This is a genomic window from [Zimmermannella] faecalis ATCC 13722 (assembly GCF_000381765.1).
GTDB classification, from domain to species: Bacteria; Actinomycetota; Actinomycetes; order Actinomycetales; family Microbacteriaceae; genus Gulosibacter; species Gulosibacter faecalis.
The window spans coordinates 287,258-344,558 of the sequence record NZ_KB907074.1 but is presented as its reverse complement, the minus strand read 5'-3'; the positions used below and the strand labels follow the sequence as shown (position 1 = coordinate 344,558).

General features: G+C 66.1%; 53 protein-coding genes and 1 pseudogene (2 of these 54 cut by a window edge). 23 read left to right on the top strand and 31 right to left on the bottom strand.

Translation table 11 applies throughout. The features are described 5' to 3' along the window. Positions 1–537, top strand: the 3' portion of a protein-coding gene (locus tag G328_RS0101605) for a DedA family protein (protein WP_019617596.1). It extends 177 nt beyond the left edge of the window; 537 of the gene's 714 nt are visible here — the last part of the coding sequence; the start codon falls outside the window, past its left edge; its stop codon occupies positions 535–537. Here G328_RS0101605 and G328_RS0101600 read toward each other — a convergent pair. Together G328_RS0101600 and G328_RS13705 are read right to left on the bottom strand one after the other, a co-directional pair. After that, positions 534–2,336: a DEAD/DEAH box helicase gene (locus tag G328_RS0101600; RefSeq protein WP_019617595.1), complete on the bottom strand. Its 1,803-nt coding sequence runs from the start codon at positions 2,334–2,336 to the stop codon at positions 534–536. The genes G328_RS0101605 and G328_RS0101600 overlap by 4 nt on opposite strands. A gap of 10 nt (positions 2,337–2,346) precedes the next feature. Next, a pseudogene (locus G328_RS13705) lies at positions 2,347–2,790 on the bottom strand (TrmH family RNA methyltransferase); the annotation flags it as partial. A 219-nt stretch (positions 2,791–3,009) separates the two neighbouring features. Here G328_RS13705 and G328_RS16850 point away from each other — a divergent pair. Genes G328_RS16850 through G328_RS0101570 form a run of 5 tightly spaced genes read left to right on the top strand, consistent with a single transcriptional unit; the run spans position 3,010 to position 10,803 of the window. Next, on the top strand, positions 3,010–3,597 hold the full coding sequence (locus tag G328_RS16850; protein WP_019617593.1) for a recombinase family protein: 588 nt from the start codon (positions 3,010–3,012) through the stop codon (positions 3,595–3,597). A 51-nt stretch (positions 3,598–3,648) separates the two neighbouring features. Further along, positions 3,649–5,199, top strand: coding sequence for a type I restriction-modification system subunit M (locus tag G328_RS0101585; RefSeq protein ID WP_019617592.1), 1,551 nt, complete (start codon positions 3,649–3,651; stop codon positions 5,197–5,199). Beyond that, complete coding sequence (locus G328_RS0101580) at positions 5,196–6,689, top strand: type I restriction-modification system subunit M (RefSeq protein WP_019617591.1); 1,494 nt, start codon at positions 5,196–5,198, stop codon at positions 6,687–6,689. Before G328_RS0101585 ends, G328_RS0101580 begins: the two co-directional genes overlap by 4 nt. Beyond that, positions 6,686–7,867 (top strand): restriction endonuclease subunit S, encoded by a 1,182-nt coding sequence (locus G328_RS15595; protein ID WP_019617590.1) that lies wholly within the window; start codon positions 6,686–6,688, stop codon positions 7,865–7,867. Before G328_RS0101580 ends, G328_RS15595 begins: the two co-directional genes overlap by 4 nt. Then, positions 7,867–10,803, top strand: coding sequence for a type I restriction endonuclease subunit R (locus tag G328_RS0101570; protein WP_019617589.1), 2,937 nt, complete (start codon positions 7,867–7,869; stop codon positions 10,801–10,803). Before G328_RS15595 ends, G328_RS0101570 begins: the two co-directional genes overlap by 1 nt. Before the next feature lie 169 nt (positions 10,804–10,972). Here G328_RS0101570 and G328_RS0101565 read toward each other — a convergent pair whose 3' ends face one another. Continuing rightward, positions 10,973–11,917, bottom strand: a complete 945-nt coding sequence (locus G328_RS0101565; protein WP_083919500.1) for an FRG domain-containing protein — start codon at positions 11,915–11,917, stop codon at positions 10,973–10,975. Positions 11,918–11,929: 12 nt separating this feature from the next. Further along, entirely contained in the window at positions 11,930–12,979 is a 1,050-nt protein-coding gene (locus G328_RS16700; protein WP_019617587.1) for a TrmH family RNA methyltransferase, read from the bottom strand. Positions 12,980–13,067: 88 nt separating this feature from the next. On the opposite strand from G328_RS16700, the gene G328_RS13695 reads away from it, so the two are divergent. Then, complete coding sequence (locus G328_RS13695) at positions 13,068–13,922, top strand: Sir2 family NAD-dependent protein deacetylase (RefSeq protein WP_019617586.1); 855 nt, start codon at positions 13,068–13,070, stop codon at positions 13,920–13,922. A 1-nt stretch (position 13,923) separates the two neighbouring features. Here G328_RS13695 and G328_RS0101550 read toward each other — a convergent pair whose 3' ends face one another. Continuing rightward, positions 13,924–14,643, bottom strand: a complete 720-nt coding sequence (locus tag G328_RS0101550; protein ID WP_019617585.1) for an NAD(P)H-binding protein — start codon at positions 14,641–14,643, stop codon at positions 13,924–13,926. Then, positions 14,640–15,563 (bottom strand): alpha/beta fold hydrolase, encoded by a 924-nt coding sequence (locus G328_RS0101545; RefSeq protein ID WP_019617584.1) that lies wholly within the window; start codon positions 15,561–15,563, stop codon positions 14,640–14,642. Before G328_RS0101545 ends, G328_RS0101550 begins: the two co-directional genes overlap by 4 nt. A gap of 54 nt (positions 15,564–15,617) precedes the next feature. On the opposite strand from G328_RS0101545, the gene G328_RS0101540 reads away from it, so the two are divergent. Next, entirely contained in the window at positions 15,618–16,310 is a 693-nt protein-coding gene (locus G328_RS0101540; protein ID WP_019617583.1) for an exonuclease domain-containing protein, read from the top strand. Between the two features lie 73 nt (positions 16,311–16,383). Here the strand turns inward: G328_RS0101540 and G328_RS0101535 are convergent, their stop codons facing one another. The 3 genes from G328_RS0101535 to glgA all read right to left on the bottom strand — a co-directional run bounded on the left by G328_RS0101535 (position 16,384) and on the right by glgA (position 18,731). Beyond that, the gene (locus G328_RS0101535) at positions 16,384–16,641 is read right to left on the bottom strand and encodes a type B 50S ribosomal protein L31 (protein ID WP_019617582.1); all 258 of its coding nucleotides are present in this window, start codon (positions 16,639–16,641) and stop codon (positions 16,384–16,386) included. A 98-nt stretch (positions 16,642–16,739) separates the two neighbouring features. After that, positions 16,740–17,525: an ABC transporter ATP-binding protein gene (locus tag G328_RS0101530; RefSeq protein WP_019617581.1), complete on the bottom strand. Its 786-nt coding sequence runs from the start codon at positions 17,523–17,525 to the stop codon at positions 16,740–16,742. Positions 17,526–17,543: 18 nt separating this feature from the next. Then, positions 17,544–18,731 (bottom strand): glycogen synthase, encoded by a 1,188-nt coding sequence (glgA, locus tag G328_RS0101525; protein ID WP_026339576.1) that lies wholly within the window; start codon positions 18,729–18,731, stop codon positions 17,544–17,546. Between the two features lie 62 nt (positions 18,732–18,793). Here glgA and glgC point away from each other — a divergent pair, with 62 nt between their 5' ends. Then, entirely contained in the window at positions 18,794–20,041 is a 1,248-nt protein-coding gene (gene glgC / locus G328_RS0101520; protein ID WP_026339575.1) for a glucose-1-phosphate adenylyltransferase, read from the top strand. Beyond that, positions 20,038–20,736, top strand: coding sequence for a phosphoserine phosphatase SerB (gene serB, locus G328_RS0101515; protein ID WP_187325716.1), 699 nt, complete (start codon positions 20,038–20,040; stop codon positions 20,734–20,736). Before glgC ends, serB begins: the two co-directional genes overlap by 4 nt. Before the next feature lie 22 nt (positions 20,737–20,758). Here serB and fabG read toward each other — a convergent pair whose 3' ends face one another. Further along, positions 20,759–21,472 (bottom strand): 3-oxoacyl-ACP reductase FabG, encoded by a 714-nt coding sequence (fabG, locus tag G328_RS0101510; RefSeq protein WP_019617577.1) that lies wholly within the window; start codon positions 21,470–21,472, stop codon positions 20,759–20,761. A 125-nt stretch (positions 21,473–21,597) separates the two neighbouring features. Between fabG and G328_RS15590 the strand changes: the two genes are divergently transcribed. The 3 genes from G328_RS15590 to G328_RS0101495 are packed head-to-tail and all read left to right on the top strand — an operon-like array spanning position 21,598 to position 23,080. Beyond that, positions 21,598–21,930 carry a DUF3099 domain-containing protein gene (locus tag G328_RS15590; RefSeq protein WP_019617576.1) on the top strand — a complete coding sequence of 111 codons (333 nt, stop codon included), beginning with the start codon at positions 21,598–21,600 and terminating at the stop codon, positions 21,928–21,930. Continuing rightward, a complete protein-coding gene (locus tag G328_RS0101500) occupies positions 21,927–22,199 on the top strand; it encodes a hypothetical protein (protein ID WP_019617575.1) in 273 nt (90 codons plus the stop codon). The genes G328_RS15590 and G328_RS0101500 overlap by 4 nt, the downstream gene beginning before the upstream one ends. Then, positions 22,196–23,080 (top strand): SURF1 family cytochrome oxidase biogenesis protein, encoded by an 885-nt coding sequence (locus G328_RS0101495; RefSeq protein ID WP_051082786.1) that lies wholly within the window; start codon positions 22,196–22,198, stop codon positions 23,078–23,080. Before G328_RS0101500 ends, G328_RS0101495 begins: the two co-directional genes overlap by 4 nt. Before the next feature lie 15 nt (positions 23,081–23,095). Here the strand turns inward: G328_RS0101495 and abc-f are convergent, their stop codons facing one another. The 3 genes from abc-f to G328_RS13680 are packed head-to-tail and all read right to left on the bottom strand — an operon-like array spanning position 23,096 to position 26,249. Further along, positions 23,096–24,697 (bottom strand): ribosomal protection-like ABC-F family protein, encoded by a 1,602-nt coding sequence (gene abc-f, locus G328_RS0101490; protein ID WP_019617573.1) that lies wholly within the window; start codon positions 24,695–24,697, stop codon positions 23,096–23,098. Next, complete coding sequence (locus G328_RS13685) at positions 24,697–25,647, bottom strand: EamA family transporter (protein WP_051082784.1); 951 nt, start codon at positions 25,645–25,647, stop codon at positions 24,697–24,699. Before G328_RS13685 ends, abc-f begins: the two co-directional genes overlap by 1 nt. A gap of 2 nt (positions 25,648–25,649) precedes the next feature. Next, the gene (locus tag G328_RS13680) at positions 25,650–26,249 is read right to left on the bottom strand and encodes a TetR family transcriptional regulator (RefSeq protein ID WP_019617571.1); all 600 of its coding nucleotides are present in this window, start codon (positions 26,247–26,249) and stop codon (positions 25,650–25,652) included. Positions 26,250–26,303: 54 nt separating this feature from the next. Here G328_RS13680 and G328_RS0101475 point away from each other — a divergent pair, with 54 nt between their 5' ends. The 3 genes from G328_RS0101475 to G328_RS0101465 are packed head-to-tail and all read left to right on the top strand — an operon-like array spanning position 26,304 to position 28,173. Beyond that, positions 26,304–26,891 carry a biotin transporter BioY gene (locus G328_RS0101475; RefSeq protein ID WP_019617570.1) on the top strand — a complete coding sequence of 196 codons (588 nt, stop codon included), beginning with the start codon at positions 26,304–26,306 and terminating at the stop codon, positions 26,889–26,891. Further along, entirely contained in the window at positions 26,888–27,580 is a 693-nt protein-coding gene (locus G328_RS0101470; protein WP_019617569.1) for an energy-coupling factor ABC transporter ATP-binding protein, read from the top strand. The genes G328_RS0101475 and G328_RS0101470 overlap by 4 nt, the downstream gene beginning before the upstream one ends. Further along, positions 27,577–28,173, top strand: coding sequence for an energy-coupling factor transporter transmembrane component T family protein (locus G328_RS0101465; RefSeq protein ID WP_019617568.1), 597 nt, complete (start codon positions 27,577–27,579; stop codon positions 28,171–28,173). Before G328_RS0101470 ends, G328_RS0101465 begins: the two co-directional genes overlap by 4 nt. 83 nt (positions 28,174–28,256) lie before the next feature. On the opposite strand, the gene G328_RS0101460 is transcribed toward G328_RS0101465, so the two are convergent. Genes G328_RS0101460 through sufB form a run of 5 tightly spaced genes read right to left on the bottom strand, consistent with a single transcriptional unit; the run spans position 28,257 to position 32,313 of the window. Continuing rightward, a complete protein-coding gene (locus tag G328_RS0101460; protein WP_019617567.1) occupies positions 28,257–28,589 on the bottom strand; it encodes a metal-sulfur cluster assembly factor in 333 nt (110 codons plus the stop codon). 20 nt (positions 28,590–28,609) lie between these two features. Next, a complete protein-coding gene (gene sufC / locus G328_RS0101455) occupies positions 28,610–29,371 on the bottom strand; it encodes a Fe-S cluster assembly ATPase SufC (protein ID WP_019617566.1) in 762 nt (253 codons plus the stop codon). A 2-nt stretch (positions 29,372–29,373) separates the two neighbouring features. Next, entirely contained in the window at positions 29,374–29,706 is a 333-nt protein-coding gene (locus G328_RS0101450) for a non-heme iron oxygenase ferredoxin subunit (protein ID WP_019617565.1), read from the bottom strand. Then, entirely contained in the window at positions 29,703–30,890 is a 1,188-nt protein-coding gene (gene sufD, locus G328_RS0101445; RefSeq protein ID WP_019617564.1) for a Fe-S cluster assembly protein SufD, read from the bottom strand. The genes G328_RS0101450 and sufD overlap by 4 nt, the downstream gene beginning before the upstream one ends. A 4-nt stretch (positions 30,891–30,894) precedes the next feature. Further along, positions 30,895–32,313 (bottom strand): Fe-S cluster assembly protein SufB, encoded by a 1,419-nt coding sequence (sufB, locus tag G328_RS0101440; RefSeq protein WP_019617563.1) that lies wholly within the window; start codon positions 32,311–32,313, stop codon positions 30,895–30,897. Positions 32,314–32,532: 219 nt separating this feature from the next. Here sufB and G328_RS0101435 point away from each other — a divergent pair, with 219 nt between their 5' ends. Next, positions 32,533–33,414 (top strand): COX15/CtaA family protein, encoded by an 882-nt coding sequence (locus G328_RS0101435; RefSeq protein ID WP_019617562.1) that lies wholly within the window; start codon positions 32,533–32,535, stop codon positions 33,412–33,414. A 79-nt stretch (positions 33,415–33,493) separates the two neighbouring features. Here G328_RS0101435 and G328_RS0101430 read toward each other — a convergent pair whose 3' ends face one another. Continuing rightward, on the bottom strand, positions 33,494–34,447 hold the full coding sequence (locus tag G328_RS0101430) for a heme o synthase (RefSeq protein WP_019617561.1): 954 nt from the start codon (positions 34,445–34,447) through the stop codon (positions 33,494–33,496). 170 nt (positions 34,448–34,617) lie between these two features. On the opposite strand from G328_RS0101430, the gene tkt reads away from it, so the two are divergent. The 6 genes from tkt to pgl are packed head-to-tail and all read left to right on the top strand — an operon-like array spanning position 34,618 to position 42,738. Beyond that, a complete protein-coding gene (tkt, locus tag G328_RS0101425; RefSeq protein ID WP_019617560.1) occupies positions 34,618–36,714 on the top strand; it encodes a transketolase in 2,097 nt (698 codons plus the stop codon). A 41-nt stretch (positions 36,715–36,755) separates the two neighbouring features. Then, complete coding sequence (gene tal / locus G328_RS0101420) at positions 36,756–37,865, top strand: transaldolase (protein ID WP_019617559.1); 1,110 nt, start codon at positions 36,756–36,758, stop codon at positions 37,863–37,865. 21 nt (positions 37,866–37,886) lie between these two features. Next, entirely contained in the window at positions 37,887–39,488 is a 1,602-nt protein-coding gene (locus G328_RS0101415; RefSeq protein WP_019617558.1) for a hypothetical protein, read from the top strand. 9 nt (positions 39,489–39,497) lie between these two features. Beyond that, positions 39,498–41,030, top strand: coding sequence for a glucose-6-phosphate dehydrogenase (gene zwf / locus G328_RS0101410; RefSeq protein WP_110463753.1), 1,533 nt, complete (start codon positions 39,498–39,500; stop codon positions 41,028–41,030). Then, positions 41,027–41,980, top strand: coding sequence for a glucose-6-phosphate dehydrogenase assembly protein OpcA (locus G328_RS0101405; protein WP_019617556.1), 954 nt, complete (start codon positions 41,027–41,029; stop codon positions 41,978–41,980). The genes zwf and G328_RS0101405 overlap by 4 nt, the downstream gene beginning before the upstream one ends. Then, positions 41,977–42,738, top strand: coding sequence for a 6-phosphogluconolactonase (gene pgl, locus G328_RS13675; RefSeq protein ID WP_019617555.1), 762 nt, complete (start codon positions 41,977–41,979; stop codon positions 42,736–42,738). Before G328_RS0101405 ends, pgl begins: the two co-directional genes overlap by 4 nt. 56 nt (positions 42,739–42,794) lie before the next feature. On the opposite strand, the gene secG is transcribed toward pgl, so the two are convergent. The 12 genes from secG to dps form a co-directional block, all read right to left on the bottom strand. Then, a complete protein-coding gene (gene secG / locus G328_RS0101395) occupies positions 42,795–43,049 on the bottom strand; it encodes a preprotein translocase subunit SecG (RefSeq protein WP_019617554.1) in 255 nt (84 codons plus the stop codon). A 73-nt stretch (positions 43,050–43,122) separates the two neighbouring features. Continuing rightward, entirely contained in the window at positions 43,123–43,914 is a 792-nt protein-coding gene (tpiA, locus tag G328_RS0101390) for a triose-phosphate isomerase (protein ID WP_026339570.1), read from the bottom strand. Beyond that, positions 43,908–45,119, bottom strand: a complete 1,212-nt coding sequence (locus G328_RS0101385) for a phosphoglycerate kinase (RefSeq protein WP_019617552.1) — start codon at positions 45,117–45,119, stop codon at positions 43,908–43,910. The genes tpiA and G328_RS0101385 overlap by 7 nt, the downstream gene beginning before the upstream one ends. A gap of 31 nt (positions 45,120–45,150) precedes the next feature. Further along, the gene (gene gap, locus G328_RS0101380) at positions 45,151–46,155 is read right to left on the bottom strand and encodes a type I glyceraldehyde-3-phosphate dehydrogenase (protein ID WP_019617551.1); all 1,005 of its coding nucleotides are present in this window, start codon (positions 46,153–46,155) and stop codon (positions 45,151–45,153) included. Between the two features lie 109 nt (positions 46,156–46,264). Next, positions 46,265–47,245: a DNA-binding protein WhiA gene (whiA, locus tag G328_RS0101375; RefSeq protein WP_019617550.1), complete on the bottom strand. Its 981-nt coding sequence runs from the start codon at positions 47,243–47,245 to the stop codon at positions 46,265–46,267. Positions 47,246–47,297: 52 nt separating this feature from the next. Next, positions 47,298–48,212: an RNase adapter RapZ gene (gene rapZ, locus G328_RS0101370; protein ID WP_275401661.1), complete on the bottom strand. Its 915-nt coding sequence runs from the start codon at positions 48,210–48,212 to the stop codon at positions 47,298–47,300. Between the two features lie 54 nt (positions 48,213–48,266). Next, the gene (uvrC, locus tag G328_RS0101365) at positions 48,267–50,132 is read right to left on the bottom strand and encodes an excinuclease ABC subunit UvrC (protein WP_019617548.1); all 1,866 of its coding nucleotides are present in this window, start codon (positions 50,130–50,132) and stop codon (positions 48,267–48,269) included. After that, a complete protein-coding gene (uvrA, locus tag G328_RS0101360) occupies positions 50,129–53,011 on the bottom strand; it encodes an excinuclease ABC subunit UvrA (protein WP_019617547.1) in 2,883 nt (960 codons plus the stop codon). The genes uvrC and uvrA overlap by 4 nt, the downstream gene beginning before the upstream one ends. Before the next feature lie 66 nt (positions 53,012–53,077). Beyond that, positions 53,078–53,953, bottom strand: a complete 876-nt coding sequence (locus G328_RS0101355) for a hypothetical protein (protein ID WP_019617546.1) — start codon at positions 53,951–53,953, stop codon at positions 53,078–53,080. Then, positions 53,950–54,891, bottom strand: a complete 942-nt coding sequence (locus tag G328_RS0101350; protein WP_019617545.1) for a hypothetical protein — start codon at positions 54,889–54,891, stop codon at positions 53,950–53,952. Before G328_RS0101350 ends, G328_RS0101355 begins: the two co-directional genes overlap by 4 nt. After that, entirely contained in the window at positions 54,888–56,954 is a 2,067-nt protein-coding gene (gene uvrB, locus G328_RS0101345; protein ID WP_026339568.1) for an excinuclease ABC subunit UvrB, read from the bottom strand. The genes G328_RS0101350 and uvrB overlap by 4 nt, the downstream gene beginning before the upstream one ends. Positions 56,955–57,029: 75 nt before the next feature. Further along, a protein-coding gene (dps, locus tag G328_RS0101340) for a DNA starvation/stationary phase protection protein Dps (protein WP_019617543.1) crosses the window boundary here: on the bottom strand, positions 57,030–57,301 show its 3' portion. It continues 241 nt past the right edge of the window; 272 of the gene's 513 nt are visible here — the last part of the coding sequence; its start codon lies beyond the right edge, outside the window — the gene reads right to left on this strand; its stop codon occupies positions 57,030–57,032.

Below are 57,301 nucleotides of genomic sequence, written 5' to 3'. Positions count from 1 at the left end.
CTCGCGGGCTTCTCGGCGGCGTCGTCCGACGGCACATTCACGTGGGTCGAGGCCCTCATCTGGGCGACCGCCGGCTCGGTCGTCGGCGCGTACTGCCTCTACGGGCTCGGCGCCTGGCTCGGCCACGCGCGCACCGTGAAGCTGCTGTCGTATCTGCCACTCGTCGACCTTGATGAGATCGACGCAACGATCCGCTGGTTCAACCGGCACGGCTACTGGACCGTCTTCTTCGGCCGCATGATCCCGATTTTCCGTTCCCTCATTTCGCTGCCGGCGGGTGTCGAACGCATGTCGTGGTGGCGCTTCGGCCTGTTTACACTGGCCGGCTCCCTCATCTGGAACACGATCTTCGTCTACGGCGGGTACCTGCTCGGCGACAACTGGCACATCCTCGAGGATGCGGCGGGCTGGCTGCAGTACGCGGTGATCGCGCTCGTGCTCCTCGCCGTGCTCGTTTTCGTCATCTACAAGGTGCGCAAGATTCGTCGCCAGCGTGGCGCGGCCGACACCGACGCGGTCGACGGCGATCCGAGCTAGTGCAGGCGGCGGCGCAGCTCGTTGATGCGCTGCTGAATCTGGTGCGAGGTCGCCTGCCCAACCGCGGGCCCGCCGCAGATGCGGCGGAGCTCCGAGTGCACCTTGCCGTGCGGCATGTGTGACTGGCGCGCGTAGAGCCCGACGAGCGAGTTGAGCAGCGTGCGCTGTTCCTTGAGGCTGCGGTGCAGCGGTTGTACCGTCTGGTGCCCGTCGTTCACCTCGTTGCGGGCGCGCGCATCCTGAATTCGCGTCTGCTTCTGCGCTCGAGCCTCGAGCACCTGCGCGACCTCGTCGTGGTTGAGGATCCCGGGCAGGCCGAGATATTCGAGTTCTTCGAGCGAGCCGACCTCGGCGCTGAAGCCGTAGTCACCGCCGTCGTAGACGACGCGTTGAAACTCGGCGTTCGATGAGATCGCCTCGAACTTGTACTTCGTGAGCTCGTCGCTCGCCTGCTCCTCACGCTCGGCCTCGGCGAGTTCCCGCTCTTCCTCGGTCATGCCGTCGACCTCGGAGTCGCCGTTGCCGTCGCGTCGGTCGAGCGCGTGGTCACGTTCGAGTTCGAGCGCCTCGGCGAGCGCGGCGAGCTTCGGCACAGACGGGATGAACACGGTCGCGGTCTCACCGCGACGCCGCGCGCGCACGAAGCGGCCGATCGCCTGCGCGAAGAACAGCGGCGTTGACGAGCTTGTGGCGTACACCCCGACCGCGAGGCGCGGCACGTCGACGCCCTCCGACACCATGCGCACGGCGACCATCCATCGCTCGTCAGACGCCGAGAACGACTCGATCCGGGCCGACGCGCCCGGGTCGTCGCTGAGGATCACCGCGGGTTTCGTGCCGGTGATGTGCTCGAGCAGGGCGGCGTAGCCGCGCGCCGACTCGTGGTCGGTCGCAATCACGAGGCCGCCCGCGTCGGGCACCTCCGCGCGCACCTCGTCGAGGCGACGGTCGGCAGCCCGCAGTACCTGCTGCATCCAGTCTCCGCGGGGGTCGAGCGCCGTGCGCCACGCCTGCGAAACGATGTCTTTCGTGTTGTCGTCGCCGAGGCCGGCCGACATCTCTTCGCCCTGCGTGTCGCGCCAGCGCATGCTGCCCGCATAGGTCATGAACAGCACGGGACGCACGACGCCGTCGGTGAGCGCCCGGCCGTACCCGTACGTGTAGTCGGCCCGCGATACGCGAATGCCGTCGTCGTCGCGCACGTAGCGCACGAACGGAATCGGCGCGGTGTCGGAACGGAACGGTGTTCCCGTGAGCGAGAGCCGCCGCTCGGCGTGTTGGTACGCGTCACGCAGTCCGTCGCCCCATGAGAGGTTGTCGCCGCCGTGGTGCACCTCGTCGAGAATCACGAGCGTGCGAGCCGACGCACAGAGGTGCTCGTGCACGTACGGCTTCATCGCGACCTGGGCGTACGTCACCGCGATGCCGTGAAACTCGCGTGAGAAGGTGCCCTGCCCGTTCGAGAACTTCGGGTCGAGCCGAATACCCACCCGTGCCGCCGAGTTGGCCCACTGGGTCTTCAGGTGGTCGGTCGGCGCCACGACAATGACGCGGTTCACGGTGCCGGCGTGCAGGAGTTCGGCCGCGAGGCGGAGCGCGAACGTCGTCTTGCCTGCGCCCGGGGTTGCCGAGGCGAGGAAGTCGCGCGGCTGGGTCGCGAAGTACCGCTCGAGCGCCTCCTCCTGCCACGCGCGAAGGCTTCCCGCGGTGCCCCAGGGGGCGCGCTGCGGATACGTCGGCGACAGGTGTTCGGCTGCGTAGAGGCCAACCTGGGTTCCGGCGCGCTGTGCTTCAGACATCGTTTCCAGGTTACGACTCCCCTGCGACATCGCCGGCGGTGTTCTGCAGCGCGTAGAGGGCGACGGCGCTCGTCGCCGCGACATTGAGCGAGTCGACGCCGTGGAGCATCGGAATCACGACCGTGCGGTCGGCGGCGGAGAGCGCCTGGCGGCCGAGCCCGTCGCCCTCGGTGCCCAGCACGAGCGCGACCCGTTCCGGCCGCGTCCGGGCGTAGTCGGGCAGCGGCACGGCGGCATCGTCGAGCGCGAGCGCGGCGATCTCGAAGCCGTGATCGTGCAGCAGGCGGGCCGCTTCGTGCCACACGGGCAGTCGGGTCCAGGGCACCTGCAGCACGGTGCCCATCGAGACGCGCACGCTGCGTCGGTAGAGCGGATCGGCGCAGCGCTCCGTGACGAGCACGGCGTCGGCTCCGAGGCCGGCCGCATTGCGGAACGCGGCGCCGACGTTGGATGCGGTCACAGAGTGTTCTGGAGCGTTTCGGACCCGTTCGCTCAGTTCCTTCCGGTCAACACGCCGATGAACTGAGCATTACGTCTCCGCAGGTCAGAAGGCAAATACGGCCGCTCGGTCGTCATTGTCGGCCGGCTTGGAGTGTTCAATAAACCCTATGCACTTCGCTCCCCCACCCACTGCCATGCTGCGACTGCGCAGCAGCGACCTGAGCTTGGGCTGATGGCGCTCATAGGACTCGTCCAGGTCGGGGCAGACCCCCAGGACGCGAGATTGCAACGGCAAGTGCTCGAGCCGATCTGCTCGCGTCTCTTCGAGGAGACAGCATCGCGTCGACGCCTGATCAAGAACCGCCCCGGGCTCCTCGCTGCTGTGACGGAGGTGGGCGACGGCGATGCACTCACCGTGACCCGCGCACGGAGCCTGAGCACGAGCATGGTCGACGGACTCGAGACACTGCTGGACCTCGTTGACCGAGGAGTAACAGTGAAGGTCCTCGTGGGGCTGGCCGCGGGCGAGCACACCGGAGACTCGGAGCTCCTCGCTGACATCCGCGAGCTCAGACAACTACGTCGAGAGCTTCAAAGCTCCCGCATCCGGGCCGGCATCCAGACGGCGCGGGAACACGGAGGCAGCCACGGCCGACCACGCACCATTAGCGACGAGACGCAGCGCGAGATTAGGATGTGGAGAGATCGAGGCGAGTCGTTGCGCAGCATCGCCGCAAGCGCTGGCGTGTCGATCGGAACCGTCCACCGCGCGCTGACGCAACGAGGGCCTAGTCAGGGGACGTTGTCCCCTCGGCCGTGAGCTGAGTCGGTAGCTGCTTTGTCGCGTGGTGGAGCAAAAAATAGGAGACGGATGACCGAGGATGAGGCACGCGCGGCAGCGCGGGCATTGCGCCCCAACGGCGGGAGCGATCCGCTGACGCTGGCGGAGCTCGAGCAGTACCTCGCCGCGGCGGCTGACCTGCTGCGCGGCAGCATCGACCAGGCCGATTTCAAGGCGTACATCTTCCCGCTGATGTTCTTCAAGCGGATCAGCGACGTCTATCTCGAGGAGTACGCCCAAGCGCTGGACGAGTCCGGGGGCGACCACGAGTTCGCCCTGTTCGCGGAGAACCACCGCTTCGCCATCCCCGAGGGCAGCCTGTGGGACGACGTCCGCAATCGCACCGAGAACATCGGCACCGCGCTTCAGACCGCGTTCCGGGAGATCGAGAAGGCCAACCCCGAGACGCTATACGGCATCTTCGGCAACGCCAGCTGGACCAACAAGGACAAGCTGCCCGATCGGAAGCTCGCCGATCTCATCGAGCACTTCTCGAGTAAGGCGCTGACCAACGCCGCTGTGCCGCCCGACGTGTTCGGCAACGCGTACGAGTACCTCATCAAGAGGTTCGCCGACCAGTCGAACAAGAAGGCCGGTGAGTACTACACGCCGCGCTCGGTGGTCGGCCTACTCGTCAACATCCTCAATCCCACCGAGGGCGAGACGGTCTACGACCCGGCCTGCGGCACCGGCGGCATGCTGATCGAGGTCATCGAGCACGTGAAAGATGCCGGCGGCAGCCCCAAGACCCTGTGGGGCAAGCTCTACGGCCAGGAGAAAGTGCTCGCCACCTCTGCGATCGCACGGATGAACCTGCTGCTCCACGGCGTCGAGGACTTCAAGATCGTCCGCGAGGACACGTTGCGCAATCCCGCCTTCTACACGGGCAATAATCTTGCGCAGTTCGACTGCGTCGTCGCCAACCCGCCGTTCTCGCTCAAGAACTGGGGCGAGCCCGAGTGGGCGTCCGACAAGTGGGGCCGGAACGCACTTGGTGGAGTCCCGCCGAAGGGATACGCCGACTGGGCCTGGGTCCAGCACATGATCACCTCCGCGAAACCAAGGACTGGCCGAGTCGCCGTCGTCCTGCCCCAAGGGGCACTCTTCCGGCAGGGAGCTGAGGCGCGGATCCGCACCCACGTGCTCAAGTCAGACCTCGTCGACGCGGTCATCGGGTTGGCCCCCAACCTCTTCTACGGCACTGGCCTCGCCGCCTGCGTGCTGATCCTTCGACAGGAGAAGCAACCAGACAAGAAGGGCAAGGTGCTCTTCATCAACGGTGAAGACCTGTTCAAGCGCGGACGCAACCAGAACACCCTCGAACCCGAGCATGCCCAGCAGATCCTCGACGCCTATGAGCTCTACGCTGACATCGAGGGCCGCTCCCGTGTCGTCGGCCTGGCCGAGATCGAGAGCAACGACTACAACCTCAACATCCCGCTGTACGTCGCGCCTCCTGACAGCGGCGAGAAGCTCACGCTCGCGGACGCGCTCGCGAATCTCGAAACGGCGCACGCCGAGGCGACCACGACGCGTGCTGCGCTGGAGGCCGAGCTGGCGAAGTGGGGGCTGTCCGTATGAGCACCAGAATCACGCAGCGAGAGCTGGAGAACTACCTGTGGGGCGCGGCGATCGTGCTCCGTGGGCTGATCGACGCGGGCGACTACAAGCAGTACATCTTCCCGCTCGTCTTCCTGAAGCGGATCTCCGACGTCTACGACGAGGAGCACGCCGCCGCGATGGATGTATACGAAGACGAGGAGCTCGCCGACCTCCCAGAGAACCACCGCTTCGCCATCCCCCACGGCTGCCACTGGGAAGACATCCGCGGCGTCACGCAGAACATCGGCGCGGCACTCCTGCACGCCATGCGCTCCATCGAGAAGGCCAACCCTGACACACTCCCCGGCGTATTCGGCGACGGCGACTGGGGCAACAAGGACCTGCTCCCGGACTCGACCCTGGCGGACCTGATCGAGCACTTCTCCACCAAGACGCTCTCGATCGCCAACCTGCCTGAGGACGAGCTCGGCAACGGGTACGAGTACCTGATCAAGAAATTCGCGGACGACTCCGGTCACACCGCGCAGGAGTTCTACACCAATCGCACGCTGGTGCACCTGATGACGATGATGCTCGAGCCCCAGCCGGGTGAGTCGGTATACGACCCCACTTGCGGCACGGGCGGCATGCTCATCTCCACCGCCGCCGAACTGAAGCGGCAGGGCAAGGAGTGGCGGAATCTGCGCCTCTACGGTCAGGAGCTCAATTACGGGACATCCGCCATCGCGCGGATGAACCTGTTCCTACACGGCATCACCGACGGCCACATTGCCCACGGCGACACCTTGAGCCGACCGGCGTTCCTCGACGGCAAGGGTCATCTGCAGACGTTCGACGTCGTGCTGGCAAACCCGCCCTACTCCATCAAGGCGTGGAACCGCGCTGCGTTCGCCAAGGACCCGTACGGTCGCAACGTGTGGGGCGTGCCCCCACAAGGACGTGCGGACTACGCGTTCTTCCAGCACATCGCCAAGAGCCTCGACCCCGATACGGGCCGCGCTGCGATCCTCTTCCCCCACGGGGTGCTCTTCCGGCGTGAAGAGGCGGCCCTGCGTGAAGCTCTGGTGAAGTCCGACCTGATCGAATGCGTTCTCGGGCTCGGCGCAGGGCTCTTCTATAACAGCCCCATGGAGGCCGTGGTCGTCACGCTCCGCGCCAACAAGCCCGCCGAGCACCAGGGCGAGGTGCTGTTCATCAATGCCGTGAACGAAGTCGCCCGCGAACAGGCACAGTCCTTCCTCCGCGAGGCGCACCAACAGAAGATCCTAGACGCCTATCGCGCCTTCGAGCCACAGGACGGGTTCGCTGCAGTTGCCACCCTCGACCAGATCGCTCACAAGGGCCACAGTCTCGCGATTCCGCTATACGTTGCCGGAGAATCCGCCAAGGAAGCCGGTGAGCACGTCGATGTCAGCGATGCCGTGGCCCAGTGGCGAGTTGCCGCGCACGTTTCGGATCAGGCGATCACTGACGTTCTCGCGCTGCTGAGAGCGGAGGTGACGGCATGAGCCTCAACCTCGAGAAGTCGCACTGGAAGCGGGTCGCCTTCGGCGACGTTGTTCGCAACGTCAATGAGACCGTCCGTGATCTCGAAGCGGCCGGCATCGACCGCGTCATCGCGATGGAGCACATGGACCCCGGCGAGCTGAAAATCAGCCGGTGGGGTTCAACAGAGGACGGCACCACCTTCACACGACGCGTGAAGCCCGGCCAAACGCTCTTCGGCAAGCGCCGCGCATACCAGCGCAAGGTCGCCTACGCCGAGTTCGACGCCATCTGCTCTGGTGACATCTACACCTTCGAGGCGGATGAGACGCAGCTTCGCGGAGACCTGCTTCCGTTCCTAGTCCAGTCGGACGGCTTCTTCGAGCATGCACTCGGCACATCAGCCGGCTCGCTGTCACCGCGCACGAACTGGCGTGACCTGAAGGATTTCGAGTTCGATCTCCCACCCCTCGACGAGCAGAAGCTCATCGCCGACCTACTCTGGTCTGTTGAGCGCCACCGCCTGGCGCTTGAGAAGCAGGCTTTGGAGCTTCGAGCGACTCTCGCGAGGTGGGCGCTGCAGCAGTTCGATGCGGCTGTCGGCTCCGAACGCCGGATCGTCGATCTCTGTGAGTTCGTCATCGGTGGAGTGTGGGGCGCCCCTGCCGGAGAAGGTGAAGTTGATGTCCTGGCACTCGGCCCGAAGTCCTACTCGGGCGACGTGGTGTTTGTTGACCCCAACGGCTCGCCGACGCGTTCCATTACGAGGAAGCAGGCTGCAGGCCGGATCCTCCGCGAAGGGGACATCGTGCTTGAGCGTTCGGGAGGATCGTTTGAGCAAGCTGTCGGTCGGGTCATGATCGCCGGGCCGGATCTCCCGGATACCATTCCGACTGACTTTCAACGACTACTCCGTCCGGATAGAGATCAGGTCGAGCCTGCTTACCTCTTCTGGAAGCTGCGTCTCGACTGGCTCACCGGCGTGACGCGGGACTACGCACGCCGAACGACGAATATCTCCAACCTCGCCGTACCCGACTACTTGGCTCGGACTCTCGTCGTCCCGCCGAAGCACGACCAGTTGGCTCTTATCGAGCGAGTCGGTCAGCTGAATGGCGCGGTGGACCAGGCCGTCGACGAGGTAGAAGCCCTTGCCGCACTCCACGGCTCTTTCCTGGCGGATGTGTTTGGAGGCAACTGATGGCGCAGTTCAACGAAGCGAACTCGGTGCGAGACTTCATCCGAGACCTGATCCAGTCGATAGATGTCCAGTTCGTGCCGGGCAACGAGCTGCCGCGTCGTACCAACGAGGTGCTGATGGAAGGTGTGCTCAAGGGCGCGCTCATCCGCTTCAACCCGGAGATCGAGGCGGACCCTGCGAAGGCAGATGAGGTTATCTACAACCTCCGCGCGATCCTGATCGCCGCCCGCAACAGCCCGCATCCGGTGGTGGCCAACGAGGAGTTCATGGCGTGGCTGACCGGGCAGAAGTCGATGCCGTTCGGGCCGAACGGCGAACACACCACGGTCCGGCTGATTGACTTCGATCACCTCGACGATGACTCGTCGAACCAGTGGATCGTCTCGACCGAAGTGACCTTCAAGCAGGGCCGGCTCGAGAAGCGGTTCGATCTCGTGCTGTGGTGCAACGGTCTGCCTCTCGTGGTGGGCGAGGCGAAGACGCCGATCCGGCCGGCGTACACCTGGATTGACGGCGCTGCACAGATCCACGATGACTACGAGCAGAGCGTCCCGCAGTTCTTCGTGCCCAACGTGTTCTCTTTCGCGACGGAGGGCAAGGACTTCCGCTACGGCACCATCGGCATGCCGGTCGAGCTCTGGGGACCTTGGCGCGAGGACCCCACCGATGAGGATGCGCCGGCGAAGATCGGTCTCGTAGCGGTCCAAGAAGCCGTTGAAGGAGTACTCACTCCCCGTGCGGTCCTGGATTTTCTGCGGTTCTTCACCCTTTACGCGACTGACAAGAAGCACCGCAAGATCAAGATCATCGCGCGGTTCCAGCAGTTCCAGGCGACCAATCTGATCGTTGACCGAGTCCTGCTCGGCAAGGTCAAGCAGGGCCTGATCTGGCACTTCCAGGGCTCGGGCAAGTCACTGCTCATGGTCTTCACCGCGCTCAAACTGCGCGCGATGGCCGAGCTCACGAACCCAACGATCCTGATCGTGGTCGACCGCATCGACCTGGACACCCAGATCACGGGCACCTTCAACGCCTCGGACGTCCCGGGCTTGGTGTCGACGGACTCGAGAGCGCAACTCCAGACGCTGCTCAGCCAGGGCGCGCGGAAGATCATCATCACCACGATCCACAAGTTCGGCGAGGCACCTGGCGTCCTCGACGCCCGGCAGAACATCATCGCGATGGTCGACGAGGCCCACCGCTCGCAAGAGGGCGACTACGGGCAGAAGATGCGTGAGGCTCTGCCCAACGCGTACCTCTTCGGTCTGACGGGCACGCCGATCAACCGGCGCGACCGCAACACGTTCAAGTGGTTCGGTGCACCCGAGGACGAGGGCGGCTACCTGTCGCGGTACTCATTCCAGGACTCCATCCGCGACGGTGCGACCCTTCCGTTGCACTTCGAACCACGGCTCTCAGAAATCCACATCGACCAGGAGGCGATCGACGCGGCGTTCGAGGAACTCGCCACGGATCGCGATCTGTCCGAGAGCGACAAGATCACCCTCTCGAAGAAGGCAGCCTCGATCGAGGTGCTGATCAAGACGCCCTCGCGCATCGCGAAGATCGCTGCCGACATCGCCGCCCACTTCCAAACCAAAGTGGAGCCACAGGGTTTCAAGGCGCAGGTCGTCGCGTACGACAAGGCCTCCTGCGTCGCGTACAAGAACGAGCTCGACAAGCACCTCGGGCCCGAGGCATCGACCATCGTCATGTCGAAGACCCGAGGCGACTCGCCCGACTGGGCAAAGTGGACCCCAGGTGCCGAGGAGCTGGAGCAGGTGGTCGCGCGGTTCAACGACCCGACCGATCCGCTCAAAATCATCATCGTGACGGCGAAGCTGCTGACCGGGTTCGACGCTCCGATCCTCTACTGCCAGTACCTCGACAAGCCACTGAAGGAACACACTCTGCTCCAGGCGATCACTCGCACCAACCGGGTATACCCCCCGGACAAGACCCACGGACTGATCGTCGACTACCTCGGCATCTTCGACGACGTCGCCCGATCCCTCTCCTTCGATGAGCAGGCTGTACGGGAGGTCGTCTCCAACATCGAGGAGCTCAAGGCTCAGCTCGCGCCGGCGATGGCTGCCGCACTCGCGTTCTTCCCCGGTGTTGACCGCACGGTCGGCGGGTACGAAGGCCTGGTCCAGGCGCAATCCGCGATCGCCGACGACGTCACGAAGGACGCCTTCGGAGCCGCCTACAGCGTGGTGTCACAGCTGTGGGAGGCACTCAGTCCAGACCCCATGCTGGGCGAACATCGCGATGACTACCGTTGGCTCTCGGATGTCTACGAGTCGGTGCGCCCTTCGGACATCACGGGGCGACTCGTGTGGCACGCGCTCGGAGCCAAGACGATCGACCTGATCAACGAGCACGTCGCCGTTGAGATCCCGCAGAACGCCGAGACGATCGTGCTCGACGCGCAGACGATCGAAGACCTCATGACCGGTCGGCGCACCGACATCCCGGCCGAAGAGATCGAGAAGCAGATCACCGCACGCATCGCCAGGCACCTGCACAACCCGGTCTTCATTGAGCTCGGTCAGCGACTCAACGACCTGCGCGAGCGCTACGCCGACATCCAGCAGTCCAGCCTCGACTTCCTGCGCGAGCTCCTCGAGCTCGCCCGAGACACCGTCGCGGCCGAGAAGGCAGTAGACGAGGTACCCCGCGAAGAACAGGGCAAAGCGGCCCTGACGGAGCTGTTCGACGCTCTTAAGGGCGATCAGACCCCGATCATCGTCGAGAACGTCGTCAACCGGATCGACGAGGTCGTCCGTGGGGTCCGCTTCGAGGGGTGGCAGTCCACGATCCGCGGCGACCAGGAGGTCCGCCAAGCTCTGCGGAAGACCCTCTACGTCCAGTTCAAGATCCGCGACAACGATGTCTTCGAGAAGGCCCTCGGTTACGTCCGAGAGTACTACTAGCTGGTGAGAGGCCGACTGAGCTTGGTGTCTTCGGCTCGGCATTCGGCCGAGATCGGCGTCGTATCACTTGCCCGTCATCGGGCGGTCGGCGGCGCGCCCGCCATCGAGGTCGTCGAAAAGGGGCATGCAGTTGCGCGGCCACAGCGGAGCGACCGGCCCGACCCGAGGCTTACTTCAAGAGCGCGGCACTGTCGACGGCCCGACGCACTTCGGCCGCCATGCCGAACAGGTCGGGGTACATAGTTGCGGGGTTGTAGCCGTAGTCCCGTTCGAGTCGGCGACGAATCCCGGCCTTTGCTTCTGCGGCGATCCGAATCGTGAGAGTGGGCTCGGTACCTTGTTGTAGAGCCTTCCCGGAGCGATCGACCATCTTGGTGGGGAGAGAGGTGGCTCGTCGCACCTCATCGATGCGCCAGAACTCTCCTGACGTACCGGGGGCCTTCCGGTACTGGGCGTTCCCACCGGCGTAGACCTTCGGCACTCCCGCGAGCAGGAAGCCAGACTGCTGCGCAGGGATGCGTTCATTGTAGGAGGGTGGCCTCCACAGCAATGGCAGATCTCTGCACCAACGTGTGTTTCTGCCTGACTCACGCCAAGGAATGTCGTACGTATTCCACTTCTCGTCCAGTTGTACACGGCGATTCGTGACGTCGAATGCGAAGATTCGCCCGTCCGCGCTGTCCAACTCGCCATGCTGCTCCTCGACGGCGAACCAGAGAGCGACCAGCGGACTGAGCGAGACATCAAGCATCCGTGTCGGCCCTCTAAAGTGTTGTAGGTTCGCCAGCAACTCCAGATAGGGCATCTGGTCGAAACGCCACTCTCCTCGCACGAAGTGAGCGATCTTCTCTTCCGCTCGAAGCAGATCGTCTTCCTCTGGTGCCGGTTGGACTGCCGATCGCGCGTCGAGCAATCTCCTGTACAGCCCGCTGTGGAGGCTCCAACGAGCATCGACCTGTCCTCGCCAACCGACGGCGCGCCGCTGCCCAGTTCGCTTTAGAACTGACTCGATCTCACTCAGGGCGCTCTCCCAAGACGTGACCGGATCGCCCTCCCACGGGCCGAAGAAGTCTGCCCCTCGCACTCGTTTGGTTCCTCTCGCTAGCTTTGACATTTCCGACCAGGTCTACCGCGTCGCGTAGAACGCCACAGCCGCCGACGCCGCCACGTTCAACGAGTCCACGCCGTGCATCATCGGGATCGTCACGCGTCGGTCGAGCCGACGATCAGCCTGGCGCGTCAAGCCGTGGCCTTCTGTCCCGAACACCAGCGCGAGATGCGGGTGATCCTCCGCGACCAGCTCGTCGAGCGTGATCGCACCCTCCCCCAGCGTCATGCCGGCCACTACGTACCCATGCTTTCTAATCATGTCGATGTCCGCAGGCCATGAGTCGATGCGCGCCCAGGGGACCTGGAACACCGTTCCCATCGAGACCCGGATCGACCGACGGTACAGCGGGTCCGCGCAACTGGGGGTGACGAGGACGGCGTCCACGCCGATCGCCGCTGCTGACCTAAACGCGGCTCCAAGATTCGTATGATCGACGATGTTCTCGAAGATCGCGATCCGCGAGCGGCGCTTCGTATTCGAGGCAGAACGATTATCTCGCCCCGCTGAACTCTCGCCAGGAGCTGGCGTCCTGCGCCGCTCCTTACCGCTGGACACGCCAGAGCTCAGTTCGAACGTATCGTCGACCTCGCTTTTCGCTACCTTGGGCTGCCAAGGTCGGCTCGTATCCGAGGAGAGATTCCCGGTCTGCGGTGGTTTGGATCCGCCCACGTTTGTGTGGTCAACGATGTCCTCGAGCACGAGCACGGTCTTCGCATCGCGGAGCACCTCCGCGACCTGCGGCAGTTCCGGTCGGTGCATCGCCGCGAGCACGCCCCGGTGCATCCGGTAGCCCGTGAGTTCCTCGAGCAGCGATTCGCTGGCGACATAGACGGGAGTGTCGGGATGCGCGCGCAACAGCCGCTCGGCCTGCGGCAGGAACTTCTCCTGCAGCAGCATCGAGCGGGGTACGTGCCCCGCCGCAATCGCGCGGCCGACGACCTTCTCTGACTCGGCCATATACAGGCCGCCCGCGGGCTCAAGCTTGCGCCGCAGGGCAACATCGGTGAGCTGCGCATAATCTTGGAGTTCGGGAATTTCGAGTGAGGTGATGGGGACGATGCGCACCGAGCAATCTTGCCACGGAGCGCGCCTCGAGCCCACCCGGTCTGCCGTGAGCCCGGCAACACAAGGTGCTGGTGAACGAGGAGTCAACATGATCGATGCGTACGAGGCGGCCGGCGCCGAGGAGGTCGCCGAGGTGCTCGCGACACAGCCGGCGGCGGTGCTCACGGGTGCCGGCATCTCAACCGACTCGGGCATTCCCGACTATCGCTCGCCGGGCGCGCCCCCGCGCCGGCCGATGACCTGGCAGACCTTCCTGGGCTCGGAGGCGGCGCAGCGGCGGTACTGGTCGGGCGCCGCCAACGGCTGGGAACGCATGCAGCGCTTCAGCTCGAACGCGGGACATCTCGCGCTCGCAGCCCTCGAGCGCGCCGGCTACGTCCGCGGCGTCGCGACCCAGAACGTCGACAGCCTGCACCTGCGGGCGGGATCCCGCCGTGTTGTCGAACTCCACGGGCACCTGCGCACGGTGCACTGCCTGCCGCACGGACACGTCGAAACCGCCGATTCGCTGCTGTCGCGCATCCGTGCCGAAAACCCGTGGGTGAGTGACGAGGCGGCGTACGACAATCCCGACGGTGACGCCGCGATTGCCGACGACCTCGTCGACACGTTCGTGCTCCCGCGGTGCCTCGAGTGCGGCGGCGTGCTGGCGCCAGACGTCATCATGTTCGGCAACGTCGTCGCGCCCGAGAACAACCGGGCCGCCACGCGCCTGATGAACGAGGCCGACTCGCTGCTCGTCGTCGGTACCTCACTCGTCGTGAACACGGGCGTGAAGATGGTGCACCGAGCCCGCCGCCAGGGAAAGCCCGTCATGCTCGTCAATCGCGGGGCGACCCCTGTGGATGCGCTCGCCCAGTTCCGCGTCGATGGCAGCACGTCGACGGTGCTCGAGCGCGTCGCCGAACTACTCGGGGTCCACCAGCCCCGCGACGACGGGTGACCTACGCGGTTGCCGACGCGTCGGCTTCGAACGCCGACGTGATCGCGTCGTCGAGCGGAGCCTGGCCCTCGGCCACCGCGACCTCTTTCCAAACCGTGCGCGCGTCGGCGAGCACGAGTCGAATGAGCTCGGCAACGTCGGCCCTGCGAGTCTTCACGCCGCGCGACATCGGCGCAAAGCTCACGACGCCGGTGCCCGTGACCGGGTCGTCGGTGAGCCCGCCGGGTTTCACGATCGTCCAGTCGAGCGCGACTCGTTTGAGGGCCTCGTCGGCCTCGCGCTTTGCATCCCAGTAGGCCGCAAACACCTCGTCATCGCTCGCGGTCGGAGCCTCCGCTCCGATGAAACTGATCTGCACAAACCGCATTGCGCCCGACAGAATCGCCGCATCCGCCGACTTCACGGCGCCGTCGCGATCGACGGTCCACTTTCGAGCCGAGCCCGATCCCGTGCCGGCGCCCGCCGCGAACACGACGGCCTCGGCGCCGCCGAACGCGTCGGCAATCTCGGCGGGAGTCGCCGACTCGACGTCGCACACGACGGGCTCGGCGCCGAGCTCGGACACCGAGGGCGTCTGATCGGCGTTGCGGATGAGCGAACGGACCGTCACACCGTCGGCAACGAGTCGGGTCGCGAGCTGTCGGGCAATCTGCCCGTTGCCGCCGACGATGGCGACGGTGGCGGGCAGCGCGCCCGCGAGGGCGAGATTCGGTTGCGTCATGTTCGTGACCTTTCTTCTGATTCGGGTTCGGCAGCGGCTGCATCGGCAAGCATCTGAGAGAGGATGCGCGCGAGCGCGAGCGGGGTCTCATAGTGCACGAGGTGGCCAACGCCCTCGATGATGTGCAGTGTCGAACCGGGCATTGCCGCGTGGAGTCGTTTGCTCGTCGGGAGGGGCGCGATTCGGTCACGCTCCCCCACCACAAGGTGCACCCCGCGAGGAAACTCGGCGGCATGGCTCGAGACGTCGTCGCTCACCGAGGCGCGAAATGCCTCGAGCAGCGCGCGTCGGCTCACGAAGTCCGAGAAGTGCGCATCGTGCTCGTCGTGGATCCAGCTACGCAACGCCCGATGCTTCGTCTCGGCCATCACCTCGCTCATGACGCGAGTGATGACGGGCGCGCGGAGGAGCGCGTTCCCGAGCGGCTCGGGCAGCGCGGCGCCGAGGCGGTAGTAGCCCACCGCAAACATGGTTGGCACACGTTCCGGCCCCGAAAGCGCATTCTCGGCAATCGGGTTCACGAGCACAATTTGTCGCGGCGCAAGCGCCCGCACGCTCCGCGCGACGACGAGCGAACCGAACGAGTGCCCGAGCACGATTGCCTCGCGGTGGGGGTCGACCGCGTCGAGCAGGCGGCCGAGCCAGGCGGCATAGGCGTCGAGCGTGTGTTCGCCAGCAAATGGCGCCGACTCCCCGAAGCCCGGGAGATCAGGAGCGATAAACCGCACCTCGGGCAGCGCCGCCACCAGGTTCAGCAGGCCGTGGTGGGTCCCCCGAAAGCCGTGGACGAGCACGATCGTGGTCGCGGCCCGCTCAGGACCGTAGGTCCACACTGCCGTGAGCGCTCCGTCAAGGTCGAGATCGAACCGGTGCGACGGGATCGCCGCGAGCTCGTGTTCCAGTGGGTTATTCGGCCGCATCGTGCAAGAGTGTAGGCGACTCTGATCCGCCGTAACCGAGAAGCCGAGGCACAAGTGAGCTGGACGAACCGCGTCGCCGTATTCGACACCGAGACCACCGGAACGAACCCGCTGGAGGCCCGCATCGTCACCGCCTTCGTCGGCATGATTGACGGCGCGGGAGAACTCGAACGAGGCACCGACTGGCTCGCCGACCCCGGCGTCGAGATTCCCGAGCCCGCCGTCGAGGTACACGGCATCACCACCGAAATGGCGCGCGAGGAGGGCGAACCGGCCCCGGTCGTGCTGCAGAAGATTACGGCCTCGCTCGAATGGATCGTGCGAAACAACATCGCGCTCGTCGTCTACAACGCGCCCTACGACCTCACGCTGCTCCAGGCGGAATGCGCCCGCCACAACCTGCCGATGCCGCAGCTCGGCAAGGTCGTGGTCGATCCGCTCATCGTCGACAAGCAGGTCGACCGGTACCGCAAGGGCGGCCGTAAGCTCGGCACCACTGCCGAGGCGTACGGGGTCGAACTGTTCGACGCCCACGATGCCTCGGCGGATGCGGTGGCCGCGGGCCGCGTCGCAGTCGCGATTGCCCGAAAGTATCCCGACGTCGTGGATGTTCCGCTCGACCAGCTCTTCGACGCGCAGGTCGCGTGGGCCGCCGAGCAGGCCGAGGACTTCGAGCAGTACATGCGCCGCCAGCGTGACCCGAACTTCACGGCAGACCGGGGCTGGCCGCTGCGAACCGGGGCATAACACCACCGGGGCGGGAGAAACACAAGGGCGGCCGCTCCAGTGGAGCGGCCGCCCTTGTTCGTTCGTGCGGGCCTTAGGCCTTCTTGCCGAACTTCGCGTAGCGGTTCTTGAACTTCTCGACGCGACCGGCCGAGTCCATGATGCGCTGCTTCCCGGTGTAGAACGGGTGCGACGCGCTCGAGATTTCGACGTCGACGACCGGGTAGGTGTTGCCGTCTTCCCACTCGATGGTCTTTTCGCTGGTCACCGTCGAACGGGTGATGAACTTCTCACCCGAAGCGAGGTCGTTGAACACCACGTAGTGGTAGTCCGGGTGGATGTCTGCCTTCATCGCGTTTCCTTCTTCGACAAGTGGATTTGCAAGTATCAAGTACCCACACCAAATAGGGCGGGCAAGCCAAGCAGAAAGCTTAGCACGCGGCGAGCTGATTACGCGATGGCGCGCGCGGTGTATCGCCCGTTTTGGTGCTGAAGTTCGAGCGGCAGCCCGAACGTCACCTCGAGATTGGCTGAGGTGAGCGTGTCGCCGATTGGCCCGGCCGAGATAATGCGGCCGTCGCGCATGAGCAGCGCGTGCGTTACCCCGGCGGGGATCTCTTCGACGTGGTGCGTCACCATGATGATCGCCGGGGCGAAGTCACTCTGCGCGTACTCCGAGAGCGAGGCGAGCAGCCGCTCGCGCGAGCCGAGGTCGAGTGCCGCGCTCGGTTCATCGAGCAGCAGCAGCTCGGGGTCGCTCATGACGGCGCGGGCGATGAGCGTGCGCTTGCGCTCGCCGTCCGAAAGCGTGCCGAACTCGCGGTCGCCAAAGTCTTCGAGCTGCCACTGGGCAAGCACCTCGTCGGCCTGCGACACGTCGATGTCGTCGTACTGCTCGTTCCAGCGCCCAGTGACTGCGTACACGGCGGTCATGACCGCGTTGCGCACCGTTTCGTTGTCGGGGATGCGCTTCGCCATGTCGCTGCCAGCGATACCGATGCGGGGGCGGAGTTCGAACACGTCCGTGCGGCCGAGCTGCTCCCCCAACACCTCAACGGTGCCCGACGACGGGTGCAGGTGCGCCGAAGCGAGTCCGAGGAGCGTCGACTTGCCGGCACCGTTCGGGCCGAGGATGACCCAGCGATCGGTTTCGGCGACTCGCCACTCGGCGATGTCGAGGATGTTGCGGCCTCCGCGGCGCACGCGGACGTTCTCGAATTTCACGACGTCGGTCATGAAATCCAGCGTATCCGCTTAGGCATCGAGGATGCTGCGGTACAGCGCGAGTGTCTGGCTACCGATTTGTGACCACGTGAACTCGCGCTCGACCCGCTCGCGACCGGCCCGGCCGTACTGCGCCGCAAGTTCTGGGTTCGAAAGCAGCTCTCGTAGGGCTGCGGCGAGGTCGGCGATGTAGCGCTCGGGGTCGGTCGGCGTGCCGGTGCCGTCCTGCGCCTGATCGATCGGCACGATGGTTCCCGTCACGCCATCTTGTACGACCTCAGGAATCCCGCCCGTGCCCGAACCGACCACCGCGGTGCCGCAGGCCATCGCCTCGAGGTTGACGATGCCGAGTGGCTCATAAATCGAGGGGCACACGAACACATCGGCGGCGGTGAGCAGCGCCTGTATCTTGGGTCGCGGCAGGTGCTCGGAGATCCAATGCACGCCCTCGCGTTGGGTCTGGAGTTCTTCGACGAGCTCGCGCACCTCGCGCTCGATCTCGGGTGTGTCCGGGGCACCCGCACAGAGCACCACCTGAATGTCGGCGGGCAGCTCGCGCACGGCGCGCAGCAGATACGGCAGGCCCTTTTGTCGGGTGATGCGTCCCACGAAGATGAGCGTCGGCTGGTCGGGATCAACGCCGAGCTCCCGGACCGTCGCCGCGTCGTGAAGTGGCTGCCAGTCGTTCGTGTCGATGCCGTTGTAGATCGTCACGACCTTCTCGGGGTCGAGCTGCGGGTAGCTCCGGAGAATGTCCGCACGCATCCCGTTCGATACCGCGATGATTCGGTCGGCGTTGGTGTATGCGTCGCGCTCCATCCAGCTCGAAAGCCGATAGCCGCCACCGAGTTGTTCGGCCTTCCACGGGCGAAGCGGTTCGAGCGAGTGTGCCGAGATGACGTGTGGCATCCCGTGCACGAGCTTCGCGATGTTGCCCGCCTGGTTCGCGTACCAGGTGTGTGAGTGCACGATATCTGCACCCTCGGCATCATTCGCGATGCGCAGATCGCCGGCGAGAAACCCGAGCGCGGCGTTCGCGTCGGCGAGGTCGGTCGGCACCTCGTAGCCGGTCGTTCCGGGCTCTTCGATCGGCTGCCCGAAGCAGCGCACCCGCACGTCTGCCTCCGTGCGCATGGCGCGCACGAGCTCAGTTACGTGCACCCCCGCTCCGCCATAGACATGCGGTGGGTATTCCCGGGTGATGACGTCGACTCGCATGGTTACACATTAGATAGCAAACGGCACAACTTCATTAATGTCTTCGTCCTAGAGTGAACCTCATGGCAAAGGGGCAGAAGAAAATATTCGGAATTGTGCTTGCCGGCGGCGAGGGTAAGCGGCTCATGCCACTTACCGCCGACCGAGCGAAGCCGGCTGTGCCGTTCGCGGGGCAGTATCGATTGATCGACTTCGCGATCTCGAATCTCGTGAACTCGGGGCTCAACCAGATCGTCGTGCTCACGCAGTACAAGTCGCACTCGCTCGACCGGCACATGTCACAGACATGGCGACTCCCCGCGATCCTCGGTTCCTACGTCTCGAGTGTGCCCGCGCAGCAGCGTCGCGGTAAGCACTGGTTCTCGGGCTCGGCGGACGCCATTTACCAGTCGCTCAACCTTATTCAAGACGAGAAGCCCGATATCGTCGTCGTCGTCGGTGCCGACCACGTGTATCGCATGGACTTCTCGCAGATGATCGAGCAGCACATCGAGTCGGGCCTCGGCGCAACCGTCGCCGCGATTCGCCAGCCCATCGAAATGTCGACCTCGTTCGGCGTCATCGACGTCGAACCCGACAACCCTTCGCATATCCGGGAATTCCTCGAGAAGCCCGAGACGACGAACGGCCTGCCCGACAGCCCGCACGAGATTCTCGCGTCGATGGGTAACTACGTCTTCGATGCCGACAAGCTCGTCGAAGCCGTCATTGCCGATGCGCAGCTCGATGATTCGAAGCATGACATGGGCGGCGACATCATCCCCGCCTTCGTCGCGCAGCAGGACTGCGGCGTCTACGACTTCATTGATAACGATGTGCCCGGGTCGACGCCCCGCGACCGTGACTACTGGCGCGATGTCGGCACGATCGATTCGTTCTACGAGGCACACATGGACCTCATTCAGACGCTGCCGATCTTCAATCTCTACAACGAGAAGTGGCCGATCATTTCGCAGACGCTGAACTCGCCGCCGGCCAAGTTCGTGCGCGACTCGCGTGGGTCGACCGGCACCATGATCGATTCGATCATCTCGCTCGGGTCGGTCATCTCGGGCGCCCATGTTGAGCGTTCCGTGCTCGGCCCGTGGACAAAGGTGCAGTCTGGCGCCCTCATCGTCGACTCGGTGACGTTCGAGCGCGTCGAGGTCGAGCCGGGCGCGCAGGTGCGCTCCTGCATCCTCGATAAGAACGTCATCGTCCGCGCCGGCGCGACGATCGGCATCGACCGCGAGGCCGACCTCGCCCGCGGCTTCACGGTCACGGAGTCGGGCCTCACGGTGGTGCCGAAGAACGGTATCGTCGAGCGGTGAGCATTTCCGACCTCGAACTGACCCCTGTCCACGGCAGCGGACGAGTCACTGCGGGCGCCCGATTCCTCGTGGTGTTCGATGTCGACTCGACCCTCATCGAAGACGAGGTGATCGAGCTCATCGCCGAGTTCGCCGACGTGCGCGACGAGGTGGCCGAGGTCACCGAACGCGCGATGCGCGGCGAGCTCGACTTCGATGGCAGCCTGCGCGAGCGCGTCGCGCTGCTGCGCGGCATCTCGCTCGACCAGATCGCCCGCGTCGGCGAGCGTATTCGAGTCACCCGAGGCGTGCCAGAGACCATCGCTGCGATTCACGCCGCGGGCGGACGAGTCGGCGCCGTATCGGGCGGCTTCCACGAGGTGCTCGACCCGCTCGCGGAAACACTCGGCCTCGACCTCTGGCGCGCGAACCGCTTCGAGGTCACTGCCGACGGCGAGCTCACGGGCGACGTTTCCGGCACGATCATCGGGCGCGACGTGAAGCGCCACACGGTACGCAGCTGGGCACAGTCACTCGACGTCCCGGCCGAGCGAGTCATCACCGTTGGCGACGGCGCGAACGACCTCGGGATGATGTCGATCGCCGGCCTCTCGGTGGCCTTCGACGCGAAACCGATCGTGCGCCAGGAGGCGGCAATCTCGCTGCCGAGCCGCGACATGACGCAGCTGCTCGCCGCGCTCGGCTTGCGCGGCTGAGCGAGCGCGGCACCGCCGTGGGCTAGTGCCCCATGCCGAGGCCGCCGTCGACGGGAATCACCGCGCCCGAGATGTAGCCGGCTTCGTCACCGGCGAGCCACCGGACTGTCTGCGCAACCTCGCGCACCGCGCCGAACCGGCCGGCGGGGATGCTCGCAAGGTACTGCTGCTGCGTGGCCTCGGGAAGCACCGCGGTCATCTCGGTTTCGATGAAGCCCGGGGCAACGACGTTTGCGGTGATCCCGCGGCTGCCGAGCTCGCGGGTGAGCGAACGAGCAATACCAACGAGGCCCGCCTTCGAAGCGGCATAGTTGAGCTGCCCGGGCGAACCGTAGAGCCCCACTACCGACGAGATGAGCACGACGCGGCCCCATTTGGCGCGCAAGAGCCCCTTCGTCGCCCGCTTGATCACGCGGAACGCGCCGGTCAGGTTCGTGTCGATTACGTCGGCGAAGTCGTCCTCCGACATGCGCAGCAGCAGGGTGTCCTTCGTCACGCCGGCGTTTGCGACCAGCACCTCGACTGGGCCGTACTCGGCCTCGACCTGGGTGAACGCCGCGTCAACCGACGCAGCATCGGTGACATCGGCGGCGACCGTGAGCGCCCCCTCGGGGCCGCCCTCACCCGAGCGCGACGTCACGGCAACACGGTGCCCCGCCGCGAGGAACTCCTCCGCGATGGCCCGGCCGATGCCGCGATTGCCGCCGGTGACGAGAACGGTGCGCTGGGTGGTCATGCTGCTCCTCGAGGGTGTCGATTGCTCGGCTTGGCCCGCGAAACGCAGGCGCAATATCTCGCCCAGTCTAGGCGGGCCCGGGAGTACGCTTGAAGCATTCAACCGCGAGACGAATCCTGGAACTCATGAACGGCAAGGTCACCAACGTCACTTCGATGACGCAGAGCGCCGAGGAGGAGCGCCGGGCCCGCCTTCGGCAGTACATGCTCACCATGGCGATTCGCACCGCATGTTTCCTGCTCATGATCGTCGTTCGTGGTCCGTTCCTCTGGGTGCTCGCCCTTGGTGCGATCTTCCTGCCGATGATCGCCGTCATGCTCGCGAATCACGTTCGCTCCCGCCGCCAGCGAGGGGTAGAATCGCCCGATGCGGGCGCGATTGTCGTGTACCGCGAACCGATCACCGCAGACAGGTGGCGGGATGCGACCGAAAACGATACGGCAAAGGGGGCGGAATGAGCAGCGGCGAGTTCGACCTGCGCAGTCGGTTGCGCGGTTTCCTCGTCACCGACGACGCGAGCCCGCAGTGTTCGCGTGCCCAGTGCAGCTCCCCCGCCGAACACCGCATCGAGTGGCGGAATCCGCGCATCCACGACGCCGATCGCGTGAAGATCTGGCTCGCCTGCGGCGAGCACTACGAGTTCCTCCTCGGCTTTCTTGAATCGCGACGGTTCCCCTTGCGCATCGCGCGCATCGGCGACCCGGTGAACGAGGAACCGATCGAGTGACCGAAACGGACACTCGCGCATCCTCACCCACAACGCGCCAGGGCTGGAGATTCCTCCTCAGCCGCCGTTGGGTGAGCTATTTCGCCCTGCTCATCGTCTTCGCGATCGCCTGCGGGTTCCTCTCGCACTGGCAGTTCGAGCGTCGACTCGAGCGAGTCGACGAGAACGAGCTCGTCGCCGCCCACTTCGATGCGACCCCGCAGCCGCTCGCTGACGTGCTCCCCGAACTCGACTCGTACGATCACAACCAAGAGTGGGTTCCGGTGGAGATGACCGGCCACTACCTCGTCGAGGAACAGCTGCTCGTGCGCGCCCGGCCGTTCAACGGGCAGCCAGGGTTCGAGATTCTCACGCCGTTCGAGACCGACTCGGGTGAGGTGTTCATCGTCGACCGCGGCTGGATTCCCACCGGTGCGGAGCAGGACTCCCCCGACCACGTGCCCGCCGCACCCACGGGCGAGATCACGGTAACCGCGCGTCTCAAGCCAGGCGAGCGCGAGATTCCGGGGCGCTCCGCACCCGACGGGCAGATCGCGACGATTCACCTGCCAACCTTCGCGACCGAGCTCGGCACCGACCGCACGTACACGGGCGCCTACGGGCTGCTTCGCTCCGAATCGGTCGCGGCCGAGACAGGCGAGCTCACGCCGAAACCGGAGCTCACCGAGGGCAACCACCTGAGCTACGCCGTGCAGTGGATCGTCTTCGCGATCATCGCCGCCGTCGGGCTCGTTTACGGCCTGCGCGAGGAGTTCAAGGAGCGCAACGAAGACGATCCTCGCGTGCTCCGCGCGGCCGCCCGCGCCGAGGAGCGCAACCGAAACCGCAAGCGTCGCACCGACGCGGAGATTGAAGACGACCTCCTCGACAGCGGAAGCTAGCGGCGCGGCCGAGCGCTAATCCATCTCGATGAGGTCGAAGTACTCGGGGTTCCAGTGGTCTTCAATGGCCTCGGGCATGATCAGCACCCGCTCCGGGTTGAGCGCCCCGACGGCACCCTCGTCGTGCGAAATGAGCACGACCGAGCCCTCGTAGTGCGCGAGCGCGTCGAGAATCTGCTCGCGCGAGGCCGGGTCGAGGTTGTTCGTCGGTTCGTCGAGCAAGAGCACGTTCGCCGATGACACGACGAGCATGGCGAGGGCGAGTCGGGTCTTCTCGCCGCCCGAGAGCACACCGGCGGGCTTGTGCACGTCGTCACCCGAGAATAGGAACGAGCCGAGCACCTTGCGCGCCTCGGTCTCGGTGAGGTGCTGCGAGACCGACACCATGTTCTGCAGCACCGAGCGGTCGACGTCGAGGGTCTCGTGCTCCTGTGCGTAATAGCCGACGCGGAGCCCGTGGCCCGCGATGATCTCCCCCGTGTCAGGCTGGTCGACGCCCGCGAGGATGCGCAAGAGCGTCGTCTTGCCCGCACCATTGAGACCGAGCACGACGACGCGCGAGCCCCGGTCGATCGCGAGGTCGACCCCCGTGAAGATTTCAAGCGAGCCGTACGACTTCGACAGGTGCTCGGCCTTGATCGGAGTCTTGCCGACCGGCGCCGGGGTCGGGAAACGCAGCTTCGCCACCCGGTCGGACTGCCGCACCTCGTCGAGTGACCCAAGCATCCGCTCGGCACGCCGCTGCATCTGGTGCGCGGCCGCCGCCTTCGTCGCCTTCGCACCGAAGCGTGCGGCCTGCTGCTGCAGCGCCGACGCCTTCTTCTCGATGTTCGCGCGTTCCTTCTTGCGGCGCTCCTCGTCGGCTTCACGCTGGCGCAGGTACTGCTTCCAGCCCATGTTGTAGATGTCGATCACCTGACGGTTCGCGTCGAGGTAGAACACGCGATTGACCGTCTCGCCCACGAGCTCGACGTCGTGCGAGATGACGATGAGCCCGCCGCGGTAGGTCTTGAGAAACTCTCGCAGCCACACGACCGAGTCCATATCGAGGTGGTTCGTCGGCTCGTCGAGAATCATCGTCTCGGCATCCGAAAACAGGATGCGCGCGAGTTCGATGCGGCGGCGCTGCCCACCAGAGAGCGTGTCGAGCTGCTGGTCGAGGATGCGGTCGGGCAGGTTGAGGTTCGACGCGATCGCCGCAGCCTCGCTCTCGGCCGCGTAGCCACCGAGGGTGACGAACTCGTCGTCGAGCCGCGAGTAGCGACGCATCGCCCGGTCGCGGTCAGCGTCATTCGCTGCCTCCGCCATCGCCGTCGCCGCGTCGGCGAGCCGCGTGCGCACGGAACCGAGCCCACGGGCGTCGAGGATGCGATTCCGCGCGGTCTGCGTCGGGTCGCCCGACCGCGGGTCCTGGGGTAGGTAGCCGATCTCACCCGACTTCTCGACCTTGCCCCCGCTCGGGAGCGTCCAACCCGCAAGCACCTTCGTGAGCGTCGTCTTCCCCGCACCGTTGCGCCCGACGAGCCCGATCTTGTCGCCGGCCTGAACCCGGAAGCTCACCTCGCTCATGAGGGTGCGCGAGCCGACGGTGATCTCGAGATCTTGAACGGCAAGCACTACTTGGGATCCTCATTTCGATCGGGAAGGGGTTGTTCGGAAACCTGCGCGGGCGCAATTGGGAGTTCGATTGTTCCCGTGTGCAGGTCCTCCAGCGGCAGATTGACCTCGACCACTTTACGCGCACCGAGGGTGATTCCGACGCTCGCGATCACCACGAGCGCAATTGCGCCGAGTCGCCACGGGCTCCCAGCCTGCTCGAGCACGAGCCAGCCCAAGAGCGTCGCGATCGCGGGCTCGACGCTCATCAGCACCCCGAACACGCGTTTCGGCACGCGCTTGAGCGCGAGGAACTCGAAGGTGTACGGGATGATCGCGGCGAGCACGCCCACGACCAGGGCGAGCCCGATGAGGCGCCAGTCGGCGAAGACCGCGCCGAGCCCCGAGACGCCGAGCGGGAACGCGAGCAGCGTCGCGACGAAGAACGCGATCGTGAGGCCGCCCTGCCCCTCGATGACTTCGCCCACCTTCGCCGCCGCGAGGATGTAGAGCGCCCAGAACACGCCCGCCACGAGCGCGTAGACGATGCCGATCGGGTCCAGGTGGTCGGCCTTGAGCGCCGCCTCGACGCCCATCACGCCGATGCCGAGCGCCGCGATCCCGATGAAGAGAAAGTCTCGCGGGCGACGTGACAACACCGCTGAGAGTACGAGGGGCCCGAAGAACTCCAGAGACACGGCAACACCGATCGGGAGCCGCTCGATCGAGAGATAGAACGTGGTGTTCATGCCGAACACGACGACTCCGAGCGCGATCGCCGGCCGCAGCTGTGACCATGACCACCGCCACGCCTTTGGGCGCACGATGAGTCCGAGCGCGACCGCGGCGAGTGCTGCACGGCACAGGTTGACCGTGAGCGCGCCGACCTCTGTCATGAGTAGCCCGGCGAACGCGCTGCCGAACTGTACCGAGACGGTCGAGATCAGCAGCAACGCCAGACCGAATCGCACGACTACTCCCCCAGACCGCGCAACAGCGCCGAATACCCTCGCTCGAATGCCGTCGCGCCCGCGTCGACTGGATGCGCGTGAACCGGCACCCCAGATGCTACCGCCTGCGCGCGCTGCTGCTCGTGCATCACCTCGCCGAGCACGTAGTGAAGCGAGGTCGTCGCTGCCGCGGCGGCAACCCCTCGCTCAAGCCCCGCATCCTCGAACGCGACGACGAAGCGCTCGTGTGCCGCCGCTGCCCCGAGCCCGAGCGCAATCGAGGACATGACGATTTCCGCACCATCCTGATGCGCGAGCAGCACCTCGCGGAGCCCCGTCGCGATCTCGCTCGGGGTTGCCTCAGAGCCAGAGGGCTCGGCCGCCTCGATGATCTCGTCGGCAATCGCGGCGAGCAGAGTCTGCTTATCGGCGAAGTGCCAGTAGAGCGCGCTCGGTTGCACGTCGAGCTCGCGGGCGAGCGCCCGCATGCTGAACGCGGGCAGTCCCCCGCGCGCGAGCATCCCCATCGCCGCACGCACGACGTCGTCGCCTCCGTAGCGGCCCTTCGCCGCATGCGCGGGCGACGTCGTGTTGCGAGATTGTGCGTTGGGTGCTGCGGGCATCCCACCCATCGTATAACCTGAACACCGTTCAGGAGTACCGATCGAAGGATAACCATGACCCAGGCCGTCGCCGCACCCCGCGCCACAACCGCCGACCTCGCCCGCATCGCGGTCTTTGCCGCGCTCATTGCCGTGCTCGGCCTCCCCGGCACGATCATGATCGGCGGCGCCGTCCCAATTACGGCACAGACCCTCGGCGTCATGCTCGCGGGCGCCGTGCTCGGTGCCTGGCGTGGTGCTGCCTCGGTGCTGACGCTGCTCGCACTCGTCGCCCTCGGCCTGCCCCTGCTCGCGGGCGGGCGCGGCGGCCTCGGTGTCTTCGCTGGCCCCTCGGTCGGGTACCTCATCGGCTGGGTGTTCGGAGCATTCCTCGTGGGCCTGATCGTGCGTGCCGGCGCCGCGACCCCGCGCTGGTGGCGGGTCGCACTCGGCGCAACGCTCGGCGGCATCGTCGCGATCTACGCGGTCGGGATTCCTCTGCAGTCGCTCATCACCGGGCTTGGGCTGTGGGAGACCCTCCTGACGAGCCTCGCGTTCCTGCCTGGCGATTTCATCAAGGTCGCACTCGCCACCGCCGCGACCATGGCGCTCTGGCGGGCGTATCCTCGCGCATTCGCCTGGCCCGAGCGCGCGGAGCGATGACCGCGGCGAACATCGAGCTGCGCGGCGTCTCGGTGACGCGCGAGGGCCGGCCCGCGCTCCGCAACGTGCACTTCGCCCTCGACGCCCGACGAATCGCGATCATTGGCGAGAACGGCTCGGGCAAGTCAACCCTCGCGCGGCTGCTCAACGGCCTCGTCACTGCGACGCGCGGCGAGGTCCGCGTGCACGGGCTCGACCCGGCAATGCAGGGGCCCGAGGTGCGCCGCAGGGTCGGCTTCGTGTTTCCCAACCCCGCAGCGCAGATCATCATGCCGACCGTGCGCGAAGACCTCGCCTTCTCGTTTCGCGGGAGAGATTTGCCGCGAAACGAGGTGCGAATGCGGGTCGACGCTGCGCTCACCCGCTCGGGGCTCCAACAGCTCGCGGATGCGCCCGCCCACTCGCTCTCGAGTGGTCAGCAGCAGCTGCTCGCGGTGACCGCGGTGCTCTCGACCGAACCGGCGCTCGTGGTTGCCGACGAGCCCACGGCACTTCTCGACCTGCGCAACCGTGAGACGATCGCGCAAACGCTGCTCGACGCCGACGCGGCGCATCAGCTCGTGATCGTCACCCACGACCTCGAGCTCGCCGAGCGCTGTGACGTCGCGGTGCTCGTCCGCGACGGTGGTATCGAAGCGGTCGATGCCCCAGCGGAGGTTGTCGCCCGGTACCGAGCGAGCGTCGCGTGATCTCCCTGTACCGACCGGGTTCGAGCCCGATCCACCGCGCACCCGCGTGGTGCAAGCTTCTCGCGCTCGTAGTGGCAACCCTCGTGCTGTCGCTCGTCGGCGACACGTGGCAGCTCCTCGTTGGCGCCGGCGCGGTCACACTCGCGCTGCTGTTTGTCGCGGGGCTCTCCCCAGCCGACGTCGCGGCTCAGCTCTGGCAGTTGCGGTGGCTCCTTGTGATCATGCTCGTTCCGCAGCTCATCTTCCTGCCGTGGCAGATTGCCGTGCTCAACACCGGGCGCGTACTCATCGTCGTGCTCCTTGCGGCCCTGCTCACGCTCACGACGCCGATGTCGCGGCTCATGGACCTGCTCGAGCGGATGCTCGCACCGCTTCGCCCGCTCGGCGGGCGTCCCGACCGGGTCGCGCTCGTCCTCTCCCTCACGATCGCGACGGTCCCGGTCATCGCCGCGCTCGCTGGCAGCCTCCGCGAGGCACTCATCGCGCGCGGCCGCCGCGGCGCATCACCGCGCATCCTCATGCCCCTGCTGGTACTCACGCTGCAGCACGGTGATCAACTCGCCGATGCAATGCGGGCCCGCGGGCTCGACTGAGCAACCGCGCCACCCCTGCTGGGACGCACGACGAAGCCCGGGCACACAATTTGTGCCCGGGCTTCGGTGCGTCTGACGCGGTGCTAAATGTTGAACCCGAGGGCCCGCATCATCTCGCGACCGTCGTCGGTGATCTTCTCGGGGCCCCACGGCGGCATCCAGACCCAGTTGATCTTGAAGCGTTCGACGTGGCCGTCGAGGGCCTTCGCCGTCTCATCTTCAATCACGTCAGTCAGCGGGCAGCCCGCCGACGTGAGGGTCATCGAGATGACGAGCGCGTCGAGCTCGTCCTCCCAGTCGAGTCCGTAGATGAGGCCGAGGTCGACGATGTTGACGCCGAGCTCGGGGTCAACCACCGACTTCAGCGCCTCTTCGAGTTCGTCGTAGCGAACCGGTTCGAGTGAAACGAGTGCCATGTTGGCCTTCCTTGCTTGCCTTAGGCCTTTGCAGCCTGAAGGTAGCTGTCGTAGCCCTCGTTCTCAAGCTTCTCGGCGAGTTCGGCGCCGCCCTCGTCGGCCACACGGCCGTCGACGAAGACGTGCACGAAGTCCGGCTTGATGTAGCGGAGGATGCGGGTGTAGTGCGTGATGAGGAGCACGCCGAGGCCGGTCTCGCCCTTCACACGGTTGACGCCCTCGGACACGATGCGCAGCGCGTCGACGTCGAGGCCCGAGTCGGTCTCGTCGAGCACGGCGAACTTCGGCTTGAGCAGCTCGAGCTGGAGGATCTCGGCGCGCTTCTTCTCACCGCCCGAGAAGCCCTCGTTCACGTTGCGCTCGAGGAACTCGTTGCCCATGCGGAGGTTTTCCATCGAGCCACGCACCTCCTTGAGCCAGCCGCGGAGTGCCGGCGCCTCGCCGTCGATCGCAGTCTTCGCGGTGCGGAGGAAGTTCGAGAGCGTCACACCCGGAATCTCGACCGGGTACTGCATCGCGAGGAACAGTCCGGCCTTCGCGCGCTCGTCGACCGACATCTCGAGGACTTCCTCGCCGTCAAGCTTGACGGAGCCCTCGGTGACCTCGTAGGCCGGGTGACCAGCGATCGACGACGCGAGCGTCGACTTGCCCGAACCGTTCGGGCCCATGATGGCGTGAATCTCGTCAGAGTTCAGCGTGAGGTCGACGCCCTTCAGGATTTCCTTGGGGCCCTGGTCGGTTTCGACCTGCACGTGCAGGTTCGTGATTTCAAGAACGGACATGACTAGTTGTTCTCCCTATAGATCGGGGTCGGGTCAATGAAGATTTCGTCGTCTTCGACCTTGATGGCGAAGACCGGAACGGGTTCGAAGGCGGGAAGCGATTTCGGCCACCCGGTGCGGAGCGAAAACTGCGAGCCGTGGGCCCAGCACTCGAGGGTGCCGTCTTCGACGAAGCCCTCCGAAAGCGAGATGTCGCCGTGGGTGCAGCGATCGCCGATTGCGAAGAGCTCGCCCGCCGAGTCGCGCACCAGCGCGATGGCCTGGTCGCCGAGTTCGACGCGCATCGGGGAATCCACCTGCACTTCGTCGACCCCGCAGACGCGCTCGAAACTCATACGGCGCTCGCCGCCATCATGGCTTCCGTGCTCGCCTCCAGTTCCCGCTCGAGGGTTTCGCGCATGCGGTCCTGCACCTCGGGCACGCTGATCGACTGCACGATCTCGTTGAGGAATCCGTGCACGACTAGTCGCCGGGCCGTGAGTTCGTCGATGCCCCGGGCCATGAGGTAGAACAGCTGTTCCTCTTCGAAGCGGCCCGTCGCCGACGCGTGACCCGCACCCTCGATATTGCCGGTCTCAATCTCGAGGTTCGGGATCGAGTCGGCGCGGGCACCGTTCGAGAGCACGAGGTTGCGGTTCTGCTCGTAGCTGTTCGTGCCGACCGCAGTCGGACGAATCAGCACGTCGCCGATCCAGACCGAACGCGCGCCCTCGCCCTGCAGGGCACCCTTGTAGTTCACATCGCTCGTCGTGCGCTCGCCCGCGTGGTCGATGTAGACCTGGTGCTCAAAGTGCTGGCCCGCGTCAGAGAAGTACAGCCCCTTCGCGATGCCCTCAGAACCGGAGCCGTTGAGGTGAATCGTCGGGTTGACCCGCACGACCTTGCCGCCGAAGGTCACGATCGTGTGCTTCAGCGTCGCGTCCTTGCCCAGGCTCGCCTGGTGGGCGCCGGTGTGGACCGTGTCGTCGTTCCACTCGTGAATCGCGATGACGTCGAGGTTCGCACCGTCTTCGACGAGGATCTCGACGTTCTCGCTCAGCGTCGCCGACCCCGTGTGCTCCACGAGGATCGTCGCCGTCGAGTTGGCCTCGGCCTGCAGCACGAGGTGCACGAGTGCGCGGCCCTCGGCCGTGCCCCCGCTCACTCGAACGACCACGGGAGCGTCAAGCTCGGTACCGGCGGGGATCACCACGTGGGTCGCGGAGGCGTGCTTCGAGGCGATCGCCTCGGCGAGCCCCTCGGGCACGAAGCCGGTGCCGCGCGGCGCCTCGCCCGGCGCGAGCGTGCCAGCACGGAACCCCTCCGGCCCGGTCACCTCGACGGTGACCGATTCGTCACCGGGCTCGTCGACGAAGAGCGGCGAAAGCTTTGCGACCGGCGTGAACTTCCAGTCGACCTCGCGGCCAGTCGGCTTCGTGAAGTCGCTCGGTTCGAACGACGTCGGGCGCTCCGAACGGGTCTGGACGGGGACGAACTTTCCGGCGCTCTCGGGCAGGCGCGGAGTTTCGGTAATCGTCATAGGTCTAACCGACCGATCCTTCCATGTTCATTTCGATGAGCTTGTTCAGCTCGAGCGCGTATTCCATCGGCAGCTCGCGCGCGATCGGTTCGATGAACCCGCGCACGATCATGGCCATTGCCTCGGTCTCCTCGAGGCCGCGGCTCATGAGGTAAAACAGCTGCTCCTCAGACACCTTCGTGACGGTCGCTTCGTGACCGAGCTGCACGTCGTCGACGCGAATGTCGATCGCCGGATACGTGTCCGACCGCGAGATCTCGTCGACGAGGAGGGCATCACACACCACCGAGTTCGCCGAATTGTGCGCGTTCTCGGCGATGCGCACCTCGCCGCGATAGCCCGCACGACCGCCACCGCGGGCGATCGACTTTGAGACGATCGACGACTGGGTGTGCGGCGCCATGTGGATCATCTTCGCGCCCGCGTCCTGGTGCTGTCCGGGGCCCGCAAACGCGACCGAGAGCGTTTCGCCCTTCGCACGTTCGCCAGTGAGGTAGATCGACGGGTACTTCATCGTCACCTTCGAGCCGATGTTGCCGTCAATCCACTCCATCGTCGCGCCCTCTTCGGCGATGGCGCGCTTCGTCACGAGGTTGTAGACGTTGTTCGACCAGTTCTGGATCGTCGTGTATCGAACACGGGCATCCTTCTTCGCGATGATCTCGACGACGGCCGAGTGCAGCGAGTCGGTCTTGTAGATCGGCGCCGTGCAGCCCTCGATGTAGTGCACGTAGCTGCCCTCATCGGCGATGATCAGCGTGCGCTCGAACTGGCCCATGTTCTCGGTGTTGATGCGGAAGTAGGCCTGCAGCGGAATCTCGACGTGCACGCCCTTCGGCACGTACACGAACGAGCCGCCCGACCACACCGCGGTGTTCAGCGCGGCGAACTTATTGTCGCCCGCAGGAATCACCGTGCCGTAGTACTCCTCGAAGAACTCGGGGTGCTCGCGCAGCGCGGTGTCGGTGTCCATGAAGATGACACCCTGGCGCTCGAGCTCCTCGTTGATCTGGTGGTAGACGACCTCGGACTCGTACTGCGCGGCGACGCCCGCGACGAGACGCTGGCGCTCAGCCTCGGGAATGCCGAGTCGCTCGTAGGTGTTGCGGATATCTTCCGGCAGGTCCTCCCACGACTGGGCCTGCGCCTCGGATGCGCGAACAAAGTACTTGATGTTGTCGAAATCAATGTCGCTGAGGTCGGCGCCCCAGGTCGGCATCGGCTTGCGCCCAAACATCTGCAGGCCCTTGAGGCGACGCTCGAGCATCCATTTGGGCTCGTTCTTGATGCGCGAGATGTCACGCACAACGTCCTCGCTCAGGCCACGTTTGGCCGCCGATCCCGCAACATCCGGGTCATGCCAGCCGAACTCATACTGACCCAGGTCATTGAGCTCGGGGCGGTCGATGAGCAGATCAGACATCCCTACCTCTTTCATATCGTCCACGGTTCGAAGCTCGCGCGGCGGATGCGCACACCCGCATAGAATGAAACGCGTTCATGCGCTGATTCCTTCCCCGTCAGTCTCTTGGGAAGCGCGCTCGCGCGAAACGAACACCACCCCTAAGTCTAAGCCACTGTCCAGACAACTCGGGGTAAAGCACACAGACTGAGAGGTACGTCGTTGAAACGGCTCGCATTCATGATGCCGCAATCGGTCACCGGCTGGACCCGCGCGCTCGCGTGGGCAAACCTGGTGGTCAACATTCTCATTGTCGGCACGGGCGGCCTCGTACGTCTCACGGGCTCCGGACTCGGTTGCCCGACGTGGCCCTTGTGCACGACCGAGTCGCTCGTCCCAACGAAGGAGATGGGGATCCACGGACTCATTGAGTTTGGGAACCGCACCCTCACGGGCGTGCTCGTCGTCGTCGCGCTGCTCACGTTCCTCGCGGTCTTCAACGCACCGAAGGAGTACGGCCTGCGGCGGCCCGCGTTCCTCGTCGGCATCCTCATCATCGTGCAGGCCGCGGTTGGCGGCGTCACGGTACTCTTCCACCTCGACCCGCGCATCGTCGGCGTACACTTCCTCATCTCCGTTGCCCTCGTCGGTGTCGCGGCGATGCTCCTCCAGCGAGTGCGTCTTGCCGAGCCCCTCCCGATCGACTCGACACCGAAGGCTCCGCGCGCCGTGTGGGTCGCGCTCATGATCGTCGCCGTGCTCACCTGGATCACCGAGATCGTCGGAGTGCTCACGACCGGCGCCGGTCCGCACGCGGGTGACTCGATCGCGGCCCGGAACGGGCTCAACGCCGAGGTGATGCAACACGTGCACTCGTGGCCCGCCTACGCGCTCGCGGCGGCTCTCGTCGTGCTGCTCGTGATCGTGGGACGCAGCGGTCCCACACACACGCGCCGCGGCGTCATCGCGCTCACCGTCATCGTCGTCGTGCAGATCGCCTTCGGTGTCTACCAGTCGCGCACCGGGCTGCCGGTTTGGTCGGTTGCCACCCACATGATTCTCGCGGTCGTCGCGGTCGCGCAGCTCACGCTCGTGATCGTGAACGCGCGCCGAGGCCGATAGCCCCGGTTTACACAACGCGGCCGCCCTCCCGTGCTTGGGAGGGCGGCCGCGTTTTCTCTGGCGCCAAGGCCTCGAGAAGTTACCCGATCGGCAGGAAGACGAGGGGGTCAACGCCGACCGCGATGAACACGATCGTGAGGTAGAGAATCGACAGGTGGAACACCCGCATCGGGTTCGAGGCGCCGGTTGCCCGCACGACGTTGGCGTAGAGCAGGTGCGCCTCGATGACGAACCAGGCGCCAGCGCCGAGCGCAGCGACGGTGTAGACCCAACCCATCGGCGCGAGGGGAATGAGTACCAAGCTGCCAATGACGGTCGCCCACGCGTAGATGACCGACTGCAGTGCGACGGAGCCCTCGCCCTCAGTTACCGACAACATGGGCACGTCGGCGCGGTCGTAGTCGTCGCGGTACTTCACCGACAGCGGCCAGTAGTGGGCGGGAGTCCAGAGGAAGATGATGAGGAAGAGTACGAGCGCTTCCCACGACAGGGAGTTGGTCACCGACGCCCAGCCGATGAGCACCGGCATACACCCGGCGACACCGCCCCACACGATGTTCTGATCGGTGCGGCGCTTCAGCAGCATCGTGTACAGCACGACGTAGAGCAGAATCGCCCCGACCGACAAGCCGGCCGTGAGCGGGTTCGCGACGAGCCACAGCACGGCCGTCGAGATCACGCCGAGCGCCCACGCGAACACGAGCGCCTCGCGGTCGGAGAGCTCGCCGGTCACGAGCGGGCGCTTTTCGGTGCGCTTCATCACACGATCAATGTCGCGGTCGAGGTAGCAGTTGAACGCGTTCGCGCTCCCCGCCGAGAGAGCGCCGCCAACGAGCACCCCGAGCATGAGCCAGACAGACGGGAACCCGCGAGCCGCGAGCAGCATCGTCGGCAGGGTCGTGATGAGCAGGAGCTCAATGATGCGCGGTTTCGTGAGGGCGACGTAGGCCTTCAACTTGCGTTTGACGCCGATCGACTCAGACGCGCCAACGCGCGTTGACGCGGATGTTACGGCGTTTGACGCGCCGGCCAATCGATCGATCGTCACAGAATACCTGCCCTTTACTCGCCTCTCCCTCCAAGTCTACCCGGAATCTACCGCGCGCCGAGAAGGCCCACTGGGCTCGCGCACACCCGTTCGGACTAGGCTGAATTGGTCGCCACAGGAGCGACTCGACCTCACCCTTTTGTAGGAGGACACCTGTGACCAACTTTACGTGGACCGACCTCGACCAGCGGGCCGCAGACACCGCCCGTCTCCTCGCCGCAGATGCTGTGGAGAACGCTGGAGGTGGCCATCCCGGCACGCCGATGAGTCTCGCACCGCTGGCCACGCTCCTCTATCAGCACGTCATGCGGCACGACCCCGCCGACGCAGACTGGCTCGGCCGCGATCGCTTCATCCTGTCGAACGGCCACGCCGGCCTCACGCAGTACACGCAGCTGTTCCTCGGCGGCTTCGGTGTCGAACTCGACGATTTCCGTCACCTTCGCCAGTGGGGCTCCCCGCTCGCGGGCCACCCCGAGTACGGCCATCTCAAGCACGTCGAGATGACGACCGGCCCGCTCGGCCAGGGGCTTGCCACCGCAGTCGGCTTCGCCTACGCCCAGCGGTACGAGCGCGGCCTGTTCGATCCCGAGGCCGAGGCCGGCACGAGCCCCTTCGACCACTTCACGTACGTCATCGCTGGCGATGGCGATCTGCAGGAAGGTGTGACGAGCGAGGCCTCCTCGCTCGCGGGCCACCAGCAGCTCGGTCGCCTCATCGTCATCTATGACGCGAACCAGATCTCGATCGAAGACGACACCGACATCGCCTTCACCGAAGACGTCGCCGAGCGCTACGAGTCGTACGGCTGGCAGGTGCTCGAGGTGAACTGGCTCGGTGCCGACGGCAAGGTGACCGAAGATGTGCCCGACCTCGCCGAGGCGATCTCGACCGCGCAGGGCGAGCTCGACCGACCGACCCTGATCATCCTGAAGAACCACATCGCCTTCCCGGCCCCGAGCGCGCAGAACACCGGTGCCTCGCACGGCTCGGCGCTCGGCGCCGACGAGATTCGTGCGACAAAGGAACTGCTCGGCTTCGACCCCGACGCGACGTTCCAGGTCGAAGATGATGTGCTCGCACACACCCGCGAGCTTGGCGACCGGATGCGCGAGGTTCGTGCGCAGTGGCAGCAGGACTTCGACGCCTGGGCCGAGCGTGAGCCCGAGCGCAAGGCGCTGCTCGACCGACTCCTCGCGGGTGAGCTCCCCGAGGGCATCGAGGATGCGCTTCCCGACTTCGCCGACGCCGCGAAGATGTCGACCCGCAAGGCGTCGGGCAAGACGATCAACGCCCTCGCACCGCTCCTCCCCGAGCTGTGGGGCGGCTCGGCCGACCTCGCCGGCTCAAACAACACGACGATCGAAAAGACCGACTCGTTCGCGCCCGCCGAGCACTCGACGAGCACCTGGACTGCGCAGCCGTACGGCCGGGTTCTCCACTTCGGCATTCGCGAGCACGCAATGGCGGCGATTCTGAACGGCATCGTGCTCCACGGGCCGACGCGCGCCTTCGGCGGCACGTTCCTCATGTTCAGCGACTACATGCGGCCGGCCGTGCGCCTCGCGGCGCTCATGGACATCCCGTCGATCTACGTGTGGACCCACGACTCGATCGCGCTTGGCGGCGACGGACCGACGCACCAGCCCGTCGAGTCGCTCACGTCGCTGCGAGCGATCCCGAACCTGACGGTCGTTCGCCCGAGCGACGCCGCCGAGACGGCGCAGGCCTGGCTCGCGACGCTGTCGCACCGAGGCGGCCCCGTCGGACTCGTGCTCTCGCGTCAAGACCTGCCCGCACTCGAGCGTGGCGATGGTGCGGCGTCGGGCGATGTCCTCGCGTCGGCCGCGAACGTGACGAAGGGCGGCTACGTGCTCGCCGAAGCGCGTTCCGGCGCGCCCGAGGTAATCCTGATTGCCACCGGCTCCGAGGTACAGCTCGCCCTTGCGGCCCGCGACGTACTCGAGTCTGAGGGCACGGCGACCCGTGTCGTCGCGATGCCGTCACAGGAGTGGTTCACGGCGCAGCCTGACGACTACCGCGAGTCGGTGCTTCCGGCTGCAGTGACGGCGCGCGTCAGCGTCGAAGCCGGCCTCGCGCTCACCTGGGCGCCGTTCCTGGGCACCCGCGGTCGCTCGGTTTCGGTCGAAATCTTCGGCGCCTCCGCCGACGGCGACGAGATGCTCCGCCGCTACGGCATCACCACTGAGGCAGTTGTCGAGGCGGCCCGTGCCTCGCTCTCGGCCGAGTAGCCGGCCAACTGCGCGTACACAAACTTTTGAAGGGATTTCCCATGTCGAACACAAATACGCAACAGCTTTCCGACGAGGGCGTCAGCATCTGGCTCGACGACCTCTCCCGCGAGCGGCTCGACTCGGGCTCGCTCCAGGGCCTCATCGACGACCGCAACGTCGTCGGCGTCACCACGAACCCATCGATCTTCGCCGCCGCGCTGAAGAACGGCGCCGCCTATGAGCCACAGGTGCGCGAGCTGGCCGCCGGCTCGGCGACGACCGACGAGGCGATCACCGTCATCACGACGACCGACGTGCGCAGCGCCTGCGACCTGTTCGCGCCGCTCGCCGACGCCACGAACGGCGAAGACGGCCGTGTCTCGATCGAGGTCTCGCCGCTGCTCGCGAACGACACCGACGGAACGATCGCCGAAGCGAAGCAGCTCTGGGAGCTCGTCGACCGCCGCAACGTCATGATCAAGATTCCCGCGACCAAGGAGGGCCTGCCCGCAATCACGGAGGCCATCGCGAGCGGCATCTCGGTGAACGTGACGCTCATCTTCTCGCTGCCCCGCTACCGCGAGGTCATCAACGCGTACCTCACCGGCCTCGAGCAGGCCCGCGAGCGTGGCCACGACCTTTCGGGCATCCGCTCGGTCGCCTCGTTCTTCGTGAGCCGCGTCGACGTCGAAATCGACAAGCGCCTCGATGCCCTCGGCACCGATGAAGCAACCGCCCTCAAGGGCAAGGCCGGCGTCGCGAACGCGCGACTCGCCTACCAGGTGTTCGAGGAATCGTTCGCCTCGGAGCGTGCCAAGCTGCTGCTGTCTGAGGGCGCCCACCTGCAGCGCCCGCTCTGGGCGTCGACCGGCGTCAAGGATCCCTCGCTGCCCGACACCCTCTATGTCACCGAGCTCGTCGCTCCGCAGACCGTGAACACGATGCCCGAGGGCACCCTGAACGCGGTCGCCGACCACGGCGAGATCACCGGCAACACCGTCACCGACGGCTACCACGACGCGAACATCCTGCTCGATGAGCTCGATGCCCTCGGCGTCTCGTACACCGAGGTCGTCGAGCTGCTCGAGGTCGAGGGCGTCGACAAGTTCAAGGTCGCCTGGTCGGAACTCCAGCAGACCGTCACCGACCAGCTCGCGCAGCACAAGTAACCCGACGCAAAGGAGCGCACCATGTCGATCAAGGTTTCCACCTCCGGCGCCGCCACCGAGGCAGTGCAACGCCATCTCGATCGCCTCGTGAGCGAGAAGTTCGCGAGCCGATTGTTCGCGAAGGATCACACGCTCTGGGGTACCGCCGCCGAGGATGAGTCGTCGAAGCGGCTCGGCTGGGTCGAGGCCGCGCAGGTCTCGGCTCCCCTGGTCGACGAGGTCGCGCAGCTGCGCTCAGACCTCGCGGCGAAGGGCGTCGACCGCATCGTGCTGTGCGGCATGGGCGGCTCCTCGCTCGCGCCCGAGGTGATGACCCGCACCGCCGGCCTGCCGCTCGTCGTGCTCGACTCGACCGATCCCGGACAGGTCGCCGAGTCGGTGCAGACCGACCTCGAGCGAACCGCGGTCGTCGTCTCGTCGAAGTCGGGCTCGACGCTCGAAACCGACTCGCAGCGACGAAGCTTCGTCGCCGCGTTCACCGAGGCGGGCATCGACCCGACCGAGCGGATCTTCATCGTCACCGACCCGGGATCGCCGCTTGAGCAGGCCTCGAGGGCGGCAGGCTTCCGGGTATTCCTCGCCGACCCGAGTGTCGGCGGTCGTTTCTCGGCGATGACCGCGTTCGGCCTCGTGCCGGCCGGGCTCGCCGGGCTCGACCTCGGTGCGTTCCTCGCCCCGGTCGCGTCGGTCGTCGATGACCTCGAAGCCGACTCGCCGCAGAACCCAGGCCTCGTGCTTGGCGCCGCCCTCGCCGGCGGTGACCCGGTGAAGACCTATGTCGGCGTCGTCGAGCAGGGCACCGACATCGTTGGGTTCGGTGACTGGGCCGAGCAGCTCATCGCCGAATCGACGGGCAAGGAGGGCAAGGGCCTGCTCCCGGTCGTGCTCGGCCAGGACGCGCCCGAGGTCGGACTTCCCATTCCTGACCTTCAGGTCGTGCGACTCGTCGCGGATGCGGCGGCAGAACCGGCGCTCGGCGACGAGATCAACGTCTCGGGCTCGCTCCCCGAGCAGATGCTGCTGTGGGAGGTCGCCGTGGCGGTCGCGGGGCAGCTCCTCGGCATCAACCCGTACGACCAGCCCGACGTCGAGTCGGCCAAGGTCGCTGCGCGTGCGCTGCTCGACGAGACGCCGGCACCGACGGCGCCCGCGTTCACGGAGGGCGACATCGAGGTGCGCGGCAGCGACGCGGTCACCGCAAACCAGTCGACCGTGCTCGGCGCCATCGAGTCGCTGCTTGCTCAGCTTCCCGAGGGTGGCTACGTCGCGATTCAGGCCTACGCAAACCGCCTCGGGCTTGGCGAACTCACGCAGATCCGCGACGCCGTGGCGCACCGCGCCCGCCGCCCCGTGACCTTCGGCTGGGGTCCCCGCTTCCTCCACTCGACGGGGCAGTTCCACAAGGGCGGCCCCCGCGTCGGCGTGTTCCTGCAGATCACCACCGATTCGAAGGCCGAGATCGCAATTCCCGACCGCCCCTTCTCGTACGGCGGGCTCATCCACGCCCAGGCGGCCGGCGACGCCTCGGTGCTCGCCGACCACGGGATGCCCGTGCTCCAGCTCAACCTCACGGACGAGACCGGGGGCGTGCAGCAGCTCGTGCGACTCCTCGGAGAAATCTAGATCGTGCCCCTGTCCACCCCACCGAGCACCAATCCGCTTCGCCCGGCTGGCGAGCGGCGCCTCGATCGCATTTCGGGCCCGAGCAACCTCGTGTTCTTCGGTGTCACCGGTGACCTCAGCCGCAAGAAGCTGTTGCCGGCGGTCTATGACCTCGCGAATCGCGGTCTCCTGTCGCCGTCGTTCGGCATCGTCGGCTTCGGTCGACGCGAGTGGAGCGACGACGAGTTCCGGAACTTCGTGCGCGAGAGCGCCGAGGCCCACGCGCGCACCGAGTGGAACGAGGAGGTCTGGCTGCAGCTCTCGAAGGGCATCCGCTTCGTCTCGGGCGACTTCGACGACGACGCGGCGTTCACGCGACTGCGCGACACGCTCGCACGGCTCGACCTCGAGCGTGGCACTCGCGGTAACTACGCGTTCTACCTGTCGATTCCGCCGCGCTCGTTCGCCGAGGTGACCGGGCAGCTTCGCGCCTCCGGCCTCACCGAGGCGCCGAAGGGCTCGTGGCGTCGCGTCATTATCGAGAAGCCGTTCGGCCACGACCTCGAGTCAGCACGGGAACTCAACGGCATCGTCGAGGGTGTGTTCCCGAGCGACTCGATTTTCCGCATCGACCACTACCTCGGCAAAGAGACCGTGCAGAACATGCTCGCGCTTCGCTTCGCGAACACGATGTTCGAGCCACTCTGGAACGCGAACTGGGTCGACCACGTGCAGATCACGATGGCAGAGGACATCGGCGTCGCGGGACGAGCCGGGTACTACGACGGCGTGGGCGCGGCCCGCGACGTCATCCAGAACCACCTGCTGCAGCTCCTCGCGCTCACCGCAATGGAGGAGCCACTGAGCTTCGCCGCGGAACACCTCCGTGCCGAGAAAGAGAAGGTGCTCTCGGCCGTGCACCTCGGCGACGACCTCGCCGCCACGACGGCCCGCGGGCAGTATTCGGCGGGCTGGCAGGGCGGCGTGTACGTGCCGGGATTCCTCGAAGAGGAGGGGATGAACCCCGAATCGACGACAGAGACCTTCGCGGCGATGCGCCTCGAGATCCATACTCGGCGGTGGCTCGGGGTGCCGTTCTATCTCCGCACCGGCAAGCGCCTCGGGCGACGGGTGACCGAGATCGCCGTCACCTTCAAGCAGGCGCCCGACTACCTCTTCTCCCCCGCCGACCGGGTCTCCCTCGGCCCGAACGCACTCGTCATTCGGGTCCAGCCCGACGAGGGCGTCACGATGCGGTTCGGATCGAAGGTTCCGGGGCCCGGCCTGCGCGTGCGCGACGTGACCATGGACATGGGCTACGGCCATGCCTTCACGGAGTCGAGCCCCGAAGCGTACGAGCGACTCATTCTCGACGTGCTCCTCGGCGACCCGCCGCTGTTCCCGCGGCAGGAAGAGGTTGAGCTGTCCTGGAAGATCCTCGACCCGGTCGAGGAGTACTGGTCGACCCTGCCTGCACCGGAGCCGTACGCGCCGGGTTCGTGGGGTCCAGCATCCGCGGTCGAACTTCTCGCTCGCGACGGCAGAACCTGGAGGCGCCCGTGATCCGCACACTCGACGATACGAACTCGTCAGAAATCGCCCGCCAGCTTGTCCAGCTGCGCGAGGAGGGTGGCGCGATCGCGCTCGGTCGCGTGCTCACGCTCGTCGTGGTGAACGCGCACGACGTGAACGAAGACGCCATTCGCGCGACGAACGAGGCATCGGGCGAACACCCCATGCGCGTCATCGTGGTGCACACGTATCCGGGCGGCGAGGGGTCTCGTCTCGACGCCGAGATTCGTGTGGGTTCGGATGCGGGCGCGAGCGACGTCGTCGTGCTCCACGCGAGCGGCGGCACCGCGGAGGACCCCGCCTCACTCGTGCAGCCGCTGCTGCTACCCGACGCTCCGGTCGTCACGTGGTGGCCAGACTGCAGTGAGACCGACCCCGCGCAGAACCCGCTCGGTGCGCTCGCGCAGCTTCGGATCGTCGACAGCTTCGACGTCGATCAGCCCTTCGCGACGCTGGCCGCGCTGTCGGACGGCTACGAGGACGGTGACACCAACCTCGCCTGGGCTCGCATCACCCGGTGGCGCGCCCAGCTCGCCTCGGTGCTCGACCAACCGCCGTACGATCCGATCACGCGCGCCGAGGTGACGTACCGGAATCTCACGACGAGCACACTGCTCATGGCCGGCTGGCTCGGGCACTACCTCGGTGTCGACGTGGCGCTCCGTCACTCCGATGACGACATCGCGGGGAACCTTCGCTCCGTGCGGCTGCACCGGGCAGACGGGGTTATCGAGCTCGAGCGCACGGCCGCCGACACCGCGATCCTCAGCCAGCCCGATCAGCCCGACCAGATCGTGCCCCTCACAATTCGCAACCGCTACTCGGTGCTCAGTGAGGAGCTCCGCTCCCTCGCGGTCGATCCCGTCTACGCGACCGTGCTGAACGAGGGCGTGCCCGAGATCGCCCGGGCGAACCCCGAGCTTACGGAGCGGGAACGATGACCGTCGCACTCGCCGATGCTGAGATCATCGCGCTGGAGTTGCCGGAGGCGCTTGCCGAGCGCCTCGCTTCTGATGCCGTCGCCGTGCTCGGTGAGCGCATCGACGCGGCTGGCGTCGCGCACCTCGGCGTCTCCGGTGGCTCGGTCGCCGATCGTGTCGTCCCGGCTATCGTGACCGCTGGCAATGCCGCGGGCCTCGACTGGTCGCGGCTCCACGTGTGGTTTGTCGATGAGCGCTTCGTTCCGCGCGGAGGCGCCGACCGGAACGCCACGCCCGTCGTCGCCGCCATGCGCGCCGCTGACGGCTTCGACGCGAGCCGACTCCACATTGCCGGCTCCGACGACCTTGGGCTCGAGATCGAGGCGGCGGCCGCCGACTACGAACAGCGCTTCGTACGCCACGCGTCACCGCAGGGCACTGACGGGGTGCCGAGCCTCGACCTCGCCCTCCTCGGCATGGGGCCCGACGGCCACACCGCGTCGCTGTTTCCCGGGCAGCTGCCCGCCGAGTCGAACGCACTCGTCGTCGCAGTCGAGGACTCCCCCAAGCCGCCGCCGCGCCGCCTCACGCTCACGTACCGCGCGCTCGACGCGGCACAGCGAGCCTGGCTGTTTGCGACCGGCGAGTCGAAGGCGCAGGCCCTCACGCTCGCTCGTTCAGGTACCGCGACGCCGCAGGAGTCGCCGCTCGGGCGTATCCGGGCGGTGCGCGAGGTGCGCGTGTACGCCGACTCGGCTGCGCTCGGTACGTCGAACTAGGCGGAAACGAGGACGCGGCTGCGGGGATGCCCCGCGGCCGCGCCCTCGTTTTCCGGCTACGCGACCGGCGTCGCGAACTTCGTGAGAATTCCGATGACGATAATCGCGAGCCCCCAGATCACCATGGTCCACACGGTGAGCCGGTTGAGGTTCTTCTCGGCCACGCCGGATGACTGCGCGCTCGAGGTCACGCCGCCGCCGAACATGTCGCTCAGGCCGCCGCCCTTGCCGCGGTGCAACAGGATGAACAGGATCAGCAGCACACTCGTGACCGCGAGCACCACCTGCAGGATGACGAGCAGAGTATCCACGAAGTCCTCTCAAAAACCAATACTCGGACGGGCCCAAAATGGGCCTCGTCCGAGTATAGGCGACACGTTGCTGCTAGGCGCCGACGTGGCTGCGGTATCGAACAATCGACGAAAAATCGTCGATCTTCAGGCTCGCGCCACCCACGAGCGCACCGTCGATGTCGGGCTCGCGCATGATGCTTACGACGTTGTCGGGCTTCACCGAACCGCCGTACAGGATGCGCGTGGCCGCGGCCCGCTCCTCCCCGATCAGTTCACGAAGTGCGCCACGGATCGCGCCGCACACCTCCTGGGCCTGCTCGGCGGTCGCCACCTTGCCGGTACCGATCGCCCACACGGGTTCGTAGGCAACCACGATCTCGGCCGACTCCGGAAGGTCGGTGAGTGCGGCCGCGAGCTGGGTCGTGGCGACGTCCCACGGCGTGTCGGTCGCCTCACGCTGCTCGAGGGTCTCGCCAACACAGAGCACGGGGAGGAGCCCGTGCTTCAACGCGGCCTGCACCTTCGCGCGGCACTCGTCATCATCTTCACCGTGAATGGTGCGCCGTTCCGAGTGCCCGACGAGCACGTACTTCGCGCCAAGCGCCGCGAGAAACTCGCCGGAGATATCCCCCGTGTAAGCGCCCGAGTCGTGCTTTGAGAGGTCCTGGCCACCGTACGCGAGCTGCAGCTTGTCGGACTCGACGAGCGTCTGCACGCTGCGCAGGTCGGTGAACGGCGGGAACACGGCGACCTCGACCTGGTCGTAGTCGTGGTCGGCGTCCTTCAGCGTCCACGCGAGCTTCTGTACGAATGCGATCGCCTGGAGATGCGTCATGTTCATCTTCCAGTTGCCCGCCATGAGGGGCGTGCGCGTCGTTACCATCCGAGTACCTCCAGACCGGGAAGTCGCTTCCCTTCGATGAGTTCCAGGCTCGCGCCGCCGCCGGTCGACACGTGGCCGAACTCGTCGTCAGCGAAGCCGAGCGTGCGGATGGCCGCCGCCGAGTCGCCGCCGCCGACGACCGAGAGCCCGTCGACCTCGGTGAGCGCCTGGGCGACCTGCTGCGTGCCGTCGGCGAATGCCGGGAACTCGAACACGCCCATGGGGCCGTTCCAGAACACCGTGCTCGAGGTGCGGATGGCCTCGGCGTACGCCTTGGCCGAGTCCGGGCCGATGTCGACCCCGAGGCCCTCCGCACCGAACGACGACAACTCGATCGCGTCGGCGGGAACCACCTCGTGGGCGGCATCGGCCGCGAACTTCTCTGCCACAACGATGTCGGTCGGGAGCAGCAGTTCAACGCCGCGCTCGCGCGCCTCGGCGAGGTAGCCGCGAACGGTCTCGAGCTGGTCAGCCTCGAGCAGCGACTTGCCGACCGAGTGTCCCTGCGCCGCAAGGAAGGTGAATAGCATGCCGCCACCGATCACGAGCCGGTCGACCCGCGGCAGCAGGTTTTCGATGACGCCGAGCTTGTCGGAGACCTTCGAACCGCCGAGGACGACCGTGAACGGCTTCGCGGGGTCGTTCACAACACGACCGAGCTGCTCGACCTCGTTGGCGACGAGCGTGCCCGCCGCCGACGGCAGCAGCTCGGCGAGTTCGTAGACCGAAGCCTGCTTGCGGTGCACGACGCCGAATCCGTCGGAGACGAACGCGTCACCAAACTTCGCGAGTTCCTCGGCGAAGGCACGACGTTCACCGTCGTCCTTACTCGTCTCGCCCGCGTTGAAGCGCAGGTTCTCGAGCACGATCACCTGACCGTCCTCGAGCCCCTCGACCAGCGCGCGAGCACCCTCCCCAACGGTGTCGGGCGCGAGCTGCACGTCTTGGTCGAGTAGTCGACCGAGCCGCTTGGCAGCGGGCTCAAGCGAATACTCGGGGTTCGGCTCGCCCTTCGGGCGGCCGAGGTGCGAGATGACGATGACCTTCGCACCGGCCTCGATGAGCCGACGCAGGGTCGGCAGCGAAGCGCGGACCCGGCCATCATCGGTAATCTCACCGTCCTTGAGCGGCACATTGAGGTCGCAGCGGACGAGTACCCGCTTCCCGGCGAGATCGCCGAGCGTTTCGAGCGTGCGCAGAGGCATAGTGGTCTCCCTCGATGGTGGTCGTGAACGGTTAGAGCTGCTCGGCAACGTAGGCCGAGAAGTCCATAAGACGCTCGGTGTAACCCCACTCGTTGTCGTACCAGCTCGACACCTTCACGAGGTCACCGATCACCTTGGTGAGCGGCGCGTCGTAGATCGAGGAGTGGTTCTCGCCGACGATGTCGCGCGACACGATCGGCTCCTCGTTGTACTTCAGGATGCCCTTGAACGGACCTTCGGCCGCGGCCTTGTACGCGGCGTTGATCTCGTCGACGGTCGCCTCTCGCGAGAGCTTCACGGTGAGGTCGGTGATCGAGCCGGTCTCGACCGGAACACGCAGCGCGTAGCCGTCAAGCTTGCCCTTGAGCTCCGGCAGCACGAGACCGATTGCCTTCGCCGCACCCGTCGAGGTCGGGATGATGTTGAGCGCGGCGGCGCGGGCACGGCGAAGGTCGCTGTGCGGCGCATCCTGGAGGCGCTGATCGGCCGTGTACGCGTGCACGGTCGTCATGAGCCCCGACTCGATGCCGAAGCTGTCCTGCAGCACCTTCGCGAGCGGCGCCAGGCAGTTGGTGGTGCACGACGCGTTCGAGATGATGTGGTCGGTCTCGGGGTTGTAGTCGGTGTGGTTCACGCCGAACACGAACGTCGGGGCGTCGCCCTTCGCGGGTGCCGAAAGCAGTACCTTCTTCGCACCCGCGTCGAGGTGTGCCTGCGCCTTCGCGGGGTCGTTGAAGCGGCCCGTGCACTCAAGCACGAGTTCGACTCCGAGGTCGGCCCAGGGCAACCGCGAGGGGTCGGCCTCGGCAAGGGCGTGCACGTGGTGGCCGCCGATGACGATGCTGTCCTCATCGTGCGACACCTCGGTCTTCAGCACGCCCGAGGTCGAGTCGTACTTCAGCAGGTGCGCGAGGGTCGCGTTGTCGGTGAGGTCGTTAATGGCGACAAGCTCAAGATTCGGGTGGCTGCCGTCGAGCAGAGCTCGGGCGTAGCTGCGGCCGATCCGGCCGAACCCGTTAATGGCGATCTTGGTCACATTTGCTCCTTCAATAGGTGCGCAATAAAGCGTGGGGAATTCAGAACCCCACTGGAACAACGCTACCCAGTTTCCGTGATCGTCTCTCACAGAAACCTCGCACGGGCGCCTATTCGAGCAGGTCGCCCTCGGGAACGCTCGCCGAGGTGTTGTCAATCCCTCGCAGCGAAGCCTCGCGGTCGGCGAGCGCGAGCAGGCGACGCACCCGCCCGGCCACCGCATCCTTGGTCATCGGTGGGTCGGCCCGCTGGCCGAGTTCGTCGAGCGATGCCTCGCGGTAGGCAAGGCGAAGCTCGCCCGCCTGACGCAGATGGTCGGGCACGGCATCTCCGAGAATCTCAAAGGCGCGCTCGACTCGCGCACACGCGGCGACGGCCGCCTGCGCTGAGCGGCGGAGGTTCGCGTCGTCGAAGTTCACGAGCCGGTTCGCGGTCGCTCGGGTCTCGCGGCGTTGGCGCAGCGCCTCCCACTCGGCAAGCACCTGTTTTGCCCCCATGACCGACAGCGTTTGGTTGATCGCCTCGGCCTCACGCAGCACGACGCGGTTCACGCCGCGTACCTCGCGCTGCTTCGCAGAGATCCCAAGCCGCCCCGCGGCCCCGACGAGCGCCATCGCCGTCTCACGGTTTGAGCACACGATGTCGAGGGATGCCGAGCGACCCGGATCGGTGAGCGTGCCGGCGGCAATGAACGCACCGCGCCAAATGGCGGCGAGCACGTCGGCAGTGCCGAGCGTCAGCCGGTTCGGGAGCCCGCGCACGATGCGGCCCCGCGCATCCATGAGCCCGGTCTGTCGCGCGAGCGTCTCGCCCTGGTCGAGCACCCGCACGAGGTACGTGTGCGGCTCCCCCGCGACGCCGCCAGCGCTGCGAGAGATGCGTGGGCGGGCACCGTAAATCGCCGAGAGCTCGTGCGCGAGACGCATCGCGAGCGGCTCCGAGTCGAGCTCGGCCTCGATCACGTAGCGTCCCGAGATCATCTGCAGCGCGCCCGAAAAGCGAAAGATGCTCGAGATCTGCGCGGCCCTCGCGAGATTCGATCCCGGGTTGACTCCATTGAGCTCCCGCTTCACTTTGTCGGTGAGCGACACGGTCGAATCCTTCCTGCGGCGAAAAATGAACGAGGGCAATCGTACCCCCGCGCTACTCCCGCCCGAGATCGCGGTGCTTCACCGAGATCGCCACGTCGTCGCGACCCCGCAGTTGGTTCGCGAGATACTCCGTCATCGCGACCGACCGATGCTTGCCGCCGGTACATCCCACCGCGATGAGTGCGTGCCGCTTGTTCTCTCGGGAATACCCCGAAAGCACGGGCTCGATCATGGCGAGGAAGTTGTCGGCGAACTCGCGCGCACCCGGCTGTGCGAGCACGTACTCCGAAACCCGCTTGTCACGGCCGTTGTACGGGCGCAACTCCGGATTCCAGAATGGGTTTGGCAGAAATCGCATGTCGAGTACGAGGTCGGCGTCGACCGGGAGCCCGTACTTGAAGCCGAAGCTCATGACGGTCAGACGGATGCGGTCCTGGTCGGGCGCGCCGAACCGCTCCGAAATGCGCCGCGCGAGCTCGTGCACGTTGAGTTCGGAGGTATCGATGATGATGTCGGCCATGCTGCGGATCTCGCGCAGGCGCACGCGTTCGCGCTCGAGGGCGTCGAGAATCGTGTCGCCGTCTTCCTGCATCGGGTGCGGCCGTCGCGACGACTCGTAGCGCCGCACGAGCGTGTCGTTTGTCGCGTCGAGGAACAGCACGTAGACCTCGTGGGTCTTCCGCAGTTCGTTGACGAACGAGTCGAACTGCTCAAGCAGCTTGCCCCCGCGAATATCGACCGCGACCGTGAGCTTCGGCAGTGAGTCGCGCGCCTTGGCTGCGACCTCGACCAGGGGCCGAATCATCTGCGGCGGCAGGTTGTCGACGACGAACCAGCCGAGATCCTCGAACCCTTTGAGCGCAGTGGAACGGCCCGCGCCGGACATACCGGTCACGATGGTAATTTCTTGCCGTTCCTCGCCGCCCACCTGGGCCGGCACGGTCGGGTCATTTCCGCCAAAAGTCACGCTGTGCTCCTCACGCCGGGGAAGGTTGTCACGGCGCCGCCGTTCGGAGCCAGCCTACCGAGTCTCGCCTGAGTTTCTCGGCGAAAGCGCGGCTCGAATCGCCTCGGCCGTCGCGGCCCCAATGCCCTTCACCTCGCAGAGCTCGGATTCGCTCGCCTCCCGCAGCCGCTTCACCGAGCCGAAGTGTCGCAGGAGCTCGCGGATGCGCGCCGGCCCGAGCCCCGGAACATCGGCGAGCTGCGACCGGATGTCCTTCCCCCGCGATTTTCGCTGCGCCGTGATCGCGAATCGATGCGCCTCGTCACGGAGCCGCTGCACGAGGAACAGTGCTTCGGACGAGCGTGGCAGGATCACGGGGAAATCGTCGTCGGGAAGCCAGAGCTCCTCGAGCCGTTTCGCGATGCCCACGATCGCGATCTCGCCGACGCCAGCTTCGTCGAGGGCCCGCTTCGCGGCGGCCACCTGTGGCTGGCCGCCATCGATGAGCAGCAGCTGTGGCCGGTAGGCGAACTTGTCGCCCTCCTGCCGCGATTCTGCCTCGTCGAGGTGTGCGAGCCTGCGCGTGAGCACCTGGTAGATCGAATCGGTGTCGTCGGTCGTGTTCGCGATGTTGAAGCGCCGATAGTCGCGCTTCTTCGGGAGCCCGTCTTCGAACACGACCATCGAGGCGACGACGCCCGTGCCCTGCAGATGCGAGACGTCGTAGCACTCGATGCGCAGGGGTGCTTCGGCCATCCCGAGGGATTCACGCAGGTCGTTCAGCGCATCGGTGCGGGCCACGAAATCGGCCGTGCGCTTGAGCTTGTACTGTTTGAGGGCTTCGAGTGCGTTCACCTGCGCGGTCTTCAGCAGCTCGGCTTTGACGCCGCGCTGGGCCGTGCGCAGGGCGACCTTCGCGCCGCGAATCTTCGCGAGCACCTCGGCGAGTGCCTGGTGGTCGTCGGGCAGCGTCGGCACGATGACCTCGCGCGCCGGCACCTGCTCCTGCGCCCCGTAGACGTCCTGCAACACCTGCTGCACGAGCGTGCCCGTGTCGACGTCGAGCTCCTTGTCGAGCACCCAACCGCGCACGCCGCGGATTCGGCCGCGGCGCACGGAAAACAGCTGCACCGAGGCCGCGAGCTCGTCCTCGGCGATGCCGTAGACGTCAGCGTCGGCGTTGTCGGGGAGCACAACCGCCGATTTCGAGAGCACCGCCTCGAACGCCGAAATGCGGTCGCGAAGCCTCGCAGCGTCCTCGTACCGAAACTCTTCGGCAGCCGCCCGCATCTCGTTCGTGAGCTGGTCGAGGATGCCCCGGTCGTATGTCTCCATGATGCGCACGAACTCGTCGACGCGAGCTCGGTGCTCCTCGATCGAAACGGTCTGGCTGCAGGGTCCGCCGCACCGCCCGATCTGGCCCGCGAAACAGGGCTTGCCCGACTGCATGGCCCGGCGATAGTTCGAATCATTGCAGGTGCGAATCGGCATGACGCGAATCATGAGGTCGATCGCCTCGTTGACCGCCCACACCTTCGGATACGGGCCGAAGTACCGGGCCCCGCGCAGCTTCGTGTTCCGTGTCACCATGACCCTCGGCGACTCATCGGCGAGCGTGATCGCCATGAACGGGTACGACTTGTCGTCTTTCAGCCGCACGTTGAACGGCGGCGCGTACTCCTGAATGAGCGTGTACTCGAGCTGCAGCGCCTCGATCTCGTTCTGCACGACCGTCCAGCGAACACTCGCGGCGGTCGTGACCATGCGTCGCGTCCGCTCCGGCAGCGTCTCGAGCGGCGCGAAATAGTTCGCGAGTCGCTGCCGCAGCCGCTTCGCCTTCCCGACGTAGAGGATTCGCCCGCCAGCATCGAGCCAGCGGTAGACCCCCGGGGCGTTCGGGATATCCGCCGGCTTCGGTCGCCAGTCGAGGTAGGTGCTCACGACGATCTGGCGATGCCGAGCAGTTCGGCGAGGAACTCCCCCGTCGCGCTGTCGGGCACGGTCGCGACATCCTCGGGCGTGCCCTCGGCGACGACCGTGCCGCCTCCCGCTCCGCCCTCGGGGCCCATGTCGATCACCCAGTCGGCGCTCTTGATCACGTCGAGGTTGTGCTCGATGACGATGACCGTGTTGCCCTTCTCGACGAGCCCCTCGAGCACGAGCAGAAGTTTCCGCACGTCTTCGAAGTGAAGGCCAGTCGTCGGCTCGTCGAGCACGTAGACCGTGCGGCCGTTCGAGCGCTTCTGGAGTTCGGTCGCGAGCTTCACCCGCTGCGCCTCGCCACCCGAGAGCGTCGTCGCCGCCTGCCCGAGCCGCACGTATCCGAGCCCCACGTCGACCAGCGTGCGGAGGTACCGGTGAATCGACGTGATCGGCGCGAAGAACTCGGCGGCCTCGTCGATCGGCATCTCGAGTACCTCGGCGATGTTCTTGCCCTTGTAGAGCACCTGCAACGTCTCGCGGTTGTACCGCTTGCCGTGGCAGGTCTCGCACTGCACGTAGACGTCGGGCAGGAAGTTCATCTCGATCTTCAGGGTGCCGTCACCGTGGCAGGCCTCGCAGCGGCCACCCTTGACGTTGAACGAGAAGCGTCCCGCCTGGTAGCCGCGAGCCTTCGCCTCGGGTGTCTCGGCGAACAGGTTCCGGATGCGGTCGAACACGCCCGTGTAAGTAGCCGGGTTCGAGCGCGGCGTGCGCCCGATGGGCGCCTGGTCGACGTGCACGACCTTATCGAGCTGGTCGATGCCGTTGACTCGCGTGTGCTTGCCCGGCACCTGACGAGCGCCGTTCAGCTTGTTTGCGAGTACCTTCTCGAGCACGTCGTTCACGAGCGACGACTTGCCCGAGCCCGAGATGCCGGTCACCGCCGTGAAGACACCCAGTGGGAAGTCGACCGTGACGTTCTTCAGGTTGTTCTCTCGGGCACCGACGACGGTGAGCTTGCGCTTCTTATCGATCTTGCGGCGCTTCGACGGCGTCGTGATCTCACGTCGACCCGCGAGATAGTCGCCCGTGATCGACTTCGAATTCTTGATGAGCCCTTCGTAGCTGCCCGAGTGGACGACTTCGCCTCCGAACTCGCCGGCGCCGGGGCCGATGTCGACGATCCAGTCGGCGGTGCGAATCGTATCCTCGTCGTGCTCGACGACGATGAGCGTGTTGCCGAGGTCGCGAAGCTTCTCGAGCGTCTCGATGAGTCGACGGTTGTCGCGCTGATGCAGCCCGATCGATGGTTCGTCGAGCACGTACAGCACACCCGTGAGCCCCGCGCCGATCTGCGTCGCGAGGCGGATACGCTGCGCCTCCCCGCCCGAAAGTGAGCCCGCCGAGCGTGCCAAGTCGAGGTAGCTGAGGCCGACCTCGGTAAGAAACTCGAGGCGGGACCGCAGCTCCCGCAACACCTGCGCGCCGACCTTCGCCTCGCGCTCGGTGAGGTCGATGTTCGTGAAGAACTCGAGCGCGTCGTCGAGCGACATGAAGGTGGCGTCAGCGATCGACTTGCCGGCGACCGTGACCGCGAGCACCTCGGGGCGGAGGCGCGTGCCATCACAGGCCGGGCACGGCACCTCACGCAGGAACTGCGACCACCGATCGCGCTTCGCGTCGGAGTCCGCCTCGGCGAACTGGCGTTCAATGTAGGGAATCACGCCCTCAAAGCCCGACGAGTAGGTGACCGACCGACCGAAGCGGTTCCGGTACTTGACCCGAACCTTGAAGTCCTTCCCCCGCAGCAGTGTCTGCTGCACCTGCTTCGGTAGCTTGCGCCACGGCGTCGTCAGGTCGAAGCCGAGCTCGTCGGCGACCCCGTGGAGCAGCCGCTCGTAGTACTGGTAGAGCGACTTACCCTGCGACGACCACGGCAGGATCGCCCCGTCGGCGATCGATGCTTCTGGGTCGCCGATCATGAGTTCCTCGTCGACCGCCATGCGAATGCCAAGACCGTCGCACGTGGGGCACGCGCCGAACGGCGCGTTGAACGAGAACGTACGGGGCTCGATCTCGGTGAGGGCGAGCTGATGCCCGTTCGGGCACGCAAGGTTCTCGGAGAACGACTCTTCGGCAGCCTCGCCCTCGGCGTCAACGTACTGAATCAGCACTCGCCCGTTCGCGAGCCGCAGCGCGGTCTCGAGTGAGTCGGTGAGGCGGCCGAGCAGGTCATCGCTCGCGACGAGGCGGTCGACGATGACCGAAATATCGTGCTTATACGACTTCTTCAGCGTCGGCGGGTTCGACAACTGCACCCGCTCGCCGTCGACGAGAGCACGAACGAAACCCTGCTGCGAGAGCGACTGCAGCAGGTCGACGAACTCGCCCTTCTTCTGCTGCACGACGGGCGCCAACACCTGATACCGAGTGCCGCGCTCGAGCTCCATGAGCGTGTCGGCGATCTGCTGCACCGTCGATGCCTGAATCTTCTCACCGCACTCCGGGCAGTGCGGCGTTCCGACGCGCGCCCAGAGCAGGCGCATGTAGTCGTAAATCTCGGTGATCGTGCCAACGGTCGACCGGGGGTTGCGGTTCGTCGACTTCTGGTCGATCGACACCGCTGGGCTCAGGCCCTCGATGAAATCGACGTCGGGGCGGTCGACCTGCCCCAAGAACATGCGCGCATACGACGAGAGCGACTCGACGTAGCGGCGCTGCCCCTCGGCAAAGACGGTGTCGAATGCGAGCGATGACTTGCCGGAGCCCGACAGGCCCGTGAACACGACGAGGCTGTCGCGGGGAACCTCGACGTCGACGTTCTTCAGGTTGTGTACCCTCGCGTGCTGCACACGCAACGAGGTGAGCTGGCTGGTGTTCGCGGTAGTCTTCGGCACCCGTCAAGGGTACGCCGGGCCTGCGACACGATCGCCGAAATTCGCTTGCGGCGCAGGCCGAGCAGCCTATCCCGTCGGCCCGATGCGATGGAATGGCAGGCGTTCGACGAGCTCGACGACGAGCCGGTCGGCGGCCGCGAGGTACGCCGCGATCTCGCCGGGCGCGGCGGTGTGCCGATCCTTGCGCATGAGAAACAGTCGGCTTCCGATAATTTCGATGTCGAAGTCGGTGAGGTAGTCAGAAAACACCTGCATGACGTCGGGGGCCAGCACCTCGAGCATGTCGCGCTCTTGTCCTGGCACGCACATCGTGGTGAAGGCGACCGGGAAGTCGCCCTCGAGATCCCACTTCACGAGTCCGTGGCGGTTCAGCGCCAGCGTGCCGTTCCCCTTCGCGTCAAGCAGGATGCGCGGGAGCCGCAGCGCCACGGACGTTACGAGATAGCCGAACTCGGTCACCGTGGTCGTGGTGTGGCCGCCATCGCTGTCGCGCTTCCGGCGCGTTACCTTGTAGTTGCCGATCGCGAAGGCACCGCCCCGCGCGGTGCCCGAGACGACGCCCGTGTGCGTGTGCCGGTCTCCGCGAATCTCAAAGGCCGCGCCCGGATACCTGACGCCGTCGGCACGGGCGGTGAAGTCAAGCCCGTTGCGTTCGGCGAATGCCGCGAGCCGCAGTTGGCGCCGGGCAGTGATGACGGCCGTAAACGCGAGCACGACGCCGGTCACGAGCACGAACGCCCCGAGCAGGGCCAGGAACCCGCTCGTGCCGCCGACGAGCGTGCGAATCACCATGCCGGTGCCGATGATGAGCGCCGTCACGCTCGCGAGTGACTGCGACGTCGCGTGCTGGAACATCGCGAGCAGCAACCGGCCAAACGGGATCTTGCTTCCCCGAAGGGGCGAGAGGTCGAACCGGGTGAATGCGCCGTCGGTCGTCGTCATGGGTGGTTCCTTTCCTGCCCGGGTCGCTGCCAACTCCGGAGGCGCTCGTCGAGCTTCGACGCCACCGTGCTGCCGACGCCGAGCAGTTCCCCGATCGTCGCCGGGTCGGCGACGTTCGCGCCCGGCCGCATGAGTATCAGCAAGTCGCCCGTCAGTTCGATGTCATGGTCGAGCCCGTGGTCGGAGAAGATCTGCATCACGTCGGGTGTGATGATCTCGAGCATGTCGCGCTCGCGCCCTCGCTCGGTAAAGGTGCGGAACTGCGAGGGAAAATCGCCCTCGAGGTCCCAGCGCACGAGGTCGGTGCCAAAGACCCGCCACTTCCCGTTCTGGGTGGCGTCAAAGAACGTGTGGGGCAGCTTCACCGGCAGCCGAACCGCCAGGTACGCGAACCGCACGACCGTCGTCGTGCGCGACTTGCCACTGCGAGACTTCGACTGCTCGGTGACCTCGAAGTTCCCGACTTCAAACCGAGCTCCCGGCAGGCTCCCTCGCACAACGTGTTCGTGCCAGCGAGCGTCGCCGGGCGCCTGGAAACCCACGCCTCGCAGCTGTGCACCCGACCGGTAGCCGACAAACTCGAGCCCGTTCGTGCGCGCGAACTCGGCCATCCTTTGACGCCGGAATCCCGCATTGAAAAACCGTACGACGAAGAACACCGCGACCCCGAGGAGGACGAGCGAAAACACCGCGCCCGGGATCGCCGTGAGCCGCGCCGCCGTCGGGCCCGCAAAGTCGGTGCGATCGACGCCCGTCACGAGCTGCACGATTGAGCCCGCTAGCGTCGCAATAGTGATGAGGCCGAGGATCGAGCTGATCGCCAGCACCACGATGCCGGTCGCCCGCGCCGAGCGGAAGGCACCAATCAGCGAACCGCCACGCCGCGAGAGCGCCGTGAGATCGAACTGCGTCAGCGGTGCGAACCTGTCAGCCGTCACGCGTGTCCTGCCCGTTCCATATTGCGGAGGTCCTTCTTGAGATCGCTCAACTCATCGCGTAGCCGGGCGGCGAGCTCGAACTTCAGCTCCCCCGCCGCGGCGAGCATCTGCTCGTTCAGGTCGGCGATCATCTGCTCGAGCTGATCGGCTCCCTCTGCCGCGAGGCCCTCGTGCCGCAGGTTCGGCGCGGCCTTGCGTCGCGTATCCACGCCCCGGTCGGCAAGCAGCTCGCGAGTCTCTTCGCTCTCACGCGCGAGCACCGCCGTGATGTCGTTGATCTTCTTGCGCAGCGGCTGGGGGTCGATGCCGTGCTCCGTGTTGTAGGCAATCTGCTTCTCGCGCCGGCGATCGGTCTCCTCGATCGCGAAGCGCATCGCCTCGGTCTCCTTGTCGGCGTACATGTGCACTTCGCCCGAGACGTTGCGGGCGGCCCGGCCAATCGTCTGAATGAGCGAGGTCGCCGAACGCAGGAACCCCTCCTTGTCGGCATCGAGAATCGCGACGAGCGATACCTCGGGCAGGTCGAGTCCCTCGCGCAGCAGGTTGATGCCCACGAGCACGTCATACACGCCGGCGCGCAGTTCGCTCAGCAGCTCGACACGCTTCAATGTGTCGACGTCGGAGTGGAGATAGCGCACCCGAACGCCGTGCTCGCCGAGGAAGTCGGTGAGCTCTTCGGCCATGCGCTTCGTGAGCGTCGTCACAAGCACGCGCTCCTGCTTCGCGATGCGCTCCTGGATGCTCTCGAGCAGGTCATCGATCTGCCCCTTGCTCGGTTTCACGACGATCTTCGGGTCGACGAGTCCCGTTGGCCGAATGATTTGCTCGACGACACCGTCGGCGCGTGCGAGCTCGTACTTTCCGGGCGTCGCCGAGAGGTAGACGGTCTGGCCGATCCGCTCGGTGAATTCGTCCCACCGCAGGGGGCGGTTGTCGAGCGCTGACGGGAGCCGGAACCCGTAGTCGACGAGCGTCCGCTTCCGCGAGGCATCGCCCTCGTACATGGCGCCGATCTGCGGCACCGTCACGTGCGACTCGTCGATCACGAGCAGGAAATCGTCGGGGAAGTAGTCGAGCAGGCAGTGCGGCGGCTCCCCCGGCTGGCGGCCGTCGATGTGCATCGAATAGTTCTCGATGCCCGAGGTGAACCCGATCTGCTCCATCATTTCGAGGTCAAACGTCGTGCGCATCTCAAGCCGCTGCGCCTCGAGGAGCTTGTTTTGTGCGCGCAGTTCGTCGAGTCGCCAGCGGAGCTCATCGCGGATCCCGTCCATCGCCCGGTGCATGACCGAGTCGCCGGCCGCGTAGTGCGATCCAGGGAAGATGCTGACGGAGTCGGCCTCGCGCACGACATTGCCCGTGAGCGGGTTGAGCATCGAGATCGCGTCGATCTCGTCGCCAAACAGCTCGATGCGCACCGCGAGCTCCTCATAGACCGGAATGATCTCGATCGTGTCGCCACGCACCCGGAACGTGCCGCGCTGGAACGCGACGTCGTTGCGCGTGTACTGCATGCCGATGAATCGCCGAATGAGGTCTTCGCGCGGAATCACGTCGCCGACGTGCAACGCGACCATCTGGTCGTAGTACTCCTCCGGCTTGCCGAGGCCGTAGATGCACGAAACCGTGGAAACCACGACGACGTCGCGACGCGAGAGCAGCGAATTCGTCGCCGAGTGCCGGAGTCGCTCCACCTCATCGTTAATGGAGGAGTCTTTCTCGATGAACGTATCGCTCTGCGGCACGTACGCCTCAGGCTGGTAGTAGTCGTAGTACGAGACGAAGTACTCGACGGCATTGTTGGGCAGTAGCTGGCGAAACTCATTCGCGAGCTGCGCCGCGAGCGTCTTGTTATGCGCCATCACGAGCGTTGGGCGCTGCACCTGCTCAATGAGCCACGCGGTCGTCGCCGACTTGCCGGTACCCGTCGCGCCGAGCAGCACGATATCGGTCTCGCCCGCGTTGACGCGCTGCGCGAGCTCCGCGATCGCCTGCGGCTGGTCACCCGCCGGCTGGTACTCGCTCACCACCTCGAATGGTCGCACGGTACGTGTAGGTTCCATGCCCTCAACACTACGGCGCCCCTCCGACCTCGGAGGGGCGCCGCTGGTGAGTTACCCGAGTTCAGCCGGTGCGGCCTACTTTTCGAGGTGCGCGCGGACGAACCACTGGAACTTCTCGAGTTCGCGACTCTGCCCGATAAGCACGTCTTCGGTGATCTTGTCGAGCTCACCGCTGAGGTCGATGCTCTCGCGGAAGCCGAGAATCACCCGGTCGTAGAACGCGTCGATCTCTTCGAGGTGCTTGCTCGTGTTCGCAAACAGCAGGTTGTAGTCGTCGTGGTCACGGGCGGCGACGAGGGCGCCGGGCGTGCCAACGGCGGGGAACCCGAGCGTCACGATGCGCTCCG

Bases quoted from the DNA above. Each gene is read 5' to 3' on its own strand.
- G328_RS0101470 (WP_019617569.1), top strand. From the start codon at position 26,888: ATGACCGCGGCGAACATCGAGCTGCGCGGCGTCTCGGTGACGCGCGAG.
- G328_RS0101570 (WP_019617589.1), top strand. From the start codon at position 7,867: ATGGCGCAGTTCAACGAAGCGAACTCGGTGCGAGACTTCATCCGAGAC.
- sufD (WP_019617564.1), bottom strand. From the start codon at position 30,890: ATGACGATTACCGAAACTCCGCGCCTGCCCGAGAGCGCCGGAAAGTTC.
- G328_RS0101535 (WP_019617582.1), bottom strand. From the start codon at position 16,641: ATGAAGGCAGACATCCACCCGGACTACCACTACGTGGTGTTCAACGAC.
- sufB (WP_019617563.1), bottom strand. From the start codon at position 32,313: ATGTCTGATCTGCTCATCGACCGCCCCGAGCTCAATGACCTGGGTCAG.
- G328_RS0101600 (WP_019617595.1), bottom strand. From the start codon at position 2,336: ATGTCTGAAGCACAGCGCGCCGGAACCCAGGTTGGCCTCTACGCAGCC.
- G328_RS13680 (WP_019617571.1), bottom strand. From the start codon at position 26,249: ATGCCCGCAGCACCCAACGCACAATCTCGCAACACGACGTCGCCCGCG.
- glgC (WP_026339575.1), top strand. From the start codon at position 18,794: ATGGCAAAGGGGCAGAAGAAAATATTCGGAATTGTGCTTGCCGGCGGC.
- G328_RS0101500 (WP_019617575.1), top strand. From the start codon at position 21,927: ATGAGCAGCGGCGAGTTCGACCTGCGCAGTCGGTTGCGCGGTTTCCTC.
- pgl (WP_019617555.1), top strand. From the start codon at position 41,977: ATGACCGTCGCACTCGCCGATGCTGAGATCATCGCGCTGGAGTTGCCG.
- G328_RS0101565 (WP_083919500.1), bottom strand. From the start codon at position 11,917: ATGTCAAAGCTAGCGAGAGGAACCAAACGAGTGCGAGGGGCAGACTTC.
- tpiA (WP_026339570.1), bottom strand. From the start codon at position 43,914: ATGGTAACGACGCGCACGCCCCTCATGGCGGGCAACTGGAAGATGAAC.
- G328_RS0101550 (WP_019617585.1), bottom strand. From the start codon at position 14,643: ATGACGCAACCGAATCTCGCCCTCGCGGGCGCGCTGCCCGCCACCGTC.
- G328_RS0101530 (WP_019617581.1), bottom strand. From the start codon at position 17,525: ATGACCGACGTCGTGAAATTCGAGAACGTCCGCGTGCGCCGCGGAGGC.
- tal (WP_019617559.1), top strand. From the start codon at position 36,756: ATGTCGAACACAAATACGCAACAGCTTTCCGACGAGGGCGTCAGCATC.
- G328_RS0101450 (WP_019617565.1), bottom strand. From the start codon at position 29,706: ATGAGTTTCGAGCGCGTCTGCGGGGTCGACGAAGTGCAGGTGGATTCC.
- G328_RS0101585 (WP_019617592.1), top strand. From the start codon at position 3,649: ATGACCGAGGATGAGGCACGCGCGGCAGCGCGGGCATTGCGCCCCAAC.
- G328_RS0101475 (WP_019617570.1), top strand. From the start codon at position 26,304: ATGACCCAGGCCGTCGCCGCACCCCGCGCCACAACCGCCGACCTCGCC.
- fabG (WP_019617577.1), bottom strand. From the start codon at position 21,472: ATGACCACCCAGCGCACCGTTCTCGTCACCGGCGGCAATCGCGGCATC.
- G328_RS16850 (WP_019617593.1), top strand. From the start codon at position 3,010: ATGGCGCTCATAGGACTCGTCCAGGTCGGGGCAGACCCCCAGGACGCG.
- G328_RS0101355 (WP_019617546.1), bottom strand. From the start codon at position 53,953: ATGACGACGACCGACGGCGCATTCACCCGGTTCGACCTCTCGCCCCTT.
- G328_RS0101460 (WP_019617567.1), bottom strand. From the start codon at position 28,589: ATGGCACTCGTTTCACTCGAACCGGTTCGCTACGACGAACTCGAAGAG.
- G328_RS0101435 (WP_019617562.1), top strand. From the start codon at position 32,533: ATGATGCCGCAATCGGTCACCGGCTGGACCCGCGCGCTCGCGTGGGCA.
- G328_RS0101385 (WP_019617552.1), bottom strand. From the start codon at position 45,119: ATGCCTCTGCGCACGCTCGAAACGCTCGGCGATCTCGCCGGGAAGCGG.
- G328_RS0101415 (WP_019617558.1), top strand. From the start codon at position 37,887: ATGTCGATCAAGGTTTCCACCTCCGGCGCCGCCACCGAGGCAGTGCAA.
- G328_RS0101580 (WP_019617591.1), top strand. From the start codon at position 5,196: ATGAGCACCAGAATCACGCAGCGAGAGCTGGAGAACTACCTGTGGGGC.
- glgA (WP_026339576.1), bottom strand. From the start codon at position 18,731: ATGCGAGTCGACGTCATCACCCGGGAATACCCACCGCATGTCTATGGC.
- sufC (WP_019617566.1), bottom strand. From the start codon at position 29,371: ATGTCCGTTCTTGAAATCACGAACCTGCACGTGCAGGTCGAAACCGAC.
- G328_RS15595 (WP_019617590.1), top strand. From the start codon at position 6,686: ATGAGCCTCAACCTCGAGAAGTCGCACTGGAAGCGGGTCGCCTTCGGC.
- G328_RS15590 (WP_019617576.1), top strand. From the start codon at position 21,598: ATGAACGGCAAGGTCACCAACGTCACTTCGATGACGCAGAGCGCCGAG.
- G328_RS0101545 (WP_019617584.1), bottom strand. From the start codon at position 15,563: ATGCGGCCGAATAACCCACTGGAACACGAGCTCGCGGCGATCCCGTCG.
- uvrB (WP_026339568.1), bottom strand. From the start codon at position 56,954: ATGGAACCTACACGTACCGTGCGACCATTCGAGGTGGTGAGCGAGTAC.
- G328_RS13695 (WP_019617586.1), top strand. From the start codon at position 13,068: ATGATCGATGCGTACGAGGCGGCCGGCGCCGAGGAGGTCGCCGAGGTG.